Genomic DNA, 57,671 nt, shown 5'->3' on the forward strand with positions numbered 1-57,671 from the left:
CTATTGAAGAGGCAGATGTGATTGTAATTTTAACTAGTGTTACTAATCACTTAACCGATTTAGATGAGCGAATTTCGCAAATGCTTTATCAAACAAAAAAGCCGGTTATATTAGCGGTTAATAAAGCAGATAATCCTGAACAAAGAATGGATATTTATGATTTTTACAGTTTAGGTTTCGGGGATCCAATTCCCATTTCTAGTGTTCACGGAACGGGAATTGGTGATTTGCTTGATCGAATTGTTAGTGAACTACCAAAAGATCTAGCTAAAGATGATGATGACCAGATTTCGTTCAGTGTGATTGGGCGACCAAACGTTGGTAAATCATCGATTGTCAATAGTTTACTCGGACAAAAGCGGGTAATTGTCAATAATGAAGAGGGAACAACTCGTGATGCTGTAGATACCCCTTTTATTAGCGAAGATGGCACAAAATACCGAATTGTTGATACAGCTGGAATCAGGCGACGGGGCAAAGTCTATGAAAAGACTGAGAAGTATTCGGTAATGCGTGCAATGAGTGCGATCGAGCATTCTAATATCGTCTGCTTGGTTCTTGATGCTAGTACCGGTATTAGAGAACAAGATAAACATGTTGCTGGGTACGCACATGAGGCTGGACGCGGTATTATTATTGTCGTTAACAAGTGGGATCTACCTAAGAAAAATAGTAATAGTGGTAAAGATTTTGAGCGAGTTATCCGTAATGAATTCCAGTACCTAGACTATGCGCCTATTTTATTCGTTTCGGCAAAAACGGGCCAAAACTTGGAGCACATTCCCAAAATGGTTAAGCAGGTTTATCAAAACCAGACTCAGAGAATTAAATCCAGCGTTTTAAACGATCTCCTGCTCGAAGCCAGCAAGTTAGTGCCGACACCAATGATACGAGGAAGACGTCTTAGAGTTTACTATATGACTCAGGTAACCACTAATCCGCCCACTTTTGTGGTGTTTGTAAATGATCCAGAATTAATGCATTTTTCTTATGAGCGATTTTTAATAAATCAGTTACGTGATAACTTTGATTTTACGGGCACACCAATTAAGGTTATTGCACGTAAGAGAAAATAGTTTGTATCTAGCAAATAGATAAAAATGACAATTTTCAGCTAAATTGCTTGTTGTGCTATGGCTTTTGTGCTATTTTGAAACAAGGAAGGAATGATTAGTCATGATCATTGTTCCTTGTTTCTCTGATGAGGAATAAGTAAAGAATCTCTATTATGAGATTCATTTTTGGGAGGTGAATTTTCCATGGCAAATAAGGCAGAATTAGTAACTGAAGTTGCTTCAAAAACTAAGTTAACCAAAAAGGATGCAGCTACAGCTGTTGATGCAATTTTCAGTTCGATCCAAGAGGATCTTTCAAAAGGTAAAAAAGTTCAATTGATTGGCTTTGGTACTTTTGAAGTGCGTAAGCGTGCAGCTAGAAAAGGACGTAACCCACAAACTGGTGATGAAATAAAAATTCCAGCTAGTGTTGTTCCTGCATTTAGACCAGGTAAAGCTCTTAAAGAAGCTGTTAAATAGGCTGATTAGTTTTATCGAAAAGGTGGTGGCCAAAAATGCCATCATCTTTTTGTTTGTATTTTTATCTAAAATGAACACGATGAATCTGAGACAGGAAGGGAAATTATGAGCTATTCAGAAGAGTTGCTAGATTCAATTCAAAAACAAGATTTTTCCAAAGAAAAAATTTTATTAAAAAAGGCTCTAGATGAAGATGAACCAGAAATTTTGGCTTCATTAGCCGAAAATTTAACTGGCTTAGGTTTTACTGATATAGCCAAAGAAGTTTACCGCAGTTTAATTGCGCGTTTTCCAAAAGAAGACCTTTTCAAAATTTACCTCGCTGAAATTCTATTGAATGATGGTAAAGACGATGATGGACTGTCACTTCTTTATGCAATTCCAAAAGATTCATCCGCTTATTTGGATAGCCTATTAGTCCAAGCTGATTACTATCAAACTAATGGCTTGCTTGAGACGGCGTATAGCAAGCTCATAAAGGCTGCTAAAGTCGCACCTGAAGAAGATGTCGTAAAGTTTGGATTAGCGGAACTAGACTATCTTAGTGGCCGTTATGAGCAAGCCTTAGATTTGTATCAGGATTTATTAAAAAGACATAAAAACTTTAGTGAGATTAACCTAAATGACCGTCTGTTTCAGACTCTAGCTAAGTTGGGCCGCTATGAAGAAGCAAGTGAAGTAATTGAAAAACACGCGAGTGAACTGTTAGACATTGACAGTAAGTACCAAGCAGCCTTAGTTATGTTAGCGGTCAATAAAGACGATCAGGCAATCAAATACCTAGATGAAGTGATTGACCAAAGTCCTGATTACGTGAATGCATATCGGCTGTTGACGTCTGCTTATGAACACAAAAATGATAATGACCAAGTTTTACGGTCAGCACAAGCCGGAATCGCATATAACGAGCTTGATGCATCTTTATACGCAATTGGGGCAAAAGCCGCTGTTAAGCTTAATGAACTTGACACCGCTGAGAAATTGCTCAAAAAAGGCTTGAAATTTTTACCTGAAAACGTTGATTTACGTTTGCAACTATCAGATTTATATTTAAAGGAAAATAAGCACCAAGAAAACTTAGAATTATTTAGTGAAATACCTGATAATGAATTAGAGCCACAAGCACATTGGAACATGGCTCTTTCTTATGAGGCTCTTGAGCAGACTGAAAAGGCTAAAAGTGAGTTTTTACTTGTTTATCCCGAATTTCAGGATAACACCGCTTTTTTACGGCAAATGATTCTCTTTTTTAATGCTGAACCTAATTCAACTACCATTGTTCAAGAATTATTAAATCGTTATTTGAAACTTGAACCAGAGGATACAGAAATGCAGGATTTAGCTAATAATTTACTTGATTAACAGAACTAAAAAAGATCGCATATCAGAATGCGATCTTTTTATTTGCGGATAATAAAGTGACGTTGCTTTTGTTTGTAAGTAAAGCCTTCTCCCAGTGCTTCGTGAACTTCAATTACGCTCACAAATGCTTTGGGGTCTTCGGCGCTAATTAATTCTTTCACGGCGGGAATTTCACGTGGCGAAACGACTAAATAGATTACTGGACGATTAACTTTACTATAGCCGCCCCGAGCTTCGAAATAGGTAAAACCGCGATCAAGTTTTAAATCAATCATCTGCGCGATTTGCTGGTACTTATCTGATATTATTAGTAAACCACGAGCGGAGTAGGCTCCTTGTTGGACAGCATCCATTACGCGTGAAAGGATAAATGATGCCACCAGCGTATACATAATGTGCTTTAGGTCTAAATAAGTTAGCGACGCAAACAAGACCAGCGCATCGCAGAATAAAAGCACCTTGCCTGAGGACATGCCGTATTTTAGTTGACAAATTCGGGCAATGATATCGGTCCCGCCCGAAGTGCCATTATACCTAAACACTAATCCCAGACCTATTCCAGATAGGGTTCCCGCTAAAATCGCTGACAAGAAGAGGTCGTGTTCCAAGTTTAATTGATATATAATAGGTATCAAGCGCCAAAACCATAGGAAAAAAGAGAGCCAAAGAGTTCCCCAAATTGTGTAAATCAAGAGTCGCTTACCCATAAATCGATATCCCAAAAATATTAGTGGGATATTTAAAATAAGCGAGGAAAGCCCCATATTGATGCCCCAAAAGTGTCTAAGAAGCAAAGTAACACCGCTGATGCCGCCATCTGTTAACTGATTAGGTGCGGAAATCATGTCTAAACTTAAGCCATAAATGGCGCAACCTAGCATGATCATAAATAGTTCTAGAATGTTTCTTCTAGTAATTTTTTGCATGATGATTATTATCTTTCTATTCAACCTTTGACGCTATAAACTTACCACATTTTCTAATGAAAAACACTATACAAATGAGTTGATTATCTGATGAAAAAAATAAATGATTTACCCCAAATTTTTGTTGCTGCGTTTCCCGTACTTGAAAAGCTTGAAGAAGCGGGTTTTGAAGCATACTTTGTTGGTGGTTCAATTCGTGATTTGCTATTAAAACGACATATTCATGATATTGATATTGCCAGCAGTGCATATCCTGAAGAAGTTAAACGATTATTTCCCAAAACAATCGACACAGGTATTAAGCATGGTACTGTAACTGTCTTGTACAATGGTAGTAGTTATGAAATAACAACGTTTCGAACCGAATCAGGTTACCAGGATTTTCGCCGCCCTGATCATGTTACCTTTGTTAGAAGTCTTAAAGAGGACTTAAAGCGACGTGATTTTACCATCAATGCGTTAGCAATGAATACTAAAGGTGAAATTGTTGATTTATTCAATGGTTTAGATGATTTGCATCATCATTTAATTAAAGCCGTTGGTGATCCCTTAGAACGTTTTCATGAGGACGCATTGCGCATGATGCGTGCAGTCCGCTTTATGAGTCAATTACAATTCGACTTGGAAGGGCAAACCGAAGAGGCTATTCGACAACTTCACTATTTGTTACCTAAAATTTCGATTGAACGAATCCGTGACGAGTTTGTCAAAATGGGGACGGGACCAAATTCAAGAAAAGCATTTGCAGTATTCTTAGATACTAAATTAAGCGAAGGAGCTCCCGATTTTGCCGGCAAGAAAGATTTACTAGCAATTTACCCAAGCTTGAAATTTGATCCTATTTTAGAATCAAGTCTTTGGGCCGTGATTATCATTTTACTGAAAATAGCTAATAATGAAATTGGCCAATTTATGCACGATTGGAAAAATTCCAATGCAATGACCAGCAAAGTAGAAAAAATTGTTGATTTGTTTGACCTGCTTTCAGAACGTGCCCCAACGGATTATGAACTTTTTGAAGCAGGCAAAGAAACTTTATTGAATACAATTGATGTTGCGCAAATTTTGGGGCAGCCAATTAATTCTGAGGCTCTAGTTGACCGCTATATGGCATTACCAATTAAGTCTTCTTCTGAACTAGTAATTGATGGTCGCTTTTTAATCGCTGCTGGTGTTAATCCTGGACCTAAACTAGGTGAACTACTTACTGACATTAAGAAAAAAGTGATTGCCGGTGAATTGGAAAATTCACGTGAGGCAATCACCGCATTTTTAGGTAATGATTTTTAAACATAAAATAAAACAGCAAAATACATCAAAGCTGAACCGAGAAGAACAAACAGATGCCAGACAACATGAATAAAGGGAACGTTTTTCATGGTATAAAGCAGTGCCCCAACGGTATAAGCAATTCCGCCGCCAACGAGGAGCCAAAAGCCGTTAGGACTCAAGCGGACATACAGGTATTTGCCAGCTAAAATAACCAGCCACCCCATACCAACATATAAAACCGTATCCAAAATGACATGCTTGCCCCGGTTAAAAATATAGTAGATGACTCCAAAGATTGCGATTAGCCAAATGAGGCTAAACAGCAGCCAGCCCCATTTGCCACCGATAGCTACTAATGCAAAGGGCGTATACGAGCCACCAATTAAAAGGTAGATAGAGGAATGGTCAAAAATTTGGAAAACATTTCGTGCTTTGGTAAAAATTAAGCTATGAAATAACGTCGAAAATAAATATAAAATCAATAAGCAGCTGCCATAAATGGCAAAGGTAAAAAGCCTTATGGTGCTATGCATTGATACTGCCTTTAAAATTAATAAAATTAGGCCAACAATTGCTAAGCAAAAACCGATTCCGTGGGTAACCGCACTAAGCGTGTTATCTAATACGTAATAGTTTTTGCTTTTTTTAATTGGCTCCTGCCAAAGTTCTTTTAATTTCATTATGAAAAAAGATATTCACTTTCTTTTTTTTGTTATAATAATTTATAATTGATACAATTCACATTCTATCATACAATGTGAACAGCAATTCAGAATTGAGGTCGAGTAGGTTGTCAGAAATAAAAATTTTGACCGATTCTTCTGCACAGTTAACGCCAGAAGAAATTGAAAAATATCATATAACAGTTGTACCATTATCCGTAACAGTTGGTGGAAAGACATATCTTGATGGCGTTGAAATCACCAGGCAAGAATTTGTTGAAAAAATGAGTCAGGCAGAAGATCTGCCTAAAACAAGTCAACCACCAATCGGCAGATTAGTAGATACAATTAAGGACTTAACGGCTGATGGGAGTGAAGTCGTTGGCATCTTTTTGGGTAAGGCACTTAGCGGAACGGTTGATGCTGCCAGACAAGCAGTCGAATTAAGTGGCAAGTTGGATCTAGTTCATGTTGTTGACTCTGAACTGACTGATCGGGCTGAAGGCTTGCAAGTTTTGGCTGCCGCACGCGATGTTGCAGCTGGGAAGCAAGTTCCAGAAATTTTAACTCACCTTGAAAATATCAAGAAAACTCAGCGTTTGCGAATGATGATTGTCAACCTGGAAAATGTAATCAAAGGTGGACGGTTAGGACCAATCTCAGGTAAGATTGCTAATTTGTTGAACGTTAGAATCGAATTGCAAATGCCGCATGGTGAATTAAAAGTAGCTAAAAAAGGGCGCGGTAAAAGATTTACAATGGCTTTTGATCAACGTGTCTTAGATGATATTGAAGCTAATAAAGAAAAAATTAAAGAAGTTGGTATTTCCTACGTATCACTCAATGGTGTACCACAGCGTTTGCTTGATTTTGCCCAAAAAATTAAGGACATTAATTCTAAAATTGACGTGTTGGTACGCGAAACTAGCCCAATAATTGCTACACACGCGGGCATGGATGCATACGCAATTTTATATTATACGGAGTAATTAATTGGCATATCGAGAAAGTTTTTACCGTTACTTAATGACGTTACGGGATGCAGATTCCACCGATCCTGTCGTGCAATTTGCAAATAATGCACAAAATGATCAAACTTTTCCTAAGCAAGAGCAAAATTATGAAAAGCTATCGGAGTATCTTGAGCTAAATGCGGGCTATTTACCGAGCATGAGCATTTTTGATCAAGCTTATCAGATGTATCACGATAAAATGATGTATTAACAAAGGCTCCTTCTTGGGGCCTTTTTAGTGTAAAGAAGGCAAAAACAATGGCTAAAATTCAATGGTATCCTGGTCACATGAACAAGGCTCGCAATCAACTTGAGGACAAAATGGGATTAATTGATGTTCTGGTTGAAGTACTTGATGCGAGAATTCCTGAGTCATCTAGAAATCCGATGATTGAAGACTTAGTTGGCGATAAACCGCACTTAATTATTTTAAATAAAGCTGACTTGGCCGACCCGGTAATGACTAAAATCTGGCAGAAAAAATTGAGTGGCAAAGGCAAGGTGGTAATGGCACTGGACTCTTTGCATAATACTAACATGCAGGTTTTAGTTCGGATGGTGAAAAAAGCAGCAAGCGCTAAAATTGCTAAATTGGAAGCAAAAGGTGCAGCCAATCCGGTTATTCGCATTGCTCTGGCAGGTATCCCTAACTGTGGTAAGTCGACCATTATTAATCGTTTGGTTGGCCGCAATGTAGCGGCTGTGGGTAATAAGCCTGGTGTAACCAAGGGCCAAACTTGGTTGAAGACGCAATCTAACATTCAGATTTTAGATACTCCCGGAATTTTATGGCCTAAATTCGAAGATCAGGACGTTGGCTATAAGCTTGCCGCTTTTGGCGCAATTAAAGATAGTATTTTTAGTGCTGATGATGTTGCGCTATTTTTACTTGCCAGGTTGCGTGAACATTATTTGGGCGATGTGGCGAAGTTTGCGCGGACAACTAAGGAACAAGTAGGCCGAATCAATGATACAGATTTGCTTTTGGCCCTTACCGAAGAATACGGGATGCGTGACGACTATGATCGCTTTTCTTTGTATCTTCTCCAACGCCTGCGTAAAGGCAAAGTAGGAAGGATTACATTAGATCGACCATGACAATCAATGAAATAAAAACTTTATTAGCCCAGGAAAAACTTCCCGCAGAAACAATCACCCAGTTGGCGCAAGATCCAAGAGCAGGCGTTCAAAAATTACTGGTTAGCTATCAAAAGCGTCAGGCTAAATTAGCAAGTAAAAAAGCAGCGTTTGAAAAGCGGTTTGATTATGAGCGCCAATTTTGGGCTAAAAAGCAAGTAGTGGCCGGTGTCGATGAAGTTGGTCGTGGGCCCTTGGCTGGTCCGGTGGTGACAGCTGCCGTCGTTATTGACCAGGATTTTGATCTGATCGATGTGAATGATTCGAAAAAACTGAGTGCTAAAAAAAGATGCGAACTTTATCCTAAAATTTTTGAAGAAGCAGTCAGTGTCGCTGTCGGCCTCAAAGACGCTGAGGTAATAGACAAAGTAAATATTTATGAAGCAGACCGATTGGCTATGGCACAGGCCGTCAATAATTTAGATTGTTCCGTTGATGCTTTGCTTGTTGATGCGATGGATGTGCCGGTAGCTCTTCCGCAAGTGAAGTTAATTAAAGGGGATGCAAAGTCTAATTCGATTGCTGCCGCTTCAATTGTTGCCAAGGTTTTTCGTGATAAGCTAATGGCAGATTATGCTAAAATCTATCCCGAATATCACTTTGAAGTCAATGCCGGCTATGGTACTAAAGAGCATTTGGCCGCTATCAGGCAGTATGGCCCATCACCAATTCACCGTAAAACATTTGCACCTGTCAGTGAGTTTTATCAATAAAAAATTTCCCTCCTTTTTTACGTATATGTAGATAGGGAGGTTTTTTATGAAAACAACAAATTTTCTTTTGCGTTTAAAATTACAAAAAGGAATTGGTTATGTTAAGATGTTAAAAATTGCTAGTCAACTAGATACAGCTGATGTCAATCTTAAAACGCTGATGAAAATGGACTTGCCTAGCAATTTAAAAAGAGCGAGCCTAGCTGCTTATAATGATGATCAGGCGGAAATTTACGTAAAACGAATCAAGAAGCAGTGTCAGGTTATTAGCTTTTTTGACGATGTGTATCCAGAACAATTGCGCCAAATTTACCGGCCGCCGTTAGTTTTGTTTGCTCAGGGAGATGTTAATCTCTTACAGCAAAAAATTGTGACAATAGTTGGTTCACGCATGGCAACGTCATATAGTCGTTCAGTTATGACCAAATTGGTTCCCCGTCTTGTTAAAAAAGGCTGGGTGATTGCTAGTGGCTTGGCTAAGGGCGTTGACGTGATGGCTCATCAAGCTGCACTAACTATTGAAGGTAAAACAATCGCGGTAGTTGGTAATGGCTTAAATCATTTTTATCCGCTCAGTAATTATCACGTTCAAGAACAAATTATCCGCCGTGGCCTAATTCTTAGCGAGTATTTGCCTGACACGCCGCCAAGACCCTTTCGTTTTCCGCAAAGAAATCGGATATTAGCTGGTATTGCTCAAAAAGTAATTGTTACCGAGGCGCAGGAAAAATCCGGTTCACTGATTACAGCGAACCTGGCATTACAAGAAAATCGCGATATTTATGCGGTTCCGGGGCCAATTGACAATGAGCTTTCTGCTGGGCCAAACAAGCTGATTGCCGCGGGGGCGATTCCGATAACTGATTATCAGTTATAACTTGAAAGATTTGACAATTTGCGGGTAAATATACTATTGTCAGACTAGTATTTTAAAAAAGAATTTAATGAGGAGGCTTTTGATGCCAACAAAATCAAAGCCAAAAAAACGTAAAAAAACATTAGTGATTGTTGAGTCGCCAGCTAAGGCGAAGACTATTGAAAAATATCTCGGACGTAATTATCGGGTCATTGCATCGAAAGGCCATATTCGTGATTTACCTAAGTCACAAATGGGAATTGATTTTGATCATGATTACAAACCGAAATATATTTCGATTCGGGGTAAAGGCGATACGATTAAAGAATTAAAATCTGAAGCTAAGAAAGCTAAAGATGTTTACCTGGCATCTGACCCCGATCGTGAAGGAGAAGCAATTGCGTGGCATGTGGCTCATGCCTTAAATCTGGATGATACGGCTAAGAACCGGGTTACTTTTAACGAAGTTACCAAGGATGCTGTTAAAAATAGTTTTAAAAATCCCCGTGCCATTGATATGGATACGGTAAATGCTCAGCAGGCCAGAAGAATCCTAGATCGGATTGTAGGTTATTCTTTATCGCCAATCCTTTGGGATAAGGTGAAAAAAGGACTTAGTGCAGGACGTGTTCAGTCTGTTGCTCTTAAGTTGGTAATTGACCGTGAAAAGGAAATTAAAAACTTTAAGCCCGAAGAATACTGGACAATTGATGCCGAGTTCAAAAAGAAAACTAAGGCATTTAAGGCACAATTCTGGGGCGTCGATGGCAAAAAGCAGAACTTGCCTAATAATGAAGCCGTACAGAAGGTCCTAGCAAAAATTGATAAAAAGCAGGCTTTTCAAGTTAATAATGTCGTCAAGCGTGAACGTCGGCGGCAACCTGCTGCACCGTTTACGACTTCAACTATGCAGCAAGAAGCTAATAAGCGCCTGAATTATCGGACGCGCAGAACTATGAGTATTGCTCAGCAGTTATATGAAGGTATTAGTCTGGGCAAACAGGGCACAGTCGGTCTAATCACTTATATGAGAACGGACTCTAAAAGGACATCCCCAATTGCTCAAGCTGAAGCATCTAAGTTCCTAAATGAAAAATTCGGCAAAGAATATGCTGCCAAAGGTGCAAGACACTTTAAAAATCAGGAAGATGCGCAGGATGCCCATGAAGCAATTCGGCCTACAAGTGTTTACCGGACACCCGAGTCTTTAAAGGATGTTTTAACTACCGAGCAATATCGTCTTTACAAGCTGATTTGGTCCCGCTTTTTAGCTAGTGAAATGACGCCTGCCGTTTACGATACCGTAAGAGCTGACATTGAACAAAATGGGGTAATTTTCCGGACAACTGGTTCGAAAATGAAGTTTGCTGGTTTCACCAAGGTTTATGATAATTTGCAGGAAAAAAATGTTGAATTACCTGAACTAGATGATGGTGATCAAGTTAAGTTAGCAAAATCCGATAACAAGCAGCATTTTACGTTGCCGCCTGCACGCTACACGGAAGCCAGTTTAGTTCATACACTAGAAGAAAATGGTGTCGGGCGTCCGTCAACCTACGCGCCAACGATTGATACGATTCAGCGTCGCTATTATGTCAAGCTTGAAGGTAAAGCAATAGTGCCTACTGAATTAGGTGAGATTGTCGATAACTTAATCGAAAAATTCTTCCCGGATATTGTTAACATTGATTTTACCGCCCAATTAGAAAGCGACCTCGATAGCATTGAGGCAGGGAAGAAAAATTGGGTCAAGGTAATTGACGAATATTATCACCCGTTTAAAAAGGAATTAGATAAAGCCGAGTCAGGCATTCAAAAAGTTCAGATTAAGGATGAACCTGCTGGTTTTAACTGCGATATCTGTGGTGCCCCGATGGTGATCAAGATGGGACGCTATGGTAAGTTCTACGCCTGCTCACGTTTTCCTGATTGCCGCAATACTAAGGCAATTGTGAAAAAGGTCGGTGTAATCTGTCCGAAATGTGGTAAAGGTGATGTAGTTGAGAAGAAGTCAAAGCGCAACCGCAAATTTTATGGCTGCTCACGCTACCCTGACTGTGATTTTGTTTCCTGGGACAAGCCGATTAACCGTGTCTGTCCTAATGACGGTCATTTCTTAGTGGAAAAGAAAAACAAAAAAGGTCTGGTTATTTTATGTCCAAATGGCGACTATAAAGAAGAGCCTAAGGAAGAACAGACCGCAAAATAACATTAAATTTAATTAAATATCATCAAATCACTTAGATTTGATGATATTCTTTTTATATAAGTAAATAAAAATTAGTAAAGGAATATAAATATGCCAAAAACTGTAACTGTTGTCGGTGGAGGCTTGGCGGGTAGTGAAGCCGCTTGGCAATTAGCCAAACAAGGGATTTCGGTTGATCTATATGAAATGAGACCAACTAAAATGACGCCAGCTCATAAAACCGGCGAATTAGCAGAGCTTGTTTGTACCAATTCAATGCGGTCTAATCAGCTGTCCAATGCTGTCGGATTACTGAAAGAAGAGATGCGTCAATTGGATTCGCTTGTTTTAAAAGCGGCTGATAAAACTCAGGTTCCAGCTGGCGGAGCTCTTGCTGTTGACCGGGATGAGTTTAGTGCTTACATCACTAAGACACTCCATGCACTGCCCAATATTACGTTTCATGATGAAGAAATTACTGAATTGCCCCAGGATGGCATTACCATTATTGCAACTGGTCCCTTAACCAGTGATAAGTTGGCTGCTAAAATTCAGAAATTTTCGGGAACTGAAAGTCTGCACTTTTTTGATGCAGCAGCGCCAATTGTTGCCGCCGATTCGATTGATTTAGATATTGTTTATAAAAAATCACGCTATGATCGCGGGGATGCGGCTTACCTTAACTGCCCGATGACGCAGGAAGAATACGAAAAATTCACTCAAGAATTGGTTAATGCGGAAACAGCACAAATGCATGATTTTGAAAAAGATGATGTTTTTGAGGGATGCATGCCAATTGAAGTAATGGCTTCGCGGGGAGAAAAGACGATGTTGTTTGGCCCTCTTAAACCCGTTGGTTTAGAAGATTCTCATACTGGCAAGACGCCATACGCGGTAGTTCAATTACGCCAAGATAACGCCGCCGCTTCAATGTACAACATTGTTGGCTTTCAAACGCACTTGAAATATGGTGAACAAAAACGAGTCTTTTCAATGATTCCTGGTTTAGCCAATGCGCGTTTCATCCGTTACGGGAAAATGCACCGTAATACTTATATGGCTTCGCCCGAAGTTTTGACTGCCAGTTATGAAGCGAAAAAACAACCGGGGTTATTTTTCGCAGGTCAAATGACGGGTGTTGAAGGTTACGTTGAAAGTGCTGGTAGCGGCTTAGTTGCCGGTATTAATGCTGCCAAGGAAGCTCTTGATGAGTCTACTGTAATTTTTCCTAAAATGACCGCTCTTGGCTCGATGGCAAATTATGTGACTACAACCAGCGTTAAACACTTTCAACCAATGAATGCCAGTTTTGCTTTGATCCCTGGTCTTGAAGGGAAAAAGATTCGGAACAAACGGGAACGGCATGAAAAAATTAGTGAGCGTAGTTTAGAAAAACTTCAAGAATTTAAGCAAAAAGAGTTGGATTAACAATGGCTGCTTTAGAAAATAGTGATGAACTAGATCTGTTTCTGTCTTATCTAAAAAACGAACGACATTATAGTCAGAAGACCATTAAGTCTTACCAAACGGATTTGCTCGAGGCAAAGTCTTTTTGGAAAAGTAATGGTGGATTTGCTGGCTGGAAAAAGATTGAACGCCGTGATGTTGAGATTTTTTTACAAAATCTGGCAGAACGTAAGTTAGCTCGTTCAACTCAATCCCGTAAAATGTCTAGTTTAAGATCTTTTTATCGCTTTTTAACTAAGCGTAAAATTGTTAAAATAGACCCGACGCAGGCAATTGTTCTGCGGGCAAAAGAGCACAAACTGCCGCAGTTTTTTTATGTACCCGAGATGAAACAGGTTTTTGCATCGCTCAATGGCAGTGAACCGTTAACTAGGCGGAACTTAGCCATGTTTGAGTTGTTTTATACAACCGGCATGCGTGTTAGCGAAGTTAGCAATTTAACGCTTGAGCAAGTTGATTTAGATTTAAAAATTATTCTCGTACACGGAAAGGGAAACAAAGATCGTTATGTTGCCTTTGATAAGCAAACTAAAGAGGCCTTGGCAAATTATCTGACTGATGCCCGGCCCGAGCTCATCAAAGATCACGATTGTCTTTTTGTTTTTGTCAATCATCAAGGTAAACAATTGACAACCCGGGGCATAGAATATGTTATGCAAAAAGTATTTAATGGTGCGGGGATTAACGGTAAAGTTCATCCCCATGAATTGCGACACAGCTTTGCGACAGCAATGCTGAATAATGGTGCAGATTTGCGTAGCGTACAGGAGTTATTGGGGCACATTAATTTATCAACTACCCAAATATATACGCATGTAACAATGAGTCATTTACAGGAAAACTATGAGCAATTTTTTACCCGTAATGATAAGAAAGATGAGGCAAAATAATGACAACGATTTGTTCAGTTAAATATAACGGAAAAACAGCAATTGCTGGTGACGGCCAAGTAACCTTAGGCGAAAAGGTCATTGCTAAGGCAACAGCTAAAAAAATAAGACGCATATACCATGATCGTGTCGTCATCGGCTTTGCTGGTGGTGTGGCCGATGCGGTTAGCTTGCAGGAAATGCTTGAAGGAAAGTTAGAAGCATTTGGTGGTGATTTACGGCGTGCGGCTGTTGAAATGGCCCAAGCTTGGCGTAAGGATGCTACCTTACAAAAATTAGATGCAATGCTGATTGCCTTTAACGAAAAGGATTTATTGCTTATTTCAGGTAATGGTGAAGTGCTTGAGCCTGATGAAAATGTTGTAGCAATCGGTTCGGGTGGTAATTTTGCCCAGGCTGCTGCTATCGCGATGACGCGCCATTCTTCGGGGATGTCTGCCAGTGAAATTGCTCATGAAGCAGTTGAGATTGCTTCCGGTATCGATATTTTTACTGATGATCAGATTCATACAGATGAACTTTAAAAGTAGGTGAAATTAGTTATGGAAACAAAAACGCCAAAACAAATCGTTAGTTTATTAGACGAATATATTATCGGTCAAGACGAGGCCAAGAAGGCGGTGGCTGTTGCTCTGTACAACCGTTATCGAAGAATGCAGCTGCCTAAAAAGATGCAGGAAGACATCACTCCGAAAAACTTGCTTATGGCAGGTCCAACCGGGGTAGGTAAAACTGAAATAGCTAGAAGACTTGCTCTGATTGTCAATGCTCCGTTTGTTAAGGTGGAAGCAACCAAATTTACGGAAGTCGGTTATGTTGGACGGGACGTTGAATCGATGGTACGCGACCTAGTAACTGAAGCAGTTCGAATGGAAGAAAAAGAGCAGTTTGATCGTGTACGTGTGCAGGCGGCTAAAGAAGCCAATAAGACATTGGTTCGGTTGTTAGTTCCTGGCATTAAGCACGAAAAACGGCAAAATCAAATGCAAGAATTCCAGGACATGATGTCAATGCTGATGACCAATGGTCAAAATAATGATCAAGCAGCCGATACTGATCAAGATGAAGTAACTGACGAAATTAGGAATGAACGTTTGTCAGTTGCTGAACAGCTAAATAAGGGATTGTTAGAAGATCGGGACGTCACGATTGAAGTAGAACAAGCTCCTAAAGTTAATCCAATGAATGATATGATGAGTCAAATGGGAATGGACATGAGTTCCGTACTTAATGGCTTAGTCCCTAAAAAGCGGGTTAAACGGACGCTACCGGTCAAAGATGCCCGTGAAGTCTTGATTCAAGAAGAATCTAGAAAAATGGTTGACTACGATACAATTTACCAAAAAGCAATTGAACGGACAGCCAACAACGGAATTATTTTTATTGATGAAATTGATAAAATTACTGCTGGCAACAAAAAGACTTCGGGTGAGGTATCTCGTGAAGGTGTACAGCGTGATATTTTGCCAATCGTTGAAGGATCGACTGTCCAGACAAAGTACGGTCCGGTTTCAACTGACCATATTTTGTTCATTGCTGCAGGGGCTTTTTCTGAGTCAAAGCCAAGCGATTTGATTCCAGAACTGCAAGGACGTTTCCCAATTCGGGTTGAACTTAATGCTCTTTCAAAAGATGATTTTGTAAAAATCCTGAAGGATCCAGCTGATTCACTACTTGAGCAATATGTTGCTTTGATGAAAGCAGATGGCATCAAGCTAATCTTTACTAAAGAAGCAGTTGACCGTATTGCACAAATTGCTTATGACGTTAACCAGGGAACAGATAATATTGGGGCTAGAAGACTGTCAACTATTCTCGAAAAGCTGCTTGAAGATGTCCTTTATGAAGGACCTGATATGACCATGGGTGAAATAACTGTAACCCAAGCATATGTTGATGAAAAACTTAGTGATATAATAACTAATAAGGATTTAACTAAGTTTATTCTGTAAAAAGGCGATGTATTATCATGGATTACACTATCAAAAACAGTATTTTACAAGTCGTCATATCAAGTACTGGCGCTGAAATTCAAAGCGTGAAGAGCCAACACAGCGGATATGAGTATATATGGCAAGCTGACCCTAATGTTTGGCAGCGCCATGCACCGGTTTTATTTCCCATCGTTGGCAAATTGCAAGATGATGAGTATACGTATCAAGGTAAAACCTATCATATGACCCAGCATGGTTTTGCCCGGGATATGGAGTTTACTGTTGAACATCAGACCGCTGAAAGTATCACTTTTTTGTTAACTGATACGCCAGAGACATTAGCGATTTACCCGTTCAAGTTTGAACTACGGGTAAATTACAATTTGCTTAATAACTTGTTGGAAGAAAATTTCAGTGTGACCAACCGGTCTGATGGCGAAATGATTTTTGGTATTGGTGGTCATCCAGGGTTTAATATTCCAACAGATGAAAAGGTAGCAAAAGAAGATTTTTACTTTAGTACCAAACCTTCGCGGGCTCGGGTTCAAATTCCGCTAAAGGGAGCATATTTGGACTGGGATAACCGCTCACTAGCATCAACTAACAGCTTGATAACTTTAAGTGATCATTTATTTAAAAATGATGCTTTAATTTTTCAATTGCGTGGTCATGATAATCGCGTTTCGCTAAAAACAGATACTAGTAATTTCCATGTAAATGTTTGGTTGCGTGATGCTCCATTTGTTGGTATTTGGTCGCAATATCCTAAAACGGCTGATTATGTTTGTATTGAGCCGTGGTGGGGGATTGCCGATCGGGCAGATACGAACCAAAAGTTAGAAGAAAAGTATGGCATGAATCATTTAGATGCTAATGCAACCTTTACCGCTGGTTTTAGTATGGCTTTTCATGATCAAGACTAGCTAGCAAGTTTAGACTAAAGTTTAATAATTAACTAAAGGCGTCAAGTTAAAACTCGACGCCTTTTAATTGCCACTAAGAATAGATTGTTAGCCAAAAATTATTTGATTTTAGTTTTGAAGAACATTTTTAAAGCGACTAAGAGTAAAGCTTGCGGTGGCCTTATTACGCCGCAGTCAAAAGTTGGTAGTAAGTAAGGTCCAGCTCTTTACATAAATAATCCAATTTGTTTATTTTTCACTTGCGAACTATTGTTCCCAAAAGTTATAATATAAAAGCCAGTAACTTAATTACTGGCTGTATTTATTTTAGCTTTATAACTTGTGGTGGCTTTTTTTATACCAGTACCACAACCCGAAAGGGATGATATTTTCTTGGTGGTGAATGAGCCGCTTGATGTTACTGCGGTGACGAACAAATAAAATGATCATGATGCAGCCAACAATTACCTCAAGGAAAATGTCATGAAAGAAAAAGGTAGCAATAAAAATTAATACGACTGCGATTAGACTGGATAAACTAACATACGATGTAATGAATACCAGTGGCAAGAAAATCACTGCACAAACGGCAAAGAATTTTAGGTTATAGCCCAAAAACAGGCCTGCACTTGTTGCAACTGCTTTTCCACCCTTAAATTTAAGAAAAATTGAACAAGTATGTCCCAAAATAGCTAATCCACCAGAAATTAGCAATAAATATTTTGGCCCTGGAAGGTGAAACAGTCGTGGCAAGCTTGTTGCAAGTGTTCCTTTGAGAACATCAACTATCAAAACGAAACTTCCAGCAACCGGTCCAAAGACGCGAAAGGAATTTGTTGTACCGATATTACCAGAGCCATAATCACGGATATCTTCTGCGAAAAATATTTTACCGACGATTACACCTGTTGGGAAGGATCCGAGCAAGTATGCTAGAATAAATACCAGTATTAATTTAAGATTTATCATTTATATCCTACTTCCTTAATAACTAAAGCTATTTTATCAAAAATTGCTTAGTATGAGGATTAAAATAAATAAATGATTTAAACTGGAGGAGTTTATTTGGTTAAAGCAAATAAAAAAACGAATTCTTATGATGACTCATCAATCCAGATTCTTCATGGTTTAGAAGCTGTTCGTAAGCGCCCAGGAATGTACATTGGATCGACAGATATCCACGGATTAAATCAGCTCGTTTACGAAATAGTTGATAATTCAGTTGATGAGGCAATGGCCGGGTTTGGTCAAGAAATTGATGTAACCATCCACCAAGACAATAGCGTGACCGTCCGCGATTTTGGTCGTGGAATGCCCACAGGGATGCATAAATCAGGCAGACCGACAATTGAAGTCATTCTGACCGTTTTGCATGCCGGAGGTAAGTTCACGGAGCAAAACTATAAAACTTCAGGTGGATTACATGGTGTTGGTTCTTCGGTAGTTAACGCTCTTTCCAGTTATATGGATGTTAAGGTTGTTCGCGATGGCGTTGCCTATGAAGAAGAGTTTAAGGATGGCGGTCATCCTGTTGGTACTTTGAAGCGTTTAGGCAAGACAAAGGAAAAAACAGGAACGACAATCACCTTTAAACCGGATGAGAAGATTTTTTCAACAACTAAGTATAAGTATGAGACGATTCAGGAAAGAATTAGAGAATCTGCCTTCTTATTAAAAGGCGTTCGCTTTGTTTTGACTGATGAACGTGAGCCTGAGCATCATGATGATTTTAAGTATGACAATGGGATTGAGTCCTTTGTGTCCTACTTAAATGAAGGCAAAGATACGTTAAATGATGTTTTTTACTTTTCAGGTAAACAAGACGAAATCGAAGTCGAATTCAGTGGTCAATACAGTGACAGTTACTCTGAAAGTCTAGTATCGTTTGTTAATAATGTGCGAACTGCTGATGGTGGTACACACGAAGTTGGTGCACGAAGCGGTTTTACGCGGGCATTTAACGATTATGCGAAAAAGCAGGGCTTATTAGGTAAAAAAGATAAAAATATTGATGGTTCCGACTACCGTGAAGGTCTAAGTGCTGTGTTATCCGTCAAGATACCAGAAGAACAACTGGAATTTGAAGGACAGACGAAGGGCAAATTAGGCACGCCGCAAGCAAGATCAGTTGTAGACGCAATTGTTTACGAAAAGATGTCTTATTACTTAATGGAAAACGGCGAATTGGCCCAGGAATTAGTGAAAAAAGCTCAGCGTGCAAGGGATGCACGTGAGGCAGCTAAAAAGGCTCGAAATGAGAGTCGAAATGGTAAAAAACGTCGGAAAAAAGAAGTACTCTCGGGTAAACTGACACCAGCACAATCACGTAATCCTAAAAAGAACGAATTGTTCTTAGTTGAGGGGGATTCAGCTGGTGGTTCAGCAAAGCAAGGACGTGACCGTCGTTTCCAAGCTATTCTGCCATTGCGTGGTAAGGTGTTAAATACGCAAAAAGCTAAATTGCAGGATATTTTTAAAAATGAAGAAATCAATACAATGATCTATACCATCGGTGCGGGAGTTGGCGCTGAATTTAATGTTGCTGATTCTAATTACGATAAAGTCATCATTATGACGGATGCCGATGACGATGGTGCGCACATTCAGATCTTGCTGTTGACTTTCTTTTACCGTTACATGCGACCAATGATTGAAAACGGCAAAGTATATATTGCTTTACCGCCTTTATACCGGTTGCAAAAGGGTCGTGGCAAGAATACTCAAGTTAAATATTCCTGGACTGATGAAGAATTGCGGGCTGACGAAGATAAGATGGGCCGCGGTTACGCTTTGCAGCGATTTAAAGGTTTGGGGGAAATGAATGCCGAGCAGTTGTGGCAGACAACAATGAACCCAGAATCTAGAATGCTTATCAGAGTTAAAATCGATGATGCAGCTTTAGCTGAACGCCGAGTTACCACGCTAATGGGCGACAAGGTCGATGCCAGAAGAAGATGGATTGAAGAAAATGTTAAGTTCAGAATGGGCGAAAATGCTTCAATCTTGGAAGAAGAAAATGAGTAAAGAGGTTTTTAATTAATGGCAACAAAAGAACGAATTCGTGAAATGCCGCTTGAGCAGGTCATGGGTGAACGTTTTGGAAGATACTCCAAGTACATTATTCAAGAACGGGCTTTGCCGGATATTCGTGATGGTTTGAAACCCGTTCAAAGAAGAATCTTGTATGCTATGTACCGGGACGGGAATACCTATGACAAACCCTTTAAAAAGGCTGCCAAGGCGGTTGGTAATATCATGGGTAACTTCCATCCCCATGGTGACAGTTCAATCTATGGTGCTTTAGTTCACTTGTCACAAGATTGGAAGATGCGTGAGACCTTAATTGAAATGCACGGTAATAACGGTTCAATGGATGGTGACGGTCCTGCGGCGATGCGTTACACGGAATCTCGCTTAAGCAAAATATCAAATATGCTTTTACAGGATATTGATAAAGATACGGTTAATATGGTGCTTAATTTCGATGACACGGAATATGAACCAACCGTTTTACCTGTCCGTTTTCCTAATCTGCTAGTTAATGGTTCAACGGGAATTTCAGCTGGTTATGCAACAGAAATTCCGCCACACAACTTAACGGAAGTAATTGATGCGACCATCTATTTATTAAAGCACCCGGATGCAACCTTAGATGACCTGATGAAGTTTGTTAAAGGTCCCGATTTTCCTACCGGTGCAATCGTGATGGGACAAAAAGGGCTAAAAGAAGCGTATGAAACTGGCCGTGGTCGTGTACAAGTGCGGGCTAAGTCATCTATTCAGGAAATTCGTGGTCACCGTGAAGAAATTGTCATTACGGAAATACCATATGCAGTCAATAAAGCTCTTTTAGTCAAAAAGATGGATGAAATCCGTTTGAATAAAGAAATTGACGGCATTGCGGAAGTACGTGATGAAACTGATCGTCATGGTTTGTCTATTGTTGTCGAACTTAAAAAGGGTGCAGATGCACAAAATATTTTAAATTATCTTTTTAAGAACACAGAATTACAAGTTTCCTACAACTTCAACATGGTCGCAATTGATCATATGACGCCAATGCAAGTTGGTTTAAAGCATATCCTAGCGTCTTATTTGGAGCATGAGAAAGATGTAGTTACTAAGAGAACTAAATACGACCTTAATAAAGCAGAGAATCGCCTAGAAATTATTCAAGGTTTGATTCACGCGATGGATATCCTTGATGAAGTAATTAAGGTGATTCGTGCTTCAAAGAATAAAACCGAAGCGAAAGTTAATTTGGCTAAAAAGTTTGGTTTTACTGAACGGCAAGCAGAGGCAATCGTTTCTTTGCAGCTTTACCGGTTAACTAATACCGATGTTGATGCATTAGTTGACGAGCAGACTGATTTAAACCAAAAGATTGATCGGTATCAAACTTTGTTATCTGATTCAAAGGTTTTGGATAAAGAAGTCATTAAAGAGCTGTCAATTGTTAAGCGTGAATTTGGTAATCCAAGGCGAACGGAAATTTCGGCTGAAACAGCCAAGATTCAGATTGATGAAAAAGCGTTGGTTGCTGATGAGCAAGTTAGAGTCCTAATAAGTAGGGATGGCTATTTAAAGCGTTCCTCTTTGCGTTCTTGGCAATCTAGTGATGATGAAGATAATGGTTTGCCGGATGGGGATGAAGTTGTTTTTGAAAAAACACTATCAACTCTGACTAATCTTTATCTCTTTACTAATCGCGGGAATTTGATTTACCGGCCAGTTAATGAATTAGTTGAAACTAAGTGGAAGGATACTGGTCAGCACCTTTCACAGGAAATTGGCTTAAACAGTGAAGAACAAATCATCCGGGTCTTTGAATTTGATCAGCTTGATCAAGATGTCAACTTCCTGCTTGCAACTGATGATGGTTATATTAAGCAATTGCAATTGCAAAATCTGCAACCGACTAGAACCTACCGTTCCCGGGCAATTACTGCAATTAAAATGAAGAAAGATGATAGCCAGGTTGTACGAGTTGATTTAATTAAGCCGGATACTAAAGCAGAAATAATTTTATTTACCCATAAGGCATACGCTGTACGCTATGATGTCAGTGAAGTTCCTGAATCTGGTGCTAAAGCAGCCGGGGTAAAATCAGTTAACTTAAAAGATGATGATTTTGTTGTTTCTTATATTTTAGTTGATCCGCAATATCTCAATTTGGTACGAGTTGGCTTGGTAACGCAGCGAGGTGCATTTAAACAATTTAAAGTAAAACTAATTAATAAAGTTTCGCGTGCTAAACGCGGCGTTCTCGTATTGCGAGAACTCAAAAATAATCCTCATCGCATAGTAGCAGTGGTATCATATGGCCAAGACCACGAATTAACAATTACTACTAGCAGCAAGCGACGGATTAAACTGGAAACAAATGATTATCCACTTGGTGATCGCTATTCAAATGGTTCATTCGTAGTGGATACGACAAGTGACGGCATACCTGTTAATTTACAAATTGGGAAACCACTTAGTTCGAGATAAATTTTATTTACTTATACACTGTAAATAGGCTAAAAAAGGCTTAATTGACTTTGAATTATACTTTGACATGTAATATTTTTTGACAGATAATAGCATATAAATAGGGTTATATTATTGTTAAGATAGAAGGATAAATTTTATGCCTAAAACAGATACAATACTCTCAACTAAGTCTTTACATTATTTTTTACAGCTGATTGATACTATGAACTATACTCAAGCGGCCCAAATCTTAGGAATTACACAACCAGCTTTGACTCAACAAATTAAAAAAATCGAGCACGCGATTGGTACTCCTTTGTTTGGACAGATGGGTAAGAAGCTTTATCTGACTGAAGCAGGCAAGCAGCTGCAAACGGGTGCAATCAAGCTTTTGGGGACAATCAATTCAGTTGTCAATGATATTCAGGAGTTTACTCAAGCAGATAAGGGTAATATCTCAATCGGAGTCTTAGATAGTGTAGACTCCGAAGTATTACGAAAGTTTTTGGTCAAATTTAACCAAAAAAGTCCTGATATAACCGTAAACGTATGCTATTTTAATCGGAAGGATCTTTGGTATAATCTGGACAATAATTTAATTGATTTGGCACTTATTTATGTACCAGATAACATGAAGAAGAGTCAGGTTAATCTTCAGAATCAATACGATTACATGAAAGTTTGTGAAGATCGCTTGACGATCTTAACGCATGATAAAAAAGTAAAATCCGGAAATTCTTACTCAATTTCTAAATTTATTGACAGACAGTGGGTAGCCTATCCAGATAATTTTTATCTAACCCAATTAATGAAAGAAAAATTTGGTAGCAAAATTAATGCTAAGAATGGCATGAAGGTGCCACTGAGCTTTTCTTCGACAAAGCAATTGATCGATACTGCTGAGGAAACTGAGTACGACACTTTTATCAATAATTCATACTATCAAATACATAAAAATGAGATTAAATTAATGCCAGTTTATTTAAAAGATGATACGAAGTTCTCGACCTCAGTGATTTATCGTAAGGGTAAAAAAGATGTTCCCCGAATTGAACATTTTTTAGACGAATTCAAAAAATTCTTGGATGAATAGCCATTATTAGGTAAAATTAATAATATTGAATAATATTTTTGAAAGAAAAAGAGGAAGATTAATGGAGAAAGAGTTGATTTTTGGTCATCAAAATCCTGATACAGACGCAATTGGAACGGCTATTGCTTACTCATATTTGCAAAACAAGTTGGGTTACAATACTGAACCTGTTGCATTGGGTGAGGCTAATGACGAGACAACATTTGCTTTAAATAAGTTTGGTTTTGAAGCTCCTAGAGTTGTTAAAACTGCTGCAAATGAGGTAAACAAGGTAATGCTTGTTGATCACAACGAACCGCAGCAAAGTGTTTCAGATATTGATAAGGTAACTGTTACTCATGTGGTTGATCACCATCGAATTATGAATTTTAATACTAGCTCACCATTATTCTACCTAGCTGCTCCTGTTGGCTGTACAAGTACGATTATGTGGCAATTATATAAGCACTACAATGTTGAAATTCCACAAAATATCGCTGGAATTATGCTCTCCGCAATTATTTCCGATACTTTGCTTTTGAAATCACCGACAACTACAGATGAAGATAAGAAAGCAGTTAAAGCTTTAGCAGAAATCGCTGACGTGGACTATGAGAAATATGGTCTTGAAGAATTAAAGGCTGGAACTAATATTGCCAGCAAGTCTGAAGAAGACTTAATTGACTTAGATGCTAAGAGCTTTGATTTAAACGGCAAAAGTGTCCGTGTAGCGCAAATAAATGTGGTTGACTTACCAGAGGCGATGGAACGTAAAAATGCCTTCTTGAAGGCAATGAACGCCGCTTCAGCAAGTGAAAATTATGATTTGTTCATGTTGCTAATTACTAATGTACTTGATTCTGATTCAACGGCATTGGTAACCGGCTCAGATGAAGCTATAGCAGCATTTGAAAAGGCTTTTGGCAAGGTTGCTGATTCAGAAATTAGTTTACCAGGAGTAGTGTCACGAAAAAAACAAGTGGTTCCGCCATTGACTGAAGCATTTAACTAAAAAATAAAAAAGCACAAGGCAGGTGAGAAACCTAACTTGTGCTTTTTAGATTCAGGATTAATTCTTAATCTTTATTAATCTCTTTGGCCAAAATAATGAAAGACTTGCACACTCTTTCAGCTTTTTCTGGATCCATCTTTCTTAATTCATTAAGAACTTTCTTGATAAATACCGGTGTATTATCATGATGATTTTCAACTTTAACTTCTTTAAAGCGATAGGCATTCATAATAATATCTGGCGTAGTAGTATTCAAAGCTCTAGCAATCGAGTCCAACTTTTGAATACTAATATTTTGATTTTTAGTTCTTTCAAGACGTGAAATAAAGTTAACTGACAAATCGCTTAATTCAGCGAGGTCCTCCTGCGTCAGCTTCTGCTCACGTCTACGACGACATATCTCTTTTCCTAAATTTATACTCATGGAATAAATTCAACCCTTTCAAAAATATAATTCCATATTCCATAATAACAGATTAATTATGGAATTAAAAACAAAAATAATAAAAATTTTTGAATAAAACGTTTTAATTCGGCTAAAACTTAAATAAAAACAGCCAAATGAAATACTTTAAACTATACCCTAGATAGTATTGTAGGACAAATCAAAAAAAAATCAAATAAAATTTACTAAAAAAATCAACCTAAAATAAAAACTTAAAAAGTGGCAAATACTATTTTAACTATTAAAAAGCATAATTATCAGCAAAGTCCAAAATATGTCTAGGAACAGCATTACCAAAAAGGGTAATAATATATAACATTAAGATGAAAAGCGCTTATCAATTTATTTTGAGAAAATTTAAATGATTAGCAGTTTTGCTAAAAGCTCAAAAATAATAGCTTTAAATCAAGTAAATTTAGCGCAAACAAAAAATGTTTACAATTCTAAGAAAAATTTATAATTACATCGAAATTAGCAAAGTAAATTAGCTAATAATTACATTAAATGAATCAAATTAAAAAAGATATTTTGCCAGCTGCTACAAACCTAAATAAATATTGGTCTTAGGAAAGTAAATAAAGGGTATAGCAATTGAAAGTGATTCAATTCTTGAGATAACTTCGTATAATATATATTATGTAAAGTTATCTCAATTTTATCAATAATGACTGCCAGTTGTTTTAGTAGAAGTGCGTTTTGCCAAAATCTGTTAATAATCAACGACAATCGACCTAATATTACTATTTAAGTTTTAAGCAGTAGTTAGTTTAATTCCTCTTAGCTTATTCGACAAATCTTACACTACTGACTTTAGAGAGTCTTAATAATTTTCAATAAAGGTAGTTTTATTGCTGAAATAAAACTATTGTCGTCAAGAAAACTAGTAGAAGTCAATTAATGACACACTTGATAAACTTGATGCTTTCACGGTTAGTTTGAGCAAGCAAAAGCGTTCTGTTGCTGTTTAACTATAAGATATCTTGAAGATATCTTGGTGAGGAATTTGAACAAGTAAATGAAGATCACCACTAGCAAGTATGAACTGAACGCAAAAACTATTCTCTGCCAGGATACATTTGCTAGTAGAGTAACTAATTTTACTGGGTATGGTTTACTGCTTAAAATGTATTAGTTTATCCGCGCTAAATAATCAAAATTTTATTTTGGTATCATTAAAACTATAATTTTAATGATAAGTAAAAGTGGCTATCTGACAGGCTTTTGCTGAATTTGCTTCAATTCTAACTCAAAAATATTATAAAAATGATTACATAACTTTTGTTAAAGCCATTTGCAAAATATTCTAGTAATTAAAGTTTTAACTATCAACTTGGCAACTTGGGATTTGGGCTGTTTAAGATTTTAAGTTGGCGGTTTTTGGCTGGATTTATTCAAAATATCTGTTTTTTACCGGCTTTTTTACCCTCCTGCGTGTTTCTTAATAAAAGTTTTCCCACCAAGTCTAACAATGCTAAAGAACGCAATTTATCCTGCTTAGTTACCTAAAATGGTGCTGACCAAGTATTCTTTAACGTGGTCAACTTCCACTTATTATTGCAGTTAAATTAGCCTTATTAAGCCTCTTCTTCCCCACTTCCCACTCTTTCACTATAAAAAAGACAAACATACATTCAGATTTTGCTATATAATAGTTAGTAAAAAAGCTAGGAGAACTACGTGGAAACAAAAAAGTATTTGGATCTCATTCAAGAAGAATTAAATAAGATGCCGGATTTTGTTAAAGAGTACAATTTTGGTACCAGTCATTCTTTAGCGACATCGTACCAGTATCTTACAGAAATTAGACGTTTTTTTGATTGGCTTCGTCATGAAGGTATTTCCCCTGCTGATACCAATCAAAAAATTAGTATTGAAACTTTGGCGACTTTGCACCGAAATGATATTATGCTCTATATCAATTATTTGGGCCATGTTCGAAACAAGCAAGGTAATTTAAATTCACCGACAACGATTAACCGGTCAATTAATGCGTTGCGTTCCTTATTCAAATTTTTAACTATTACCGCTGATAATAATGATGGAAAACCATATTTTGAACGAAATGTAATGCTGAAGATTGACTCACTTAACAATACTGAGACGTTAAATTATCGTGCACATGTTTTGGAATCGCATATGTACACCGGGAAATTAAAATATCAGTTTTTAGATTTTATTGCTAATGAATTTGAAAAGCAGTGTAATGTTCATGCGCTACCTAGTTTTAAAGTCAATAAGGAACGTGATATGGCTATTATTGCTTTAATTCTTGGAACCGGCATTCGTGTTTCAGAATGTGCCGGAATTGACCTTACCGATTTGAATTTGAAAAAGGCTACCTTAGATGTCACCCGTAAAGGCGGACAGCGCGATAGCGTGCCGATTGCTCAATGGACACTAAACTATATATCCGACTATAAAAAAGTCCGCAGACAGCGTTATATGGCCTCAAAAAAGGAAACAGCTTTCTTCCTCACGAGGTGGCATCATCAAACAAAAAGAATTACGACTAATGCCATTGAAAAAATGGTTAATAAATATTCTGCTGCTTTTGGGCATCCACTAACTCCACATAAATTGCGGCATACACTCGCTTCCGAATTATATGATGTGACTAAAGACCAGGTGTTAGTAGCACAGCAACTTGGACAAAAAGGTACCTCGGCTACCGATTTGTACACACACGTTGACCAAAAAAAGCAACGAGCAGCTTTAGATAGAATTGCTACAGCTAAAGATAAAAAAGAATAGCTAAGAAAAAAAGAACTCCAATAATGATATGTGGAGTTCTTTTTAGTTTTGTTTTAATCAAATAAAACTTGCCAGTTTGCGGCCTTATGAGCATCAAAACAAATTTTAATTTCTTCCGGAGTATTTCTAATAAGTGAAAGCGGCGGCAAATTGTCTAAGGAAAAATAGTCGCATTCAGTTGTTTCAGTATTTTTTACAAAATCTCCACCTAGTTCATGACATAAAAATATTACATTACAGACATTAATTGCTCGCTCAGTTCGGTCATGGCCATGAACGTTAGTTTTGCTGTTTCTGATTGCAATTACTTGATCAATTGCAATCTTTCGGCCAGATTCTTCCCGAGCTTCTTTAATACAGTTTTGCGCAACTGATAAATTTGGCTCGCACCAACCGCCAGGCATTGACCAATGATCATCTGTGGTTTCGTGTACCAGCAATAGCTTATCATTCTTAAAAATTGCCGCACGTGTAGACAATTTGGGTGTTTGGTAGCCATCATCGCTGCTGAATAAGTCCTTTACTTGTTTTAACGGCAAGCTGCCATCATTTCAGTTGCAATTTCTCTAATGCGAGCATATCGTTCCAAATCAAAGCGATCATGACCATATTCCAGTCCATCTTGTGCGATACTTTGTAATTCAATTGCCCATTTTGAAAATTGATCCTTTTTTTCCATTATTGTTTCCTTTCGGCTGCAAGCAGCCCGATTTGTTTTTACAAAAAAAGCAACTGGAACAGTTGCATACATAAATTATGTTAAATCGATTTTGTCAATATCGATCATCCAACCAATTGCAAATGACTTTTCACCTAAATGTGTAGCAATTACCGGACTAAATTTAGTGACGGATACATTCTGCTCAGGAAATTCCTGTTTGATCCATTCTTTTGCTTCTTCAACCTGGCTGCTATCATTGGAATCAATAATAAAGAGTTTGATTTTATCCTTATACGGCAATTTAGCAATATCTTTAACCGTGAGTTTCTTGATTTTGGCAAATGCCCGCTTCATGGAACGAATTTTATCAAAGGCAACAATATTGCCCTCCTTAAACGTTAAAAGAGGCTTAATATTGAGCATGGAGCCAATAAAAGCCCCGGCATTACTTAGTCGTCCGCCACGACTAAGGTTGTTCAAGTCATTAACAACAAAAATCTCGTTAATAGTTGAGCGGATATTTTCAAGGCGCTCAAGAATAACGTTCAATTCTACCCCATTCTTAATCATTTTAGCAGCTGCTAAAACTAAGTTTCCCTGTAAGCGTACCGTCATCTTTGTGTCAATTGGATGTAAATTATACTTTGGATTGCTTTCCGCAATGTTACATAAAGTATGATAAAATCCAGAAATTCCGCTTGATAAAGTAATCGCTATAATTGCTTCATAACCATCATCATGGAGTTTATCAAATAGACTAATCAAATAGCCCAGACTTGGTTGTGAAGTTTTAGGAAAATCAGTTCCCTGCTTTTGCATTTCGAACAGTTGATCAGAAGTAATGTCGATATCTTCTAAGTACTCTTTGTTACCGATGATAATCGGAATAGGAACGACAACAATGTTGTTTTCCTTGGCTTCTTCTTTAGTAATAACGCTAGTACTATCAGTAACTAATGCAATCTTCATCTAATTAACCTTTCGCTTCTTGTATGTACAATATAGGGAAATTATAGCATAAAAAAAGAAGTGGTTCGACAGCTAGTTTAATGAATTTGCTTGCGCTTGCTCTACTAATGAATTAAAGATTTTAGTAAAAACTGCCACGTCTTGATCTGAAAAATCTTTAAACATTGCTTTTTCAATCTGAGTCAAAGCCCGTTTTAGCTCAATAATTTTTTGCAGCCCATTTTCATTTAAAACAACGGTCTTGCTAGAATCATTTTCTGAACGTGTGATGGTAACAAAACTTAATGTTTTTTTCTGCTGTAGCTGTCTACTCAAAGTTGAGAGTGAGATTTGCAAATTAACGGCTAAATCCCCCATTTTTAAAGCCATATTATTGTTTTGATCAAAATATAGCAAAATTCGTGTTTGTGAGAGGTTTAATCCGCACCTTTTGCTAATCTCTTTTTTGACATTTCCCGCTATTGTACTAAAAGATAAAATATCCATCTAACTACCTTTTCTTTGTTAAAGTAAACAATAAAAATATTTTATAAGTGAAAACTATTCCTAGAAAAACCGGTCACCATAAGAAGACGCGGCTTTTACCTTTAAAAATCCGTGAAACATCACCACGGACACAAAATAATTTTTGCTGTGAAACAAACTATATTATTTTTAACTTATGATATTTCATAGCAATAATCATAAATCTATATTACCAGTATATCGACTTTTTGCAATGATTTATTTGCAAAAGTGTCTAAAAGTTAATATATGAACAAAGGTAACTTATTTTAAGATTAATCATTCTTATTCTTCTTTTATACTTATGCCAAAATAATTGGTATAATAGATATCGTATTTTGAGGTGATATTATGGCATTCGATGGATTATTCATTCATAGCCTATTAAACAGTATTAAGCCAACTCTCGTTAACGGTCGTCTTTCAAAAATATATCAGCCGTTTGAACAAGACCTGGTTTTAACATTTAGAAATGAACGTAAAAATTATCAGTTACTTATTTCTGCTAATGCGCAATATCCGCGGTTTTATTTAACTAAGAAAGCAATTGCGAACCCAGATAAGGCTCCGACCTTTGTGATGGTACTTAGAAAGTATTTAGAGGGCTCAATATTACAGGAGATTGAACAAGTAGGTGTAGACCGCATAGTTAATTTTCGCTTTAGTAATCGTAACGAATTGGGCGATCAGGTTCAGCTAGTTTTATCAGTTGAATTAATGGGTCGGCATAGTAATGTTATTCTTTACGATAATAGCAATGGTCATATCATTGATTTACTGAAGCGGATTAACCCTGATGAAAATCGGGCGCGTATTCTTTTACCGAAAGCTAAGTATGAGCTCCCTCCTCTTAACCCAGGAATTAATGGTTTTGATTTGAGCGAGCAAGAATTCAAGCAAAAAGCTGCTGTAAATGATCCTAGCGAATTTGCTGGTCAGATAAATGGTCTTGATCGTGATGATCGCTCCGAGTTAATAGGTTATCTTGAGGATGATTTTTCTTATTCCTCATTTAGGACTTTTATAAATCAATTTGATAAAAAAGGTGCTTTTGTACTATTAACACCTAGAAATAAACGTAAAATTTTTCCTTACCTTCCCTACCATTTGGATTTAGTTAAGGAAAGTTCTGATCCTGATTTAAATCATGCCTTAGATGAGTTTTATCTTTACCAAGCAAATCATGATTGGGTAAAACAAAAATCTAGCAAAATTGAACGTTTGGTTAAAAACGAACAAAAAAAGCTGACTAAAAAAGTTGTTAAGCTCAAGAAGCAGCTAGAGCAAGCTGAAAACTCTGAAGGATATCGCATTCGCGGTGAAATATTAAACGCTAATTTGGCGCGGGTCAAACCAGGTATGACCAAAATTTCGTTGCCTAATTATTATGATAATAATCGGCCAATTGAGATTAAACTTGACGCTGCCCTCTCGCCTGCTCGAAATGGGCAGAAATATTTCACACGCTACAAAAAATTGCGTGATTCAATTAAGCATGTTAAAGAACAAATTGAGATTGCTAATGACAACTTACGTTATTTTGACTCAATTCAAACTGCTATTGATAATGCTGAACCAGAAGACATTGATCAAATAACTGATGAATTAATAAATCAGGGTTACCTTAAGCGACCACAAAAGCAAAAACGGAAAAAGAAGGTAACGGAACATAATTTGAACAAATTCAGATTATCATCGGGTAAAACTGTTTTGGTAGGAAAAAATAATTATCAAAATGACTGGCTAACTTTAAAAAAGGCTAATAAAACCGATATTTGGTTTCATGTAAAAAATATCCCTGGTTCTCATGTCATCTTACAAGATGCTAATCCATCTGATGATGATATTTTAGAAGCGGCAGAAATAGCAGCCTACTTTTCGAAAGCCAAAAATTCTGCGCATGTTCAAGTAGATTACGTACAAGATAAGCGCGTAAAGAAACCAAACGGTGCAAGACCTGGCTTTGTCATTTACACAGGACAGAATTCAATTGAAGTTACGCCTGAAAAAGAACGTGTTTTGGCCAAAAGAATAGACTAAAAAAGTGATGACAATTTGTCATCACTTTTCTGTTGTAAAAATATTTAATTGTTAAATTGGTTGTGTAGTTAAAGAAAGAGATTCTAAAACTTTTAAAATCAATTCGGTAGTTTCGATACTCGAGAAAACCGGTACGTGAATATTTAGTGCTTCATCTCTAATCCGAATTGCGTCTTCGCTAGCAGTATCAGATAAATCCGTGATATTGATTACCATAACAATCTTACGCTGGCGTATCTTAGTTAACAAATTATTTGGATCAGAATGTACCTTAGTAACGAGTCCTGTTGTAATGCCAGCCTCAGCAAAATTATTAGCTGTTCCCTCAGTGGCAACGATTTTGAAACCTAAACGATAAAATCGTTGCGCTAGTTCGGTCATTTTCGCTTTATCTTCATCACGAACAGAAATAAAAATTGTTCCATAGCTTGGGATACGCAGACCACTTGCTTCGTAGCCCTTAAACAGAGCCTTAGCTAATTCAGTATCTCGTCCCATAACAGAACCCGAAGATTTCATTTTAGAATCAAAGGTATTATCGCTATTATAATTGATGTAAGAAAATACGGGCATTTTAACGTAAATAAAATCATTAGATGGCCAAAGCCCATTTGGATAGCCTAAATCACTTAAATTTTGGCCGCTTAGAACTTCAGTGGCACATTGCGTAATGTCTTTACCTAAAGCCTGCGATAAAAATGCTACATTATGGCCAGCATAAGGCTTAATTTGTAAGAGATAAATATCATGATTAACGGTCAAAAAGTGTAAGGTAAAGATTCCCCGCATTTTGACTTTTTTAATCAGTTCAATTGCATAATAAGTTAGTCTCTTTCTACCACTGTCTGATAAATTTTGCGGTTTAAAGACGGCAATTGAATCAGAAGCATGAGAGCCTGTTTGCTCTAAGTGCTCAATTATTCCCGGGACAGTTACATTTTTTCCATCAGAAATAGCAGTAATCTCGTATTTATTGCCTTCAATAAAATGAGATAACGTAATTTTGGCTAATAAGTTTTCCTCTAAGTACTTGAGTAAAGCTGGCATATCATAGACAACCGCAGATTTTTGCTTAACGCCCTGATCATTAAATCCACCAATTAAGATTGGAAAACCATTATCATGAATGAATTCTTTAGCCTGCAGTCGATCCACGGTAGTGACTAATTGATTTTGTTTAAGAGTCTTCATCGGTAACTCAAGAACTTGCCTGATTCGTTTCTTAGGGTTAAGATCCCCTGTTCCCAAAACGTTTAAACCATTTTCAATTAGTCTTTTACTTAAAGAATTAATCTCTTTACCAGAAAATTGTAGCAAAACGTCTTTAATTTGTTCTTTTTCAGCTACATGAATAATACTTTCAACGGTAATTGGTTCGAAGTAAATTTTATCGGCTTTTTTGAAACGTGTTGCAACGGATTCATCATTATTAGAAATTAATACAGTGGCATAATTATTATTATGTAAAGTATCAATTGCATGGCTAATCATGTAGTCAAATTCGCTGGTTACGGAAACCTGAGATGGCAACATACCAATAACTAAAACCTTTTTTTGCGCAGTTAAAGGAACAGATTCATCTTGAACCCCAAAAGCACTGTAGTAAGCATGAACCAGAGGCTCATGTAGGCCAGCCGACCCATCAATTTGTAAATATGAAGGTTTAAGATGTAATTTTGCGATTCGCTTTTTTAAAGCCGTAATTGGAATGCCATTTAAATCAGAAATTAGTACGTTGCGAAAGCCCCGTTTTTTTGCTTCAAGTAACAATTCATCTGTGAGTTTCCCTGCAGCCAAAGACTGACCAATTTTGACAATATGTTCAAATTTTTGGTAATAAATTGGATGAATGTTAATAATCTTTTGTAAATCCTGATAAGAAAAGCCGACAGCAATTGCTGCTAAAAGTTTAACTAGATGAAGCTCGTCTGGATAAACCAAATCGTAAATAATTTGTTCTCTATCTTTAGTGGTTTCATCATGAAAAACTTTAATTGCCGTTTTGACATTGACTGTTGAAGCTAGTCCTTTTAGAAAAGCAGATTCAAAATTTTGACCAATGCCGATCGCTTCCCCACTGGCCTGCATTTTATTACCTAAGGCATAATGATTACTACCAGATTGGGTTAACGACCAAAATGGCATTCTAATCGCAACCTTATCTTGAGCAGGCTCGATTGCCGCATTTAGACCAGACATTGGGTCAAAGATCTCGTTAAGGCGATAGCCAATGGCAACTTTGCATACAATGTAGCCCATGCTGTAAAGCCCAATTCTCTGCGACCAGATTGCACTTCTTGTAAGTCGCGGCTTAATTGTTAGTACTTTAACGGTAAATTTTGTTCCGTGGTGCTTGACAGCAAAGTGAATATTTAAGATACCGACTATTTTGAGTCCTTCCGCAATTTTTTTCGCAATTGCTCGTAGTTTTTGGACCTGATCATTATTTAGGGTCAAAGCCGGCATAACTGCCGCTGAGTCACCTGAATCAATCGCTACTGATTCAATCGTGTCAGCTAAACTGGTAAAAAGAACGTTTCCGTCACTATCGCGAATGATATTAAGGATTACTTCTTCCCATGAAGACAAGTCCTCAGTTAAGCGGTATTGATTATAAGAAAAATTATCATTTTGTCGTTCATTTTTGAGGTAATCAACCACATCTTGCGCACTGTCAAAAACAAGTTGCTTGTTATGGAAAAACTGCTCTTCTTTAATAAGCATTGCTGGAAAAACGATTCGTTCTGTCAACTGTTTTTCTAAATGCGTTGAGTCAAAGGCAGTTAATTTCCAATATTGGTTAACATCAATCTGATTTTGTTCAAGAAATGATGTCATCTTTTGCTGGTTGTTAATCATGAGAGCTTGCTCGTTAATAGTAAGTAAGCGAATTCCCATTTTTCCCAGAATACCGTCTTTAACTAAATCACGTGTAACTTTGATTCCCATCGTTGAGCCATAAGCAGAAATAATTGCATTAGGCTCTTCCATGCGAATTATTCTCTTTAGAAAGTCTAATGACATTGGCTCTAAATATACAGTTACGTGCGGTCTTTTGTCAGTTGAGACGGTTGCGGGATTAGGATTAACCAAGACAACCTGAATATCTTCCTCTAAAAGAGCCTTAATCGCATCTGTAATTAAGATATCCGTTTCCGAAACATTACCTATCAAAGTTGGCCCAGAACCGATAATTAATACTTTGTTTAAGTCGTTTTCTAAAGGCATAATTACACCATCATCTTTACAAAATCATCGAAAATTTCGAGTGCATCTAAGCTTCCTGGTGCCCCTTCAGCATTAAAAGCCGTTGCAATTACTTTGCTTTTTTTATTACTGAAACCAGCCAAAAGTTCACTGTGCAAGTCATAATATTCTTGCTCCATTTCCATTTGGACACTGTTAGGTAAAACAAGCTGGTCAATATTCATGGCCGTCTGCCAAATACGATTGGAATTCTGCTCAATAACCGGATAATTGGTCCCGTTAAATGCCTCTGGCAATTTTATTAATTCAAAGTTTAAATATGAACTAAGAGCCAAAAAGCCTAGTCCAATGCCCCATATGGGATAATTGCCAAAAAAGGTATCAAAGATAGGTTTGAGATTAGCGGCAACTTCTTCAACTTTGCCGGGGCCACCAGAAATAATGATTCCTTCAGGACGAAGATTTTTAATATCCGGGACGGAAACATCATACGGTAAAACGGTGGCGTTAATTTTTCTAAGAGATAATTCTCGCAGCATCGAGTGTTTGAGCCCAAGATCAATAACGGCCACTGTTTTGCCGACATTTGGAACTGCATAGGCATTCTTCGTTGACACATTTGCGGACCGATTCTTTGGTAAAACAAGAGCCTTAATCTGATCAAAAGCATGCTCATCATTAGTATCCATGATGGAAGCCTTAATCGTTTTCTCTTTATTAAGCCGGTGCACCAAAGCTCGGGTATCGATGTTATAAATAGCAGGAATATTTTTTTCTTTTAAAAAAGAATCTAAATCCTGGAAATTCTCACTATCAGAAATATTCCGCGCAACATCATTGGCAATAATTCCTTTAACGGTTGGATTAATGCTTTCATAATCAATAGCATTAATTCCGTTACCACCAATCATTGGTGCAGTAAAAACTAAAATTCTACCCGCATTTGTAGGATCAGTTAGAACTTCTTGATAACCAAAATTACCGGTTTGAATTGCTAATTCACCGGTTGAAATAATTGATGAGCCTAACCCCTCTCCTAGAAATGAACTACCGTCTTCGAGAATCAAATATCTTTTCATATCATCACTTAGTTTCTCTTAGTTCGGATAATCGCTGTTCAAAAATTTGTGGTGGATCAATCGAAAATTCAAGCCATTTTTGCGATACCGGTTGCGTAAAGCCTAAAACCTGTGCATGTAAAAATTGCCCGTGCCCCTTCAACGTGTGCTGTGGTCCGTACAATGGATCGCCAGCGACGGGATGCCCAATGTAAGCTAAATGGACTCTAATTTGATGCGTTCGACCTGTTTCAAGCTGACATTGAATTAAGCTGTAGCCTTTAAACTGTTCTAAAACCTTGAAATGGGTTATAGCGTCTTTGCCGTTTTCAACTACTGCCATTTTCTTACGGTTATAATGGTCTCGCCCAATCGGGGCATCAATTAGACCGGAATCTTCGGTAAAATTACCATGAACAATTGCAAGATATAGGCGTTTATTACTTTTATTTGCCAATTGTTGCTCCAAACTTGTACGTGCATTGGCATTTTTAGCAATCATTAACAAGCCAGAAGTATCCTTATCAATGCGGTGAACAATCCCCGGACGAAAACCCTCGGGGCTAGCTGCTAAATCCTTGGTATGATATAAAAGCGCGTTGACTAGTGTATGGTCGGGATGACCTACTGAAGGGTGAACGACCATTCCTTGAGGCTTATTAACCACAATTACGTCATCATCTTCATAGACAATTGCAAGTGGAATATTTTCTGGTTCAACAGAAAGTGGCTTCAGTGCTGGAACAGTGACTTTGATTTCATCGCCCTCATGAACCTGATAAGAAGTTTTCTCTTTTTTGTCATTAACCAAAACGTGCTTTTCCTTAATCAGTTCTTTAATTCGTGTACGTGATAAAGAACTGATTTTCTCTGCAATAAATTTATCCAGCCTCGTGTTCTCATTTTTTACCTGTAAAAGATAATTTTCAGTCATGTTCTTCATCACTTTCATCGAAAAAGATTAGGTAGATAAATACTAGGATAATTCCGATAGTAATTGCAGAATCAGCCACGTTAAAAATATTAAAATGAATAAAATCAACTTGGATCATATCGATCACATATTTTAAATGGATCCGATCAATCAAGTTACCGAGAATACCCCCTAAAACCATGCTAATACCAACATCAAAAAGCTTACCCTGCTTTTGGTGTCTAAAAAGGTAATAGAGACAAACCAAAATAGCTACTACACTAATAATGTAAAATAGCCACATTTGTCCAGGCAAAATATTCCAAGCGGCACCCTCATTTTGAAGATAATTAAAAGATAAGATACCCGGAATAATCTGGTGAACCTCTCCAAGGGCATAGTTATTGGCAATGAAAAATTTTAAGCCTTGATCTAAACAAACAACAATTATAGGAATAATTAAGTATAAAAATTGCATAAATATTTTTAGAATAAACCACTTATTTTTCCGTTATTATCAACGTCAATATCAAGAGCAGCTGGATGTTTTGGTAAACCCGGCATGTCTAAAACATGACCAGTCGTAATTACAATGAACCCAGCACCGTTCTTTAAACTTGCACCCTTAACATGCAAGGTGAAATCAGTTGGTGCACCTAAAAGCTTTTGATTGTCAGTAAATGAATATTGCGTTTTGGCAATAATAACAGGTAATTTATCTTTACCAATTTTCTCTAGTTCTTGAATATCTTTTTCGGCCTTATCGCTATATTCAACGTTTTTAGCGTGATAGATCTTTTTAGCGACTTTCTCAATCTTAGTCTTAACCGGATCACTTTCGCTGTATGTTGTTTCTAACTGAGCTTGACCAGAATTAGCAAGATCGACTACTGCTTTGGCAGCCTCAACGCCACCCTTTGAACCTTGCTCATGGTAATCAACGACAATTGCATCAATTCCCTGCTCTTTGACCAGTTTCTGCAGCAAAGCTAATTCCGCTGGTGTATCGGTGGTGAAGTGGTTGATCAAAACAATTACAGGTACATGATAATTGCGCATATTATTCATATGCTGTTCAAGATTTTTAAATCCAGTACGTAAAGCAGCAAGATTTTCTTCATCTAAATGATCAGTTGTACTTTCAGCTTGATACTTCAAGGCACGGACAGTAGCGACTACTACACTCGCATCAGGCTTTCGTTCTAAGTGCTTAGAGACAAAATCCATAAATTTTTGACCGCCTAAATCGCTACCAAAACCGGCTTCTGTCAACGTGTAATCACTAAGATGCAATGCTAAGTTGGTAGCCATAACTGTATTGGCACCATGAGCAATATTGGCAAAAGGACCACCATGAACTAAGGCTGGTGTGTGTTCAATTGTTTGAACTAAGTTAGGCTTCAAAGCATTTGATAATAATGCTGCAATCGCGCCTTCGAATTTCAAGTCCTTAACGAAAACTGGTTGATCATCTTTAGTGTAGCCAACTAACATTAAGCCAATTCGTTTTTTAAGATCATCAATATCAGTGGCTAAACATAAAATAGCCATTAATTCATTTGCTACTGTAATTGCAAAGCTTGATTGGTGTTCAACACCGTTAAACTTTGATCCTTGGCCAACAGTAATATTGCGCAAACTGCGGTCGTTAACATCAATTCCGCGCTTTAGCACAATTCGATTTGGATCAAGTCCGATTTCATTACCCTGGTAAATATAGTTATCAACCAAAGCCGCTAAAGTATCAATAGCGGCAGTCAGTGCATGCATGTCACCTGTAAAATGTAAATTGATATCTTCCATTGGAATTACTTGCGCTTGGCCTCCGCCAGTAGCGCCGCCTTTAAGTCCAAATACAGGTCCCATTGAGGGCTCGCGCAAAGCAATCATAGTTTTTTGATGCAATTGATTATTGATAGCGTCCCCCAGACCAATAGTCATGGTGGATTTGCCCTCACCTGCTGGTGTTGGGGAAATAGATGTCACTAAAATCAACTTGCCCAAATGACCGTTAGCCATTGTCTTGTTAATAGCTTGCCAATTGATTTTGGCCTTATCAAAACCGTAAGGTTCAAGGTCATTTTCGCTTAAACCAACTTTTGCTGCAATTTCTTTGATAGGTAATGCGTGAGCTTCTTGTGCAATTTGAATATCTGTTTTCATTGCGCATGCCTCTTTCTATTTAATTTAGTTAATGAATAATTTTATATTGTCATTTTAGTTATTTGCCTTTTCATATTAGAATTTAGGTCCCACCTTTTTATTAATCAGGTTCAATTATACCAAATTTTTCCCCATAAATACTTTTTAATAGATATCTGGTGACAAATTTTAGTTTCAATATAGAATTAATCGACACTAATAAATAATTGTTGTTTAATTTTGTTTTTCGATGCGCAATAATAGGTATTTTTCTAATTCAGTTACCTTAACTTGATAAATTGTTAACCAGTTGAAACGGCTAATCAGTTGAGGTTGCTTGTTTTCATTAATTTTTCGCTTAAATGGTAACTTTAAGCAATTATTTTGCCAATAAGAATTGAAGTAGGTGTATAACACCAGTAAAAAGAAAAGTATTCCTGCGATAATTGCGGGCCAATTAATAGCTTTTGTACTCTCATAAGCGAAAATTAAGCAGAGAAAAAGCACCACTAATAGCCAACTGTAATAAATTAAGCCTACTCTACCTAAGATCATAAAATGCTTTTTTTTCATAAAACCTTCTCAATTAATAATTAAGTGTGACAGATAGATTACTGTGATCGGTCGTATCATAAAGAGTTTTTAAATATTTACTAAAACGGGGATGATCAGCCACCAATGCTTTAAATTCAGGCGAAGCATATAAATCATGTAGCTGCTTTTCACTAAGATGGTTGTGTCCGGTAAAGTAGTTATAATTCATTTCAATAAACAATTGATTTATTTTGTTCAGTCTAGATGATTTTTGATTAGCCAAAGAATCTTTCTGCTTTGAATTCGTACTGAGATTACGTAGCTGAATATTTTTTAAATATTGGTGAAAATTAGTTAGTAACGGATTCTGGCGCTGTTTAGCGCTTAAATACGGCGTCATTTCAAATGTCTGTCGCTGATAAGTTAAAGAAGTTGGGTCCAGCTTAACAATGCCATATGCTTGGTCGTAAGAGCAAAAGCTTGAAGTTACGATTTCAGTCGTTGGTGTTCTGTCTTGCGGACCAACGATATTTTGTGCATGAATATGCCCAGAAAAGGCGGCTTTAATGTCATAATCTTTACATAGTTGTCGCAGTAAAGGTGCATTATTTAACACAAAGCCACGATTAACTGCTGGATTATGAACATAAAGATTGTGATGCATAAAAAGTAGCGGTCGCAAATGATGCTTTTTTGCATAAGTTAGCTGTTTTTCTAACCAAACAATTTGCTCTTCGCTAATTTGTCCTTCGGTCGGAGGAGCACCGATTGCTTCACGCTTGCCGTAAATATTGGAATCTAAAAGTAACAATAAGTATTGCGGATTAAGCTGGACACTATAGCCAAGGCAATAATGGTCTTGACTGAGAGCACATTCATAAGATGAACTAAAAATCCTTTTCCAATCGGTTGGACTAATCTGCTCGGTATAAAGCTGCTGTTCTTCTTTGAAAATCCGTGCCCATCCATCATAAATATCATGATTGCCCGGAATGACAAGTAATTTCGTTGCAGTTAAAGCACTGAATATTTCTTGGAATTTTTTGGCTGACAATAATTCACCGTTAAAAGTGACGTCACCCGTCACAATGATTGCGGCTGGCTTTTTATCATTAACCAATTGGCAAAAGGCACTAAGCGCTATTTCTTGGTAGGCCAGGTCTTTACCTTGACTGGTTTTTTGAATTTCTTGAAAGGCCGTTTTATCATCATGGAGACAATCTGCAATCAAATGAGTGTCAGTAATAATCCAAAATTCAGTGTTTAGCTTGTCAGTAATCATTTTTTCTTTGCCCAATATTGATAGAAATCAACCCGCAAATTGCCGTTAAACAGCTTCCTTTTTTTGGTCGCTTTTTTACCAAAAAATTCTTCAAAAAGGGGATCACCGACTAAATAATATTGACTAAAGTCATCATATTTGAGCAAGGCCTCGCCCATCTGCTGGTATAACTCTTCAGCGGATTTCTTTTCTTTTAATCGCTTACCATAAGGTGGATTTGCAATAATCACACCATTTTTCAAATCAGTAGCAAAATCTTTTACAGCGACCTGTTTAAAATAAATGTCTTGCAAAACGCCAGCATTATTGGCATTTAATTTAGCAATTTCTAAAATTGACTGATCAATATCACAAGCCCAAATTGGTTGCTCAAGTGGTTTTACTTGCGTGCGCGCTTCTTCTACAGCTTCCTCATGCAAAGATTGATCAAACCAATCAAAGCCATCAAAAGCAAATTTACGCCAAGAACCTGGCGCAATATTTCTGCCAATTAATGCGGCTTCAATTGCCAAAGTTCCGGAACCAGTCATTGGATCAATTAACGGATGACTGCCATCATAAGGCGTCAGTTTAATTAAGGAAGCACTAAAATTTTCTTTTAGCGGTGCACCACCATGCTCAATTCGGTATCCCCGTTTAAATAAACTGGCACCAGTAGTGTCAAGAGAAATTCGCGCAACATCTTTATAAATATGAATATCTAGCGGATACTCATTACCACTTTCCGGCAAAAATCCACGGCGATGGTATTGATCTGACATCTTATTGACAATTGCTTTTTTGACAATTGACTGTATGCCTGGTTCTGAATGTAATTTAGATCGAACTGCCCTTCCCTGAACTGGGAATTTGGCATCAACAGGTAAAAGTTCTGCCCAATCAATATCATATACTTGATTGTAAAGAGTATCGAAATCTAATGCTCGGAATTCTTTAAGTAAAATTTTTACCCGATCAGCAGTTCTAAGCCAGAGATTGGTTTTAACAATATCTGCTTGATCGCCTTTAAAAAAGACCCGACCGTTTTCTGTCTGTGTTTGGTAACCTAACGATTGTAATTCTTTGGCAACAACGCTCTCAAAGCCTGCTCCCATTGTCGTATATAGTTGATATTGCTTCATTATTACTTCTTTCATTCTTTAAAAAAAGCGTTGAGCCCTTTGAAAAGCTCAACGCTGCCAGTGCAAATTTTTATAAGCCACGTTCTGTTCCAGTAATTTTGGCCAAATTACCTTTAGCAGCCATCTATCTTTGCTATTAATAGCAATCCAACCTTTAGTTCAATTCCCTAGGTTGAGACGCCCCCACCCAATTTGGGTTGCACGCTCGCAGGGTTTACCTCGTTCCACCAAGAGCGTTTCCGCTCAAGCTTCGTCACTGTGGCACTTTTCAGAATAATCATGCATATCAAAAATGACTTAGCACTTTTTTCGCCGTAATTGTAACCAATTCTTTAGCTTATTGGGCTAAATACGAACACTACAAGCTTCGCAGCCTGTGCGTGCGTGGACTTTCCTCAGCTCAGTCAATAATAGACCAAACCGCGACTGCTCAAAATTTGTACCATTAAAAATTATACCAGAGCTTAGTCCTTTTGTAACCCATAAACTCGTTGTTCTAGATTATAGACTTTGCGTTCCAGAGTTGAAATGCGTTGAATTATTGCCATGTTCGTTGAACTTTCAGTTTGTGAATCACTGTTCAGTGAGCTGAATGTGTTGTCGCGGCCTTGGCTAGGAGTGTATGTCTTTACTGTTTCTTCAGTATTAACTGGGGTTATTCTCCTAGTCTTTTGCAATTGAACAGCGCTTTGCTTGTGTTGATCGTCCATTAATTGGCCTTGTAATTTGCCAATTTGGCCGTATAAATCCTCAATAATTTGTTCAAAAGTATCATAATCGGCAATCACCTGGTCCAAAAAAGCATCAACTTCGTCTGGATCAATGCCTTTAACCTTGGTTCTGAATTGTTTTTTTAATATATCCTGCGTGGATAGTTTAATGTCTTTTAAATCTGCCATAATGATGACAACTCCTTTATAATTCCCTAGTTTATTCTAGCAAAAAGCACCGGTTCTTAAAACAGAAAAGATAAGTTTAGAAAAAGTTTTAGAAATTATTCGTCAAAGGTATTTCCTTCCTGTTCAGACTGGTATTCCTCAGCAGCATCTTGAAGATCATAAAAATCAATTAATTCTAGTGGATAATTATTGGCTTCCTGGTATTTTTTGATTAAATTATAATCAAACTTAGGTTTGCCAGGACTTTCTAAATCATAAACCATTAATGCGCTGTCAGTGTGCATCAACATAAAATTTTGATAATTCCTTAATTGCACAGGGCTTTGATAAGGCTTATTTGAAGTTGCAGCAAAAAAGTCGACCTGATTTTTGAGGCTTAAAAATTTAGCTTGGTTATTTTCGTTCCACCTAGACGCAAATTCCTCATAAGGAATAATCATTGAAACTCTTAAGGGGTATTTTTGCCTTAATTCAACGGCAACCTCACTAGTCCACTGTTCAACGCCAAGATTTGCCCCGGTGATTACCCAATCGAGTTGTCCATCCTCTAACATTTCTGTTAAACGTTTTTCTATTACAAACTTGATGATTTTTATTTTAGGATCTTTTTCACCAAAAGTGTTCAGTTCATAATTGCGGTACCCAGTAACCCATAGTCGTTGCATATTGAAAGAGATAGCTCCTTGTTCAAAAACTTTTCCTTTATTGCTATAATGCTAGCAGGAGTGAGATTGATGGTCAAATATCCAAGCGGTAGTTCTGCCGCATATCGTAAAGCTGCTGAAGAACCAAAAATCAGGAAAAAGTACACGCATCGTGAAAATGTTAATTTTTCTGATCGGGGAATGAATCTTGAGCAGATGATTAACGAATCAAATAAATTTTATCGCATTAAAGAGATTGCGGTAGTACATAAAAAACCAACACCAATCCAAATTGTTAAGGTAGATTACCCGAAAAGATCACGAGCAGTTATTAAAGAAGCTTATTTTCGCCAAGAATCGACAACGGACTATAATGGAGTGTATCAGGGTTATTATTTAGACTTTGAGGCTAAAGAAACTAAAAATAAAACAAATTTTCCGTTAAAAAATTTTCATGAGCACCAGATTATTCACTTAGAACAGTGCTTGAAACAAAAAGGAATTTGTTTTACCATTATTGGTTTCACGGTTTTAAATAGGTACTTCGTTACGCCAGCAAGTAAAATTATTGAGGCTTGGTGGGACAAGGACAAAAGCTCGGTCACGTTAAAAGAAGTTGAAAAATGGTCAATTGAAATTAAAAGCGGCTTTCAACCTACCTTACCTTATTTAAAAGCTGTAGATCATTTTATCGCAGATAGGAAATTGAATAATGGCAAATAGAAATTATAATTCAAACAATGGACGCGAATCACGAAAAGATTACCGCGAAAATTTACCTAAACCAAGGTGGCACCGTGTAGTTAAATTGCTCTTGATGGCTATTTTTCTATTATTGCTTTCCGGTGTTGGTCTTTTTGCATATTATGCTAAGGATGCGCCTAACATTAGTAGGGCTAGTCTTGAAAGTGGTGGTTCTACCGCCTTTTATACCCCAAACGGCAAGTTTTTATTATCTCTTGGTTCAGAAAAAAGAATCTATGCTAAAGATAGTCCAGACATGCAACTGTTAAAAGATGCAATCGTCTCTGTCGAAGACAAGCGCTTTTACAAGGATAAATTGGGAATTGACCCAATCAGAATTGTCGGTTCCATGTTAAGCAATGCTAAAAGTCAAAGTATTTCTGCGGGTGGTTCAACGATTACGCAGCAACTCGTTAAACTTAGTGTGTTCTCCACTGATGCATCACAGAGAACCTTAAGGAGAAAAGCACAAGAAGCTTGGCTAGCAATGCGAGTTCAACGTGAATATACCCATGATGAAATTCTGGAATTTTATATTAATAAGGTTTACATGAATTACGGTAATTATGGTATCGGCACGGCTGCTAACTATTATTATGGTAAGAAAATTGGCGAATTAGATCTATCACAAACTGCACTTTTGGCTGGGATGCCTAACAGACCAACGATTTATAACCCATACGTTTATCCTAAATATGCCAAATATCGGCGTGACATTGTTTTGCAGGCTATGCTTGATAATAAAAAAATTACTAAAGCCCAGTACAATCAAGCACGAAAAGAAAGCATCAAAAAGGGCCTAAAGCCACATCAACAAAAGAACCAGTCAAATATTCGTAAAATTGATGATCCTTACATCAAGGAAGCAGTTCAAGAAGTTAAAAATAAGGGCTTTGACCCCTACCGTGACAATTTAAAGATTACATTAAACATTAATCAAAAAGCCCAAAGAAAGCTTTATGAATTAGCAAATAATGGTCAAGTACCATTTACCAGCGATACTATGCAGGTGGGTGCTACGGTAGTAGATCCAAGCAATGGCCATGTTGTAGCAATAATTGGTGGCCGGCATATTCCGTCAACGGTTCAATTAGGTCTTGATCGAGCAGTTCAAACTAGTCGCTCTACTGGTTCTTCAATAAAACCCGTTCTTGATTATGGTCCAGCTATTGAATATTTAAACTGGTCAACTGCTAAAGTACTGGATGACAGTAAATATTACTACCCTGGAACTAGTATCCAACTTTATGATTGGGATAATAAGTATGAAGGCCAAATGACTATGCGGCACGCATTAGAGCAGTCTAGAAATGTTCCGGCTGTTAAAACTCTAAAAGAGGTCGGCATTAGACGCGCTTCTAGGTTTGCCCGGCAAATGGATATTAATGTGCCAAAGACAGCAGGTCTATCCGTAGGTATTGGCGCAGACGCATCGAGCCTACAAATGGCAGGTGCATATGGTGCCTTTGCTACAATGGGGATTTACCACAAACCACAATTTGTTTCCAAAATTGAAACACCTGACGGTTTAGTAAGAAACTATGATTCCGAAGGAATTCGGGTGATGAGTAAAGCTACCGCTTATATGATCACTGATATGTTAAAGGGTGTTATCAAGCATGGTTCTGGAACCAATGCGCAAATCAGAGGTTTATACCACGCCGGTAAAACCGGTTCCGTTAAATACTCTAACCAAGAATTAACTCGTTATCCTGGTTATGGCGCAACACCTAAAGATTCTTGGTTTGTAGGTTATACACAGAGCTATTCAATGGGAGTTTGGACAGGCTATGATAATTTGAAGGATGGAACTATTTCAGGTATTGGCCAGCAATCTGCTCAATTGCTTTATAAAAATATGATGTCCTATCTTATGAGCAATAAAGAAAATGTTGATTGGCAAAAACCAGATTCAGTCATTAGAGCTAGAATAATTAAAAATTCTAATCCTCCTGTTGTTTCTTCAACTGGTGAATGGCAACTGTTTGTTCGTGGGCATGCTCCAGCGGGAATTGTTGATGACAGTAGTGATTATGATAGTTCTGAGGAACAGACTGGCAGCAATTCAACTCAGAGTAATTATTACGAGCAAAACAGAACTATTACCCGTAAAAAGAGACCAACTGAATCACAGTCTGATGAAAATAAAAATGATGCTGGCCATGATCGTGATCAGACAAATAATGGTAATAATTCACCGGAAAATAAACCAAATAATCATGATAATGACAGCTCTCATTCAAATTCAAACGAAAATGCTGATAATCATGAAGGCAATAACAATCCGGCTAATGACGGCGAACATGATCATTAATAATTAAAAATAAAAATGCCATAGCTAATTTACAGCTATGGCATTTTTGTATGCGGTGTTATTGTTTTTTCAAATATGAATATGGATCTTCTTTATCTCTTGCTGTCATAGAATAACGACCAAATAAAATCATTGCGTGATGAGTGTGGATCCACTCGCTTTTTGGTAATATTTCTTCTAGTCGTTTTTCAATTTCCAGTGGCTTGGCATTTTGCGGTACGATATGAAATCTTTTTGAGATTCGGGAAACATGTGTATCAACAGCAATAGCCGGTACACCAAAGCCGTCAGCTAAAACTACATTTGCAGTCTTCTCGCCCACTCCGGGCAATGTCACTAACGTTTTCTTATCTTCAGGAATCTGACCAGCAAATTTGTCCACCAAAATTTGGGCGGTTTCTTTTAAGTGCTTGGCCTTAGAATGATAGAGACCAATTTTTGAAATATGGTGCTCAATATCGGTAATTGATGCTTGCGCTAAAGAGCTTGGATCTGGATAATCCGCAATAAATTTAGGCATGATTCTGTTAACCATTTTATCAGTCGTTTGAGCACTCATTAACACGGCACAAAGTAAATGAAATTTATTATCCCAAATCAATTCACTTTTTGCATCAGGGTACATCTCGTTTATGGCACGCAAGACTTTTCTTGCTTCTGCTGTACTTAATAATTTTTCAGGCATTTACCGGTTCCTTTGTAAAAATTTTTGCACTTCACTTGTTGTTTTTAGGTTGTGCCGCTGCCAGTTAAGAAGCACGCGGTCAACATACTTTAAACTATATGCTTGCGACAGTACAGCCTCTCTCAACGCCAACTTGATAATTTCCGGATCATAATGATCAACCTTCAACCAGGCGGCAACTTCTTCTCGTTCGATTGGACTAAGATAACGGCCAAATTCAATTTCAAATTGCCGCATTAACTGGTTTAACGGACTATTATCAACAGTTGAAGAGCTGCTTTCAGTTACTCCTTCTTTACCATTAGGCAAAACATTCTTGGCTAACAACTCATCGAGTTTTATATATAATTGGTCCAGATTAAATTGATTGCCAATCCGGCCCTTCTTATCAGTGACTTGGTCGATTGCCAAGTAATTTTTTTCAATTAGGCGCTGAATAATATCAGCGATTTCGGCTGAAGAAAAATTAGTGTTAGCGGCGATCTGTTCGTTAGAGGGAAAATTCTCACCTTTTTGAGCAAATAATTCAAGTTGCATAATTAAGATTATTTCAGAGTCACTAATTTTAAGTTGCGGATAATAAGCTAATAAACCATTGGAAAAAGTTGTAAATCCAAGAGTTCGGTAATCATTGTAATGCATGATAATTTTCTCTCCTTTAAAAAAGTTGAACTAAAATATTTTAGTTCAACTTTTTTAATTATTTAGTTAATGCAAATTTATGGCTTAACCCGGTTAATCATTCTTGGGAATGGAATAGCTTCGCGAACATGATCTAATTTGCAAATCCAAGCAATTACACGCTCAAAGCCCATACCAAAGCCTGAGTGAGGAACACTACCATATTTACGTAAGTCAAGATACCAATCATAATTTTCTTCTTTAAGACCGGCTTCTTTAATTTGCTCTTTCAGAGTGTCGTAGTCACTTTCACGTTCAGAACCACCCATAATTTCGCCATAGCCCTCTGGAGCCAAAACATCGGCACATAAATATTCCTTAAGGTTATCTGGATTTTTCTTCATGTAGAATGGCTTAATTGCCGTTGGGTAATTAACAATAAAAAATGGCCGGTCAAATTTTTCAGAAATGAATGCTTCGTCTGGAGCACCAAAATCATCGCCCCACTTGAAATCTCTGCCATCTTCTTGAAGCATTTTAACCGCATCATCATAAGATAAACGGGTATAGTTGCCTTCTGCAGCAGGCCGCAGTTTTTCCTTATCACGGCCGAGTAATTCTAATTCGTAATCGCAGTTTTCCAAGACTTGTTTAACAACGTATGATAAAAAGCGTTCTTGAATATCCAAAGACTCATCTTGGTGCATCCAGGCCATTTCAGGTTCCATCATCCAAAATTCAGTAAGATGACGTCTTGTCTTAGATTCTTCTGCTCTAAAAGTAGGACCGAAAGTGAAAATCTTACCAAAGGCTTCAGCGCCTACTTCACCATAAAGCTGACCAGATTGTGATAAATAAGCATCGCCACCAAAGTATTCGGTATGGAATAGCTCCGTGGTACCTTCAGGAGCTGAATGCATAAAAATTGGAGCATCAAATTTAACGAAGCCCTCGTTTTCAAAGAAATCAACCGTTGCCTTAAAGATGGTGTTTCTAATGCGCATGATTGCAAATGGTCTTCTGCTACGCAACCATAAGTGCCGGTGATCAAGCAAGAATTCAATTCCGTGTTCTTTATTCCCGATTGGGTAGCCTTCATTATTAGTGACAACCTTTAAATCAGAAATTTGAATTTCATAGCCGAAATGAGAACGATCATCTTGGTGAACAGTTCCTGTGATGTAAAAGCTAGCTTCTTGGTGCAATGATTTTGCTGCTTCAAAAACTTCATCTGTAACATCATTTTTTCTAACTATTCCTTGGAAAAATGCAGTTCCATCACGTAACTGTAAAAATACGATTTTTCCACTTGACCGTTTATCAGTCAGCCAAACATGCATTTGAACTTCTTCATCAACATGCTTTGAACAATCTCTAATTGAAATTAATTTTGTCATAAACTTTTATTCCACTTTCCTTATCATATCAACTTAATAATACCAAAGTTTTGTTAAATAAGCGACTTAACCTAGTAAATTTCCGTTTTTAAATTCATAGAGTTTGTAATGGTAGTCACCTGAGCTATTTTTACCCGCTACTTCCCAAACCGCTTTGTTACGATACCAACCCAAGTTAACCGCAGTAATTTTATCATCTGGATACTTAGTTCCATATTTATTTCTAACTGCTGTCTCACTAACGCCCTTTTTACTAGATAAAAGGTAGGCTTTCTTCGAGGCGGGTAAATAAATGAAGTAATAGGTTTGGCTGTTTTTAGCAATGCCTTTAGCGGAGTAACTATTAACACCGCGATCTAAATGATAGTTTCGCTCAATTTTTTTAATCGGTGATTTTTGCAAGACTATTTGATTAAGCTCACGTGTTTCATTTCGTACGGGACTGCTTGCTTTATAAAAAATAAGCAGTAATGAAAAATAGAGCACAACAATAATGGCAATTAGCCAAGCAATAAATTTAAGCGTTTGTTTTGTGTCGTCTTCAATTATCATAATTATCCAACTTATTCCGTAAATCTTTTATCAAAATTTTTCTTGTTGTTACAGGTATTGCGTTTAAAAATACTTTACCATAATCTTTGCTCCAAATCCGTGAATCCAAAATTAAGAACTGACCATGATCTTTTTCGCCACGAATTAGGCGTCCCATGCCCTGCTTAAACCGAATAATTGCCCGTGGCATCGTATCATTTTGGAAAACATTAATGCCCTTTTTTTGCAATTGGCGTTGACGTAAACGGACTTCCGGCTGGTCGGGGGATTCAAATGGTAGTTTAGCGGCAATAACTAAATCAATCCGACATTCATGAAAATCAATTCCTTCCCAGAAACTATCTGCTCCGATTAAAATAGCCTTTTGCGCAATCGCAAACCTTTTGGTAATGCGGTTATTAGAGCCGGATACACCTTGGGCTAAAATTTCAAAGTCACGTAGATTAGGCGAATTTAAAATGGCACTAAAGACTTCTTTTATTTTATCTAAATTAGTCATTAAAACTAGAATATGGCTTTTCTGACTCAAGTCATTTTCTAGAATGTTAGCCAGCTGCTGATCATATTGCGGCGTGTCAATAGCAGGGAAGTCTTTCACGGCTAAAACCTGCAAATGCTGATCAAGTTTAAATGTGCTGCTACCAATAAATTTTTCCGGATGTAAATCAGTTAAAGCTAACTGTTTAATTGTAAAGGAAAAATCATTATCATTTGTCAAAGTAGCACTAACAAAGCAAAGATGGTCAAAACGAGCGTAAATTTGTTTTAATTCACTGGAAGCGTCTAATGTCATCCAGCTCAGATTAACACTTAACGGATCCTGGGGATTGGTTAAAGTCAGTAAAAATCCTTCCTGAGTTAAAACTTCCTTGGTATGAAGAATATCTGATAGCTGGTAGCTTTTAGTAATATAAAAATCAAGACGATCAATTTGATCAGTTAACTCACTTAAAACAGCATCCCTCTGCAATTCCGAATTATCAGTTTCATTATACAGCTTAAATAAAATGGCATTAGTCTGCTGCCGGACATCTTCTAATTTGCGTTGAAACTCTCCAAGTTTCGGTAAAAATGGACTCTCACTAGCGAATAAATCCGTGCCCTCAAAACTTAAGAGCAGATTACCATTTGGCAAGATATTTTTATTTACCGCTTGCTCGTTTTGGGCAAATAATATTCTCTGTAACTGGTTGATGACGTGAATCAAGTCCAATATCGCCGGATCTAATTTTTCTAGTAAAAAGTTGACTGAAACATCATTACCATACTGGTTAAATACGCTATCTTCAGCATAAAACAAAAGATTGCGCAAATGATTGAGTACGCCCCAAAGTGATTCAAACTGAAATGAATCATTCCGCGAATTGATTACGCTATCGACAAAACGGTGAGCTTCATCGATCACCAAATAAGGATTTTGCCCCCAGATTGTGTCGTTGTAATGATTGGCCAAATAGGCGTGGTTAGTAATTAAAATATCGGCTTCTTCTTGCTTTTGCCGCGCTAAATTCCAAAAATCGACTTTAGCAAAACTACTACCTACCCGGGCATCCCCCGGATGAGCTATCTGAACAAACAACGGTGCCTTATAGTTAGTCAGCTGTAATTCATCTAGATCTCCCGTTTTAGTCTCCGTTAACCACACCAAGATTCGCATTTGCAAGACTAGCGTCATTTTGTTAGGCGTTCCTTGGTATAGACTTTGGTAAAAGCCATCTAAATCGAGATAATGACTACTTGATTTCACCACTTCTGCAGTTAAATCAAGGTCAGTGACCTTAAGCAATTGGGGAATTTCTTGCGTGATAATCTGATCCTGCAAAACTTTAGTTGGCGTCGCCACCACAAGCTTTCGACTCGTATATAAATGATAGGAATAAGCAAACAAATAGGAAAAAGTTTTACCAGTACCATTGGGTGCTTCAACCAATAACGCCCTTTGATCAGGATTCTTGATGAACTGATTAATTTGGTTGATTAAATCAACTTGTGGCTGCCGGTAATTAATTTTTCCTTTAAATAGCTGATGCTTGGCTTTATTACTGAGAGGAAAAGATGCATTTGAGCCATTACTGTGCTCTGGAATTTTAGTCTGTTGTTTTTGCAAAATAATATTGCGGACCTGCACGTAGTTTTTACCTAGTGGTCTTTTAGTTATCCGCAACTCATCTGCAATTGTGGTAAAAATCCAGGAAGTATCTCGGATAAGACCGTGCGCAAGAGAACTTAACGTATTCAGTGTGGCTTGCGGCAATGTTTCCAATTTGTTGATAATCTTAAGCAGTAACACAGCCGTCCCGTATGCATCTGAATCAGCTTTATGCGGATTTAGGTGTGGGATGTTTAGCTGATTAGTTAGATCTGTCAGCTTATATGATGGTAAAGTCGGAAATGCAATCTTAGCCAGTTCAACTGTATCGATTGCCCTATTGGTTAAAGCCTCATAGCCATGCTGCACTAGCTCATAATTAAGAAACGGCAAGTCAAAATTTACATTATGCGCCACAAAGACCGCATCTTTTAAGATAGCAATAATCTTTGGAGCATAATAAGAAAAGTCCTTTTGCTGAGCTACATCTGAATTATGAATATGCGTAAGGTTCTGAATTGCTAAAGGGATGTCACGGTGAGGATTAATCATAAAAGAGTAGGTTTTAACAACCTTCATATTTTTGATGATGGCACAGCCAAACTGGATAATATGATTGTCCTCTTCGCGCTGGGTTCCGGTTGTTTCCAGATCAACGACTGCAAATGTCTCCTTAGCAAATAATGTCATTAAATTCGACCTCCTTTCTTTTCTACTTAATTTCGACGATTTTTTGCGCTGCCAGTAAAATTAGGTATTTGTGCGTTACCTTTTTGTTAGCAAACGAATTTAAAGCCTGCTCATAAAGTCGTAACTGCCCCGTGTATTTTTGCTTAAGATGATTAATTGCTAAATCCAAATGATTAGGATCGAGATAATCAGTTTTATAGTCAAATAGTATTATGCCATCATTTTGGATGAAGTAACCATCAATTGTACCGTGAATTAAAATTTTAGCATTTGGATCACTAAAATGGTCAAATAAGCTACTTGCCGAAAGTAAACTAGAAAATTCAATTTCACGTTTTAAGTTCTCCGGCTTTTGCCAAAATTCACGGGTAAAGTCGCTATGAACAAACCAGTTAATCTGTTCTTTATTTAAATCCGGTACAATAGCGGAATTTAGTTTATCTTGCTTAACCAAAGAAGCAATTTCATCATCTAACTGCTGGTCGTCACCCTTGCCGTGATAATCATAATATTGTAACAGCAGGTGTGTCGCGGTTCCGATTTCGGCACCGGTAAACTTGGTTGCAAACAAAAAATTAGGCTTAGTATCGATCGGCTGTAAATACCTATTGGTTGATGAGAGCAAATGAGCATTCTCTAGTTCACTGTCCAGCGGATCATTAAAAGCCTTTTTAATTTCTGAAACAGATTGGTAAGCGGTCGTTTGACTAGCATCTTTAAACGGATAAGCAAAATCATAGAGCTTTTTGGCTGTTTGTTTTAAAAGCGTGAAATCCTCTGTAGCGGCCGTTTTTTCTTGTACGGTTTTGGGCCGTGCAATTGTTTCATCTTGGTAGTGAATTAAGAGAAAATCTTCTTGCTCATCTAGTTCCGGGGTGATCTCACTCATCGGCAAAGCTACCTGATGCGTAAAGTTAATGGCTGGACCAATAAAGCTCATTGCGCTGGTAGCATCAATCTTATCGCTTAAGGGTAACTTATGCTCATGATTGAGCTGCTGACTCCAGGTCTGAGTAAGTTTGGGAAAATTCTTTAAGTCAGTCACTAAAATTAACTTCTGCCGTGCTCTAGTCATACCAACGTAAAGTATTCTAGCCTCTTCTTCGAGTAATTGTTTTTTCTTGGCAACATTGTCATATGATTTAAGCAGTGAATCAGCGCGATAATGCTCTTGGCGTAAAGTCAATCCGACATTATCTGCGTTAATAATATAATTTCCACTAAGATCACGCAATTGAAACCGGTGCTGCAACCCAAGATAAAAAACAATGGGAAATTCCAGGCCCTTAGACCCGTGAACAGTCATTAGCCGCACTGAATTGCCTGCTTCTTTAGCCAATAATGGCTGTGCCAGATCCTTTTGGCTACGGCGCATTCTTTCGATAAAGTTAATAAACTGGTAAAGTCCCTTAAAACCGGCACTTTCATATGAGCTTGCCCGTTCATACAGTGCTTCTAAGTTGACCCGACGCTGTTTGCCGTTGGGCAATGCCGTCATGATTTCTAGCAAATTGGTTCGCTCATAAATGCTCCAGACTAATTCGGAAATCCGGTGATTTGTAGCAAATTGTCTTAATTCAGCTAATTGGTTTAAAAAATCCTTTATTTTTTGACTGAGGCCATCGTTAATTGCCACGTAAGAGGTCAAAGCATCATAAAAATTAGTATTTTTGCTATGAATCCGAATTTGGGCTAAATCTTGTTCGCTAAAGTTAAACAGCGGTGAGCGCAGAACAGTTACCAAGGGGATATCTTGATCAGGGTTATCAATAATGCGCAAGTAATTCATAACAATGGTCAATTCAATTGTTTGAAAATAATTTTTGGCATCCGTCACCATTAACGGCAGATCGTTTTTCGCAAATTCCTGCATGATAGCAAGGTTCTCACTCCGGCTACGAGTCAAGATGGCAATATCACTATATTTAAAAGGCCGCTTTTGACCTGTTTGTGGGTCATATACTTCTAAGTGTTCATTTTGAAATTGCTTGATGCGATTAATAACCATGGCTATTTCTGCTGAGTCAATATCTTGCTCCTGCTCCTCATTTAATGAACCCTCTTTTTCATCTTGGTTATGATAAATGATTTCGCATGCAGCGGGAAGTGCAGACGGATAATATTTAGCCCCTAAAACCAACTGCCCTTCTTTTTGGTAGTCAATGCCGCCAAAGTCGGGTGTTAAGATGGTTTTAAACACTTGGTTAACAATTTTGAGAACGGGATTAGTCGAACGAAAGTTTTCGGAAAGCAAAATTCGCTCTTGATCGGTATTTTCTTTCTTCGCCGCCTCTTGGTATTTATGCAAGAAAAGCGTGGGTTCGGCTTGCCTAAAACCGTAAATTGATTGTTTGACGTCACCTACCATAAATAAGTTATTTTGACCGGTTTTCTTAATTAGTTGTAAGATCTTTTCTTGCAACGGATTAATATCCTGGTATTCATCAACTAAAATTTCAGTGAACTTATTTTGGTAAAAGGAGCGTGCCATTTCAGCGTTAGATGTGTCTTGACTTAGGATCTGGTAGGCAAACTGCTCCATATCACTGAAGTCGACCAAATTTTCTGCCCGCTTTAATTCCCCGAAACGTTTGATTAGGGCATTTTCTGCTTTTACAACTGCGGTCATAATTTTTTGGCCACGTTTTAGGATCTCAATTTGCTCATGTTCATCTGTAGCGTAAAAAGACGTGAAGGCAGTAAACACTTGCTCAGCGGCTTCGGCTTTGCGGTCATAACAATTTTGGTAAAAAGCTAGTAGATCCTCATCCCATTTTTTTGACTTACGAAAGGTTCCGGTAAAAAGACAACTACGCAATAACTGCCTTTGGTCGTCGTAATTAGCGTCATTAACTAATCCTTCAAGATACCGGTTTAAGCATTTCTGAAAGATAGTAAAACTTTCCTTAACCTTCGCTAGTTCCTTGGTTTCAATCAATGGGTCGTTAACAATTTGTTCAATTTTATTGCTGAGTTCAGTAAAAGTATTCTTTAAATAAGGTTTAATTTGCTTTTGCCACAGCTTAGTTGTAATTACGCTTTCCCCTACTTCATATTTAGCAGCTAAGCCTTTTAACCAACTGGAATAATCCGGTTTAGCCATTGCGTAAGAGTATAAATCTAAAAGAAGATTTTGCGCTGATTCTGCATCCCTGTCGCCAGCAAAATTATTATAAAAGCTAATGAAGTCCTCGTCATTTGCCTCTAAAAACTCGCTTTCAATTTCGTGCAGTGCTCGTTCACGCATCAATTCGGCTTGCGTTTCATCCGTCAAGACGCTAAAGCTTGGATCAAGATCGATGACGTAGTAAAAGCGATGAATGACGTCTAGGCAAAAGGCATCAATTGTGGAAATATTGGCAGAGTCCACCGCGTTAAGCTGCTGCCTGAGATAGGTTTTGGCAGTCGTCTTGGCTAGCTCAGTTTGCAAAACTTGTTTAATTCGCCCCTTCATTTCTTGGGCTGCTGCCTTAGTAAACGTCACTACTAATAGTTGGTCTACCCTAGTTCCGGCAAGAATTTCTTGCAGCAAACGCTGCACTAAAACGGTGGTTTTGCCACTTCCAGCGGAAGCAGAAACTAAGATGTCGTGTCCGCGATCGGTAATCGCCTTATTTTGGGCTTGAGTAAAATCTGCCATGACTATTCCTCCTCTCCCAGTTTCTCTTTAATTTTGCTTAATAACTCTTTTTTACTTAAACTGCCTACCTGGTGATACTTGTTTTCCTTAAGCATTGCGTCAAAAAAGAAAATATCACGATAGTCGGAATAAGTTAAGGCGTTAATACCTTTGCCATACTTATATGGATTGAGCTTAATTTCACCGGATAAAATTTGACTTGCGGCGTCCTTAATGAGCTCTTCATCATATTGCAGCAAAAGCTCAATTTCATCGTCTTTAAAAGCATTACCCCGAAAGCTGAGACTGCCATCTTTTTTACTATTAACACCGGTATACAAATCCGAGGTGGTACTGTTTTTTTCAAGCTCAGGGTCAGCGTCAAGAACTAGTGCTTGGTCATAATTAATTAATCCGGTGTATTTTAGCCTGGTTTTGCCATCCAGATTATCTTGTTTTAACTCTAAATGACTATTGTACAAATCTTTACCGTTTAACCGCTCAGTTTGCCTCGTAATTGTTTGGTAAAATGCACCAAGCAAGTAAAGTGGTGTTTTGCCCGTAAAGAAGGGCTGGTTTTTCAGTAAAACATCGAGATAGGAAACCATTTGTAGCGAAATACCTTGGTAAAAGAGGCCCAAATTAAATTTCTTTGCGGAAGACTTGTAATCAATCACCTGCGCCAAGTATTCATTCTTGTCACTAATTTGGGCCAAATCAACCCGGTCCATCTTACCGCGTAAATTAACGTAATGCTTGCCAGCCAAGTTAGGAACAACCAGGTCAAGGCCGTGGACTTTTTCTCCAAAACCAAAACTAAGCTCAGAGTATTTTGCTCGTAAAGGCGTTTTTTGTACTACTTTTTGCCAGTTAAAAGCAACCTTGGTGGTAGTTTGATCAAGACACTTAAATAAAAATTGGTTAAAAGGATCATTGGCTAGCTGCTTATACTTAGCTTCAGCCATCATTTTCGCTCTAGCAATGGCTAGTAATTGACTTAAAGTAGTTTCGTCAACATCGGCTAAATCTAAGTGCTTTTGGTTAAGTTCTTTTACCAAACGGTCGAAAGTTTCGTGAAAATAATTACCAGCTTGAATAATATCAAACTCATTTTCAAAGCGTTTATGCAAATGCAAACCGTAATTTAAAAAGTATTCGTAAGAATTTTCATAAAAAGTTTCCAGTTGTGAAACGGATGAATTTAAATTCTGGCCGTACAATTCCTGGGCTAACTCAGCACCAATATCTGCCGGCTGGTTGTCAAATTGACTGGCTTCTAGAACCATTGCCGTCTTAGTTGGAATTTTTGCTGCTGTTAATTTTAATAATTGATCAACATCAATTTCGCTATTTGCCTGCTTTAAGTAAGTCAAG

General features: G+C 37.7%; 46 protein-coding genes, 1 other RNA gene and 1 pseudogene (2 of these 48 running past the window's edge). 23 read left to right on the top strand and 25 right to left on the bottom strand.

All coding sequences use genetic code 11. The features are described from left to right. From der to J3U73_RS02260, 3 genes are all read left to right on the top strand, one after another. Positions 1–1,076 carry the 3' portion of a ribosome biogenesis GTPase Der gene (der, locus tag J3U73_RS02250; protein WP_267409449.1) on the top strand. 235 nt of this gene lie to the left of the window's left edge, so only the last 1,076 of its 1,311 coding nucleotides appear in the window; its start codon lies off the left edge, out of view; the stop codon is at positions 1,074–1,076. A gap of 183 nt (positions 1,077–1,259) precedes the next feature. Next, positions 1,260–1,535: an HU family DNA-binding protein gene (locus J3U73_RS02255; RefSeq protein ID WP_220269617.1), complete on the top strand. Its 276-nt coding sequence runs from the start codon at positions 1,260–1,262 to the stop codon at positions 1,533–1,535. A 105-nt stretch (positions 1,536–1,640) separates the two neighbouring features. Next, positions 1,641–2,897 (top strand): tetratricopeptide repeat protein, encoded by a 1,257-nt coding sequence (locus tag J3U73_RS02260; RefSeq protein ID WP_267409450.1) that lies wholly within the window; start codon positions 1,641–1,643, stop codon positions 2,895–2,897. A gap of 38 nt (positions 2,898–2,935) precedes the next feature. Here J3U73_RS02260 and J3U73_RS02265 read toward each other — a convergent pair whose 3' ends face one another. After that, entirely contained in the window at positions 2,936–3,823 is an 888-nt protein-coding gene (locus tag J3U73_RS02265; RefSeq protein WP_267409451.1) for a YitT family protein, read from the bottom strand. A 90-nt stretch (positions 3,824–3,913) separates the two neighbouring features. Here J3U73_RS02265 and J3U73_RS02270 point away from each other — a divergent pair, with 90 nt between their 5' ends. Beyond that, positions 3,914–5,113: a CCA tRNA nucleotidyltransferase gene (locus J3U73_RS02270; protein WP_220269620.1), complete on the top strand. Its 1,200-nt coding sequence runs from the start codon at positions 3,914–3,916 to the stop codon at positions 5,111–5,113. Here J3U73_RS02270 and trhA read toward each other — a convergent pair. Continuing rightward, a complete protein-coding gene (gene trhA, locus J3U73_RS02275; RefSeq protein ID WP_267409452.1) occupies positions 5,110–5,775 on the bottom strand; it encodes a PAQR family membrane homeostasis protein TrhA in 666 nt (221 codons plus the stop codon). The genes J3U73_RS02270 and trhA overlap by 4 nt on opposite strands. A gap of 110 nt (positions 5,776–5,885) precedes the next feature. On the opposite strand from trhA, the gene J3U73_RS02280 reads away from it, so the two are divergent. From J3U73_RS02280 to J3U73_RS02330, 11 genes are all read left to right on the top strand, one after another. Beyond that, the gene (locus tag J3U73_RS02280) at positions 5,886–6,746 is read left to right on the top strand and encodes a DegV family protein (RefSeq protein ID WP_267409453.1); all 861 of its coding nucleotides are present in this window, start codon (positions 5,886–5,888) and stop codon (positions 6,744–6,746) included. A gap of 4 nt (positions 6,747–6,750) precedes the next feature. Continuing rightward, on the top strand, positions 6,751–6,981 hold the full coding sequence (locus J3U73_RS02285) for a YozE family protein (RefSeq protein WP_103751595.1): 231 nt from the start codon (positions 6,751–6,753) through the stop codon (positions 6,979–6,981). A gap of 47 nt (positions 6,982–7,028) precedes the next feature. Then, complete coding sequence (gene ylqF / locus J3U73_RS02290) at positions 7,029–7,868, top strand: ribosome biogenesis GTPase YlqF (RefSeq protein ID WP_220221121.1); 840 nt, start codon at positions 7,029–7,031, stop codon at positions 7,866–7,868. Further along, positions 7,865–8,620, top strand: a complete 756-nt coding sequence (locus tag J3U73_RS02295) for a ribonuclease HII (protein WP_220269623.1) — start codon at positions 7,865–7,867, stop codon at positions 8,618–8,620. The genes ylqF and J3U73_RS02295 overlap by 4 nt, the downstream gene beginning before the upstream one ends. 46 nt (positions 8,621–8,666) lie before the next feature. Then, on the top strand, positions 8,667–9,497 hold the full coding sequence (gene dprA / locus J3U73_RS02300) for a DNA-processing protein DprA (protein ID WP_220269624.1): 831 nt from the start codon (positions 8,667–8,669) through the stop codon (positions 9,495–9,497). An 82-nt stretch (positions 9,498–9,579) separates the two neighbouring features. Continuing rightward, positions 9,580–11,685 carry a type I DNA topoisomerase gene (gene topA / locus J3U73_RS02305; protein ID WP_267409454.1) on the top strand — a complete coding sequence of 702 codons (2,106 nt, stop codon included), beginning with the start codon at positions 9,580–9,582 and terminating at the stop codon, positions 11,683–11,685. Positions 11,686–11,775: 90 nt separating this feature from the next. Beyond that, positions 11,776–13,092, top strand: coding sequence for a methylenetetrahydrofolate--tRNA-(uracil(54)-C(5))-methyltransferase (FADH(2)-oxidizing) TrmFO (trmFO, locus tag J3U73_RS02310; RefSeq protein WP_267409455.1), 1,317 nt, complete (start codon positions 11,776–11,778; stop codon positions 13,090–13,092). Positions 13,093–13,094: 2 nt separating this feature from the next. Further along, entirely contained in the window at positions 13,095–14,021 is a 927-nt protein-coding gene (gene xerA, locus J3U73_RS02315) for a site-specific tyrosine recombinase/integron integrase (RefSeq protein WP_220269627.1), read from the top strand. Further along, complete coding sequence (gene hslV / locus J3U73_RS02320) at positions 14,021–14,545, top strand: HslVU peptidase proteolytic subunit (RefSeq protein ID WP_103751602.1); 525 nt, start codon at positions 14,021–14,023, stop codon at positions 14,543–14,545. Before xerA ends, hslV begins: the two co-directional genes overlap by 1 nt. A gap of 18 nt (positions 14,546–14,563) precedes the next feature. After that, positions 14,564–15,973, top strand: a complete 1,410-nt coding sequence (gene hslU, locus J3U73_RS02325) for an ATP-dependent protease ATPase subunit HslU (protein WP_220221126.1) — start codon at positions 14,564–14,566, stop codon at positions 15,971–15,973. A gap of 17 nt (positions 15,974–15,990) precedes the next feature. Next, a complete protein-coding gene (locus J3U73_RS02330; protein WP_103751604.1) occupies positions 15,991–16,878 on the top strand; it encodes an aldose 1-epimerase family protein in 888 nt (295 codons plus the stop codon). A 312-nt stretch (positions 16,879–17,190) separates the two neighbouring features. On the opposite strand, the gene plsY is transcribed toward J3U73_RS02330, so the two are convergent. Next, positions 17,191–17,826 (bottom strand): glycerol-3-phosphate 1-O-acyltransferase PlsY, encoded by a 636-nt coding sequence (gene plsY, locus J3U73_RS02335; RefSeq protein ID WP_103751605.1) that lies wholly within the window; start codon positions 17,824–17,826, stop codon positions 17,191–17,193. Positions 17,827–17,922: 96 nt separating this feature from the next. Here plsY and parE point away from each other — a divergent pair, with 96 nt between their 5' ends. From parE to J3U73_RS02355, 4 genes are all read left to right on the top strand, one after another. Continuing rightward, a complete protein-coding gene (gene parE, locus J3U73_RS02340; RefSeq protein ID WP_220233032.1) occupies positions 17,923–19,881 on the top strand; it encodes a DNA topoisomerase IV subunit B in 1,959 nt (652 codons plus the stop codon). Positions 19,882–19,896: 15 nt separating this feature from the next. Next, positions 19,897–22,350, top strand: a complete 2,454-nt coding sequence (parC, locus tag J3U73_RS02345; RefSeq protein ID WP_267392677.1) for a DNA topoisomerase IV subunit A — start codon at positions 19,897–19,899, stop codon at positions 22,348–22,350. A 139-nt stretch (positions 22,351–22,489) separates the two neighbouring features. Next, on the top strand, positions 22,490–23,425 hold the full coding sequence (locus tag J3U73_RS02350) for a LysR family transcriptional regulator (RefSeq protein ID WP_220269633.1): 936 nt from the start codon (positions 22,490–22,492) through the stop codon (positions 23,423–23,425). A 61-nt stretch (positions 23,426–23,486) separates the two neighbouring features. After that, on the top strand, positions 23,487–24,416 hold the full coding sequence (locus J3U73_RS02355; RefSeq protein WP_267392676.1) for a manganese-dependent inorganic pyrophosphatase: 930 nt from the start codon (positions 23,487–23,489) through the stop codon (positions 24,414–24,416). A gap of 64 nt (positions 24,417–24,480) precedes the next feature. Here J3U73_RS02355 and J3U73_RS02360 read toward each other — a convergent pair whose 3' ends face one another. Then, complete coding sequence (locus J3U73_RS02360) at positions 24,481–24,840, bottom strand: helix-turn-helix domain-containing protein (protein WP_103751610.1); 360 nt, start codon at positions 24,838–24,840, stop codon at positions 24,481–24,483. A 1,698-nt stretch (positions 24,841–26,538) separates the two neighbouring features. On the opposite strand from J3U73_RS02360, the gene xerS reads away from it, so the two are divergent. After that, complete coding sequence (xerS, locus tag J3U73_RS02365) at positions 26,539–27,612, top strand: tyrosine recombinase XerS (protein ID WP_220221131.1); 1,074 nt, start codon at positions 26,539–26,541, stop codon at positions 27,610–27,612. 53 nt (positions 27,613–27,665) lie between these two features. On the opposite strand, the pseudogene J3U73_RS02370 reads toward xerS, so the two are convergent. The 3 genes and pseudogenes from J3U73_RS02370 to J3U73_RS02380 all read right to left on the bottom strand — a co-directional run bounded on the left by J3U73_RS02370 (position 27,666) and on the right by J3U73_RS02380 (position 29,728). Next, positions 27,666–28,291: pseudogene (locus J3U73_RS02370) on the bottom strand (NUDIX hydrolase). 75 nt (positions 28,292–28,366) lie between these two features. Then, entirely contained in the window at positions 28,367–29,242 is an 876-nt protein-coding gene (locus J3U73_RS02375) for a DegV family protein (RefSeq protein WP_220233036.1), read from the bottom strand. 72 nt (positions 29,243–29,314) lie between these two features. Then, complete coding sequence (locus J3U73_RS02380; RefSeq protein ID WP_220269636.1) at positions 29,315–29,728, bottom strand: MarR family winged helix-turn-helix transcriptional regulator; 414 nt, start codon at positions 29,726–29,728, stop codon at positions 29,315–29,317. A 369-nt stretch (positions 29,729–30,097) separates the two neighbouring features. Between J3U73_RS02380 and J3U73_RS02385 the strand changes: the two genes are divergently transcribed. Further along, on the top strand, positions 30,098–31,786 hold the full coding sequence (locus J3U73_RS02385; RefSeq protein ID WP_267409456.1) for an Rqc2 family fibronectin-binding protein: 1,689 nt from the start codon (positions 30,098–30,100) through the stop codon (positions 31,784–31,786). A 51-nt stretch (positions 31,787–31,837) separates the two neighbouring features. Here J3U73_RS02385 and J3U73_RS02390 read toward each other — a convergent pair whose 3' ends face one another. From J3U73_RS02390 to J3U73_RS02440, 11 genes are all read right to left on the bottom strand, one after another. Beyond that, positions 31,838–35,014, bottom strand: coding sequence for a carbamoyl phosphate synthase large subunit (locus J3U73_RS02390; protein WP_267409457.1), 3,177 nt, complete (start codon positions 35,012–35,014; stop codon positions 31,838–31,840). Between the two features lie 2 nt (positions 35,015–35,016). Then, entirely contained in the window at positions 35,017–36,072 is a 1,056-nt protein-coding gene (locus tag J3U73_RS02395; RefSeq protein WP_267409458.1) for a carbamoyl phosphate synthase small subunit, read from the bottom strand. A 4-nt stretch (positions 36,073–36,076) separates the two neighbouring features. After that, positions 36,077–36,985, bottom strand: coding sequence for an RluA family pseudouridine synthase (locus tag J3U73_RS02400; protein WP_220269640.1), 909 nt, complete (start codon positions 36,983–36,985; stop codon positions 36,077–36,079). Continuing rightward, positions 36,978–37,442: a signal peptidase II gene (gene lspA / locus J3U73_RS02405; RefSeq protein ID WP_103751619.1), complete on the bottom strand. Its 465-nt coding sequence runs from the start codon at positions 37,440–37,442 to the stop codon at positions 36,978–36,980. The genes J3U73_RS02400 and lspA overlap by 8 nt, the downstream gene beginning before the upstream one ends. 8 nt (positions 37,443–37,450) lie before the next feature. Beyond that, positions 37,451–39,127 (bottom strand): formate--tetrahydrofolate ligase, encoded by a 1,677-nt coding sequence (locus tag J3U73_RS02410; RefSeq protein ID WP_267409459.1) that lies wholly within the window; start codon positions 39,125–39,127, stop codon positions 37,451–37,453. A 213-nt stretch (positions 39,128–39,340) separates the two neighbouring features. Continuing rightward, complete coding sequence (locus J3U73_RS02415) at positions 39,341–39,679, bottom strand: acyltransferase (protein WP_220269643.1); 339 nt, start codon at positions 39,677–39,679, stop codon at positions 39,341–39,343. Between the two features lie 13 nt (positions 39,680–39,692). After that, on the bottom strand, positions 39,693–40,922 hold the full coding sequence (locus tag J3U73_RS02420; protein WP_267409460.1) for a metallophosphoesterase family protein: 1,230 nt from the start codon (positions 40,920–40,922) through the stop codon (positions 39,693–39,695). Continuing rightward, positions 40,919–42,043: a THUMP domain-containing class I SAM-dependent RNA methyltransferase gene (locus J3U73_RS02425; protein ID WP_267409461.1), complete on the bottom strand. Its 1,125-nt coding sequence runs from the start codon at positions 42,041–42,043 to the stop codon at positions 40,919–40,921. The genes J3U73_RS02420 and J3U73_RS02425 overlap by 4 nt, the downstream gene beginning before the upstream one ends. A gap of 68 nt (positions 42,044–42,111) precedes the next feature. Then, positions 42,112–42,481: RNase P RNA component class B (rnpB, locus tag J3U73_RS02430), an RNA gene on the bottom strand. Between the two features lie 26 nt (positions 42,482–42,507). Then, entirely contained in the window at positions 42,508–42,942 is a 435-nt protein-coding gene (locus tag J3U73_RS02435) for a DivIVA domain-containing protein (RefSeq protein ID WP_103751624.1), read from the bottom strand. 95 nt (positions 42,943–43,037) lie between these two features. Then, positions 43,038–43,607 (bottom strand): DUF1273 domain-containing protein, encoded by a 570-nt coding sequence (locus J3U73_RS02440; protein WP_267409462.1) that lies wholly within the window; start codon positions 43,605–43,607, stop codon positions 43,038–43,040. Positions 43,608–43,676: 69 nt separating this feature from the next. Here J3U73_RS02440 and recU point away from each other — a divergent pair, with 69 nt between their 5' ends. Continuing rightward, the gene (gene recU, locus J3U73_RS02445) at positions 43,677–44,309 is read left to right on the top strand and encodes a Holliday junction resolvase RecU (RefSeq protein ID WP_220221143.1); all 633 of its coding nucleotides are present in this window, start codon (positions 43,677–43,679) and stop codon (positions 44,307–44,309) included. Then, positions 44,299–46,644 (top strand): transglycosylase domain-containing protein, encoded by a 2,346-nt coding sequence (locus tag J3U73_RS02450; RefSeq protein ID WP_267409463.1) that lies wholly within the window; start codon positions 44,299–44,301, stop codon positions 46,642–46,644. The genes recU and J3U73_RS02450 overlap by 11 nt, the downstream gene beginning before the upstream one ends. Positions 46,645–46,702: 58 nt before the next feature. On the opposite strand, the gene nth is transcribed toward J3U73_RS02450, so the two are convergent. The 7 genes from nth to J3U73_RS02485 all read right to left on the bottom strand — a co-directional run. Further along, complete coding sequence (gene nth, locus J3U73_RS02455; RefSeq protein WP_103751627.1) at positions 46,703–47,329, bottom strand: endonuclease III; 627 nt, start codon at positions 47,327–47,329, stop codon at positions 46,703–46,705. After that, complete coding sequence (locus J3U73_RS02460; protein WP_267409464.1) at positions 47,330–47,971, bottom strand: DnaD domain protein; 642 nt, start codon at positions 47,969–47,971, stop codon at positions 47,330–47,332. Positions 47,972–48,048: 77 nt separating this feature from the next. Further along, entirely contained in the window at positions 48,049–49,347 is a 1,299-nt protein-coding gene (gene asnS, locus J3U73_RS02465) for an asparagine--tRNA ligase (RefSeq protein ID WP_267409465.1), read from the bottom strand. A gap of 66 nt (positions 49,348–49,413) precedes the next feature. After that, positions 49,414–49,899, bottom strand: coding sequence for a hypothetical protein (locus J3U73_RS02470; RefSeq protein WP_267409466.1), 486 nt, complete (start codon positions 49,897–49,899; stop codon positions 49,414–49,416). Then, positions 49,889–52,678, bottom strand: coding sequence for a helicase C-terminal domain-containing protein (locus tag J3U73_RS02475; RefSeq protein WP_267409467.1), 2,790 nt, complete (start codon positions 52,676–52,678; stop codon positions 49,889–49,891). Before J3U73_RS02475 ends, J3U73_RS02470 begins: the two co-directional genes overlap by 11 nt. A 22-nt stretch (positions 52,679–52,700) precedes the next feature. Continuing rightward, complete coding sequence (gene addA / locus J3U73_RS02480; protein ID WP_267409468.1) at positions 52,701–56,318, bottom strand: helicase-exonuclease AddAB subunit AddA; 3,618 nt, start codon at positions 56,316–56,318, stop codon at positions 52,701–52,703. 2 nt (positions 56,319–56,320) lie between these two features. Next, a protein-coding gene (locus tag J3U73_RS02485; protein WP_267409469.1) for a PD-(D/E)XK nuclease family protein crosses the window boundary here: on the bottom strand, positions 56,321–57,671 show its end. 2,123 nt of this gene lie beyond the right edge of the window; only the last 1,351 of its 3,474 coding nucleotides appear in the window; its start codon lies off the right edge, out of view — the gene reads right to left on this strand; the stop codon is at positions 56,321–56,323.

Source organism: Lactobacillus sp. B4005, assembly GCF_026536045.1.
Classification (GTDB): Bacteria; Bacillota; Bacilli; order Lactobacillales; family Lactobacillaceae; genus Lactobacillus; species Lactobacillus panisapium.

What these genes read in the sequence shown, in the direction of transcription:
- J3U73_RS02255 (WP_220269617.1), top strand. Translation starts at nt 1,260, where the DNA reads ATGGCAAATAAGGCAGAATTAGTAACTGAAGTTGCTTCAAAAACTAAG.
- J3U73_RS02260 (WP_267409450.1), top strand. Translation starts at nt 1,641, where the DNA reads ATGAGCTATTCAGAAGAGTTGCTAGATTCAATTCAAAAACAAGATTTT.
- J3U73_RS02265 (WP_267409451.1), bottom strand. Translation starts at nt 3,823, where the DNA reads ATGCAAAAAATTACTAGAAGAAACATTCTAGAACTATTTATGATCATG.
- J3U73_RS02270 (WP_220269620.1), top strand. Translation starts at nt 3,914, where the DNA reads ATGAAAAAAATAAATGATTTACCCCAAATTTTTGTTGCTGCGTTTCCC.
- trhA (WP_267409452.1), bottom strand. Translation starts at nt 5,775, where the DNA reads ATGAAATTAAAAGAACTTTGGCAGGAGCCAATTAAAAAAAGCAAAAAC.
- ylqF (WP_220221121.1), top strand. Translation starts at nt 7,029, where the DNA reads ATGGCTAAAATTCAATGGTATCCTGGTCACATGAACAAGGCTCGCAAT.
- J3U73_RS02295 (WP_220269623.1), top strand. Translation starts at nt 7,865, where the DNA reads ATGACAATCAATGAAATAAAAACTTTATTAGCCCAGGAAAAACTTCCC.
- dprA (WP_220269624.1), top strand. Translation starts at nt 8,667, where the DNA reads ATGAAAACAACAAATTTTCTTTTGCGTTTAAAATTACAAAAAGGAATT.
- topA (WP_267409454.1), top strand. Translation starts at nt 9,580, where the DNA reads ATGCCAACAAAATCAAAGCCAAAAAAACGTAAAAAAACATTAGTGATT.
- trmFO (WP_267409455.1), top strand. Translation starts at nt 11,776, where the DNA reads ATGCCAAAAACTGTAACTGTTGTCGGTGGAGGCTTGGCGGGTAGTGAA.
- xerA (WP_220269627.1), top strand. Translation starts at nt 13,095, where the DNA reads ATGGCTGCTTTAGAAAATAGTGATGAACTAGATCTGTTTCTGTCTTAT.
- hslV (WP_103751602.1), top strand. Translation starts at nt 14,021, where the DNA reads ATGACAACGATTTGTTCAGTTAAATATAACGGAAAAACAGCAATTGCT.
- hslU (WP_220221126.1), top strand. Translation starts at nt 14,564, where the DNA reads ATGGAAACAAAAACGCCAAAACAAATCGTTAGTTTATTAGACGAATAT.
- J3U73_RS02330 (WP_103751604.1), top strand. Translation starts at nt 15,991, where the DNA reads ATGGATTACACTATCAAAAACAGTATTTTACAAGTCGTCATATCAAGT.
- plsY (WP_103751605.1), bottom strand. Translation starts at nt 17,826, where the DNA reads ATGATAAATCTTAAATTAATACTGGTATTTATTCTAGCATACTTGCTC.
- parC (WP_267392677.1), top strand. Translation starts at nt 19,897, where the DNA reads ATGGCAACAAAAGAACGAATTCGTGAAATGCCGCTTGAGCAGGTCATG.
- J3U73_RS02350 (WP_220269633.1), top strand. Translation starts at nt 22,490, where the DNA reads ATGCCTAAAACAGATACAATACTCTCAACTAAGTCTTTACATTATTTT.
- J3U73_RS02355 (WP_267392676.1), top strand. Translation starts at nt 23,487, where the DNA reads ATGGAGAAAGAGTTGATTTTTGGTCATCAAAATCCTGATACAGACGCA.
- J3U73_RS02360 (WP_103751610.1), bottom strand. Translation starts at nt 24,840, where the DNA reads ATGAGTATAAATTTAGGAAAAGAGATATGTCGTCGTAGACGTGAGCAG.
- J3U73_RS02375 (WP_220233036.1), bottom strand. Translation starts at nt 29,242, where the DNA reads ATGAAGATTGCATTAGTTACTGATAGTACTAGCGTTATTACTAAAGAA.
- J3U73_RS02380 (WP_220269636.1), bottom strand. Translation starts at nt 29,728, where the DNA reads ATGGATATTTTATCTTTTAGTACAATAGCGGGAAATGTCAAAAAAGAG.
- J3U73_RS02385 (WP_267409456.1), top strand. Translation starts at nt 30,098, where the DNA reads ATGGCATTCGATGGATTATTCATTCATAGCCTATTAAACAGTATTAAG.
- J3U73_RS02390 (WP_267409457.1), bottom strand. Translation starts at nt 35,014, where the DNA reads ATGCCTTTAGAAAACGACTTAAACAAAGTATTAATTATCGGTTCTGGG.
- J3U73_RS02395 (WP_267409458.1), bottom strand. Translation starts at nt 36,072, where the DNA reads ATGAAAAGATATTTGATTCTCGAAGACGGTAGTTCATTTCTAGGAGAG.
- J3U73_RS02400 (WP_220269640.1), bottom strand. Translation starts at nt 36,985, where the DNA reads ATGACTGAAAATTATCTTTTACAGGTAAAAAATGAGAACACGAGGCTG.
- lspA (WP_103751619.1), bottom strand. Translation starts at nt 37,442, where the DNA reads ATGCAATTTTTATACTTAATTATTCCTATAATTGTTGTTTGTTTAGAT.
- J3U73_RS02410 (WP_267409459.1), bottom strand. Translation starts at nt 39,127, where the DNA reads ATGAAAACAGATATTCAAATTGCACAAGAAGCTCACGCATTACCTATC.
- J3U73_RS02415 (WP_220269643.1), bottom strand. Translation starts at nt 39,679, where the DNA reads ATGAAAAAAAAGCATTTTATGATCTTAGGTAGAGTAGGCTTAATTTAT.
- J3U73_RS02420 (WP_267409460.1), bottom strand. Translation starts at nt 40,922, where the DNA reads ATGATTACTGACAAGCTAAACACTGAATTTTGGATTATTACTGACACT.
- J3U73_RS02425 (WP_267409461.1), bottom strand. Translation starts at nt 42,043, where the DNA reads ATGAAGCAATATCAACTATATACGACAATGGGAGCAGGCTTTGAGAGC.
- J3U73_RS02435 (WP_103751624.1), bottom strand. Translation starts at nt 42,942, where the DNA reads ATGGCAGATTTAAAAGACATTAAACTATCCACGCAGGATATATTAAAA.
- J3U73_RS02440 (WP_267409462.1), bottom strand. Translation starts at nt 43,607, where the DNA reads ATGCAACGACTATGGGTTACTGGGTACCGCAATTATGAACTGAACACT.
- recU (WP_220221143.1), top strand. Translation starts at nt 43,677, where the DNA reads ATGGTCAAATATCCAAGCGGTAGTTCTGCCGCATATCGTAAAGCTGCT.
- J3U73_RS02450 (WP_267409463.1), top strand. Translation starts at nt 44,299, where the DNA reads ATGGCAAATAGAAATTATAATTCAAACAATGGACGCGAATCACGAAAA.
- nth (WP_103751627.1), bottom strand. Translation starts at nt 47,329, where the DNA reads ATGCCTGAAAAATTATTAAGTACAGCAGAAGCAAGAAAAGTCTTGCGT.
- J3U73_RS02460 (WP_267409464.1), bottom strand. Translation starts at nt 47,971, where the DNA reads ATGCATTACAATGATTACCGAACTCTTGGATTTACAACTTTTTCCAAT.
- asnS (WP_267409465.1), bottom strand. Translation starts at nt 49,347, where the DNA reads ATGACAAAATTAATTTCAATTAGAGATTGTTCAAAGCATGTTGATGAA.
- J3U73_RS02470 (WP_267409466.1), bottom strand. Translation starts at nt 49,899, where the DNA reads ATGATAATTGAAGACGACACAAAACAAACGCTTAAATTTATTGCTTGG.
- J3U73_RS02475 (WP_267409467.1), bottom strand. Translation starts at nt 52,678, where the DNA reads ATGACATTATTTGCTAAGGAGACATTTGCAGTCGTTGATCTGGAAACA.
- addA (WP_267409468.1), bottom strand. Translation starts at nt 56,318, where the DNA reads ATGGCAGATTTTACTCAAGCCCAAAATAAGGCGATTACCGATCGCGGA.